The following is a 43,576-nucleotide window of genomic DNA, read 5'->3' as shown; positions in this document are numbered from 1 at the left end:
CCAACGACCATCGCCGACGCCGCTCCGGCCCCGTCAGCAAAACTGCATGTCCCATGCTCAATGCACTCTTAAGTCCAATCTTAAGAGCGCAGACTCACGGGAGACGCGGAACTTCGCAAGGCGGTTCACACCGGAGGGATACCGTCAAACAGCGGTTAGGCGCGGTGCGCCAGCTGTTCGACTGGCTCGTTACAGGACAGGCGATTTAGGCCAATCCTGCCCATTCCATCCTAGGGCCGAAACATTCCCGTAGAAGGGGCAAGACCCCCTGTCCTCTCGTCCGAGGAAGCCCGTCAGCTCTTGGACGGCATTTCCACCGATATGTTGATCGGTAAGCGAGATCGCGCCCTGATCGGGCTCATGACCTACACGTTCGCCCGCGTTGGTGCCGCGACGGCCAGATGGTGGCCAGATTAGCCGCCAAAGGAAAAGTCTAGCCGGAAGAAGTGGCTTACCGATATCACGGAGTTCCAGTTGCCGGCGGGGAAAGTGTATCTGTCGCCTATTATCGACTGCTTCGACGGGCTTGTTGTCAGTTGGTCCGTGAGCACACGTCCAGACGCACAACTCGTGAACACCATGCTCAATGCCGCAATCGCAACGATCAGCGTTTCCGAGCGTCCAGTTGTGCACTCTGACCGCGGTGCCCATTATCGCTGGCCTGGCTGGCTGTCGCGCATACACAATGCTCAGCTGGCCCGCTCCATGTCACGCAAAGGGTGCTCACCGGATAACTCAGCCTGTGAGCTTCTTTGGACCGCTAAAAACGAGATGTACTACCATCGCGACTGGATCAATACGACGCTTGACGACTTCATGCAGCAAGTAGATTCCTATATCCGGTGGTACAACCAGCATCGCATAAAAATCTCACTCGGTGGCCTTAGCCCCGCGGAATACCGCCGGAACCTCGGAATTGCAGCATAAGCAGTCCAAGAATTCGTCCGCACTTACAAAGTGCCGAAGTAAAATTCCCCCCTTACGCCGACGTAGACGGCACGAATGCGTGACCATTTTTCGGTGGCCGTCCCCGTGGTTTTGCTGGTGGCGCGAAAGCGGGCGGCGTGATGAGGGCTTTCGAGCGGACATGCTCTAGCATCAGTTCCGCATGTTGTCGCAGGCGGTAGCTTGATCGATCTGAATGACGACGGCATGGTGAAGGAGCCTGTCGAGCAGCGCGGTGGCGACGACGGGATCGCCAAAAACGTCGCCCCACTCGGCGAAGCCGCGGTTTGAAGTCAGGATCATACGCCGCGCTCGTAGCGAGCGTTGACGAGTTGGAAGAAGAGGTTGCCGCCGCCGGCGACCACCGGCAGGTATCCGATCTCATCTACGATGAGCAGGCTCGGCCTGCAGAAGAAGCGGATACGTTCCTGCAATCTGCCTTCCCGTTCAGCACGCGCGAGCGAGGCGATCAGATCGGCAAGCGTCGTGAAGTAGACGCTTTTGCCGGCCTTGACGGCTTCGACGCCCAGTGCCGTGGCCAGGTGGCTTTTGCCGGTTCCGGGTGGGCCGAGGAAGTGAACAGCTTCATGGCGCTCGATGAAGCCGAGCTGCGCCAGCGTGAAGACGCGATCTCTATCGAGCGACGGCTGGAAGGTGAAGTCGAAGCCTGCCAAGGTTTTGATGGTTGTGAGCCTGCCCATCCGCAACGCCGTCTTGATACGTCTGTTCTCACGCAGTGTCAGTTCTTCCGATAGCAGAATGTCGATGGCCTCCTGCGCCGACAGTTCACCGTGCTCGAGGCGACGCACGACATGATCGAGCGCTTCAAGCGCGCGCGGCATCTTCAGCCCAACGAGATCGTGGCGAATACGGTCGATCATCGAGGGCATGGAATCGAGAGTGACGCTCATGGACGGTTCTCCCGCGCCAGCGCTTTGCCGACGGCATCATAGAATGCCAGGGATCGCTGAAGAACCTTGCCGCCGGCTCCTTGGATGATGACGTCCGTGTTGGCCGCCTTCGACCAATTGCGATGAGAGCTCAGGCTTCGTCGATGGTCGGGGTTCACGCGCCGCTGCTTGCGTCCCTCCTCGTCGATCTCCTCGCACAGCCGCGACACCTGGCTTTTGGAGATGCCGCTCATCCCCATGGCTTTGACCAGATCATCGACCGAGCGCGTCGATATTCCTTGGATATACGCCTCCTGGATAACAGCCGTCAGAGCCTTCTCGGCCATGCGGCGCGGTTCGCGGAAGCTTGGAAAGTAGCTGCCCTTGCGCAGCTTCGGAATGCGAAGCTCGACCGTGCCAGCTCGCGTCTCCCAATCGCGCACGATAGCCATTGCGTTGTGCAAGCCGCATCGGGTTCTTCTCCCCGAACCCTGCACCCGTAGCTGAGCTGACCTCCAGCTCCATCAGCCGTTCAGCGGCAAAGCCGATCATCTCGCGCAACAAATCTGCATCAGCGCTCTTCTCAACGAGCGAACGCACGTTCATCATGTCAGTGGTCATCAGTGATCTTTCCGTCAGGTTGTGTCTTGAACAACCCGACCCTAGCGGAAAACACTGATGGCCGCCCGCACAGCGCCTCACTCCCTACAGCGCGATTGGGGGCGCGCTCGCGAGCGGCTTTGCTACCGCCGAACTACACCACTCGGTGGGACACGATCCGCCGCTTCGATTAACGCTCTTGCTGCTGGCCGTTTCTGGCTGGAAAGATTGTCGAGGATCACGATGTCACCGGGTTTCAATATCGGGACCAGGACCTGAGCAACATAGGCCTCGAACCACTCGCCATTGATCGGACCGTCGATGACCAAAGGCGCGACCATTCCGGTGTTTCGTAGACCGGCGACAAGCGTCGTCGTCTTGCGATGGCGATGCGGGAAACCCATCCGCAGCCGCTCACCTCTGGTGCATCTGCCATGAGTGCGCGCCATGTTGGTCGCGGTCCATGTTTCGTCGATGAACACAAGCCGCGACGGATCAAGATCAAGTTGCTCGTCGAACCACCGCTGACGGAGTTCCAAGACGTCTGGGCGTACTTGCTCTATCGCGTGGCCCGTCTTTTTTTGCGCGTCTGATTGTGCCGGACAAGGAAACGGTGCAGCGCCGACTTGCTGACGGCGATGCCCTGACCTGCAAGGGCATCACGAAGTTCGAACAAGGTGCCGTCCCGGTGTTCCTCAAGCCACGACATGATCGCATCGGCGTTGGCTTCGGTTTTGTACGAATGACGGTCTCCACCCAGAGGACCCGGTCGAACATGGCCCTGACGGACTTGCAGGTTTCGCCACCGGCTCACGCTGGCCGCACTGACGCCAAAGCGCTCGGCAGCCTCCCGGTGCGACGCTCCGGCAGAGACGGCGGCAAGAACCCGTGCGCGAAGATCAACGGAAAGGGCTTTCGACATTATCTGCCGACCTCCATCGGCAGTTTGAATCAGAACCCGGGATCGGGGCGCAAGCTTCGTTCCAAAGCTCGACAACGTGAACGGCGAATTGGTTCAGCCGCTCGGCCAGGTCCGCTAGCTCTGATTTCGCGCGCCGGTCGGGAAAGTGCGTCAGGGCATGAAACTGCGGCTCGATGTCCTCCGCCGCTATGGTTGCGGCGAAGGTCCCTGCCACAATGGCCAGGATGTTGTTTTCGAGAGTTGCGATTTATGCCTCTCCTTCGACGAGGGTAGGGGCACGGCGCTCAATGCGGGATTGCAGCCCCGCCAACGCGCCGGCAATGATGATGCCTCCGGGGGAAATCTCGTCGGTCTTTGCGAAAACCGGATCGAGGACCGGGCGGCAGCATTTGAAATGCTTGGCCGCGTCCTCAAGACTGACAAGCGGCGACGTGTAGGGTGAGCTACCATCCCCCCCGACAAGAACGATCTTGCCCGCGATCGGCTGGGGGAAGCCGCGGTCAGGCCTTCCTTCAACCCTTCCTCGTCGACAAGGAGCGTGTGGCGCTCGTCGAAACGCACGACTTCGAGAAGGCGACATCCAATCAGGTCGTAAACCGGCCGGATACCCGTCGAGATCGGAAGCCCGACGGGCTTAAAAATCGTCGTCTCTGGGTCCAGCACATAGGCGGTGTTTGCGCGTTCCATTTTCTAGCCCTTTCCATTCCGCGAAGCGGTCTAGCGTCTGCCCGAGGGCAGGAGCCCCGCTCCTGCTTCCGAGCTCGCGCGGAGCAGCGGGAGAGAGGGAGGCAAGGGAACAAAACGGAGGGGGTTCGCCCGCCCGAGGCTTAAAGCCGAAGGGGCGACGACTGATCCGTACATGCGGATCAGCGTCGATCCTGCACGTAGCGAGCGATCAGCGACCGGAGGAAGGACGGGGAGACCGTTTTTTCCCTTGTGAGGGAGAGAGGGCGGCGCCTTCTTTCCCTCCATCAAGAAAGCATGCCGGCCGCCTAGCGGACGCCATTTCAGATACAGAAAGGGCCGCCCTGCCTCGTGAACAGGACGACCCCTTTGGCGCATGACAAGAAGGGCTAGCGACTTGCCATCACCAACTCATGATTGACTTTGCCGGCGCACAATATGCAGGTTTCAACGGGCGTGTAAACCGGGAGCCAGAGGCAATTTGATGCACGGACGCGAAGCGGACGTAGCGCAATCGATCGCTACCCGCAGAGGCGAAGACCGCTTTCAAAGGGCTTCGTGCTGAAGGCATAAAGCGGGCCCGCGTCAGCGATGCGCCAAATCGATGCGAAACCTGGCGGCGTTGTGGCGACCATAAGCCCAGGCTGAAAAGCTCCAGTTGAGGAAAACTTTCATCCGTCGCCAGCACTCAACGGGCCGATTTGGCAATAGCCGATAGAAACCGCTTCAAGCTCAAACCGGCCAACAGAATGTAGGGCGGCCTGGCGAGCGAATAGTGACCACAGTTTAGTTTCAAAATATTTGGCTTGGCTCCGGCGTCCTTTAGGCGTTGCACGAACCTCTCCGATAGCTCTGGCAGCACCACTTTGTCTCTCCTAGCCAACACAACGTGTAGGTCGAGATCAGGCCGTGCCAAACGATGCACGTAGTTCTCCATGTTAAGTGGAGCCCAGGCCCGTCTTAGATCGGCCAGCGCGATTTCAAGCTCAAGGCTTTCGCGTATCAATCGTGTTGCGCGTCCCGTCCAAACCATATCCGCGAGACTTCCCGCGGTGAGAAACAACGAAGCTTTTGAAACAGCAGGGTCGTGTGCCGCGATGAGCCCAGCAACCCAGGAGCCCAAGCTCATACCGAGAACCGAAATCTCTCGATAGCCTTCGCCCTTCAACCAACGTATGAGCTTTCGTCCATCCCACACTGCCTGCCTGACAGCTTGGATCGTTTGGCCGAGATTCGCGCTGAGCATGTAATCGGCGTGCGAGGCGCCCGGACGTTGGCGCTCGAAATGATAAGGCATTGAAATCTCAACAACCGTGATACCACGCCGTGAGAAAAATTTGGCGATCTGACGATTTCGCCTGGTTGCATTCCAATGGTGGAAAACCACCAGCACCTGATCGAACGACCCGCTTTCTGTGATCTTTGTCCAGACGACGTTGTTCTCTTCAATGTTTGTAGAGATGCCCGATGGAAATTTGAGCCACCCATCTTGCTTCTGAAAAACCTGATCGCTCCCACTCGGCTCATCGAAGAAGGCTGGATCAGCGACGGCCTGGTCCGCAAGACGACAAAACTCTTCGAGACTTGCGACCTTCTTCGCCTCTGGAAAGGCGCGTGCCACGTCAAGGACGAAATCCGTTGTCTCCTTTTCCTCCTCGCCTCGCCGCGCCCGCCGCTCATCCCATCGATCAAGCCAATTATGATACACGCTGATGATTTCCTAACTCAGTCGCCCGCCATCGCCCAAAGCCTGGATCAAACAAGCCGTACAACGCAAGGAGCACGCCGACGCCCAAAAGGATCGAAAAGCCTGCAAACGCGCCGATCAGCAAATAGCCGGCAACGAGAAGACCTACAACGGCCGCCATCTCCCACAAAAGCACACGAAACCGACCTCCAACACGTAAACGGATGGAGCCAAACAGAAAGACGACGCAGGTCGAAATAACGATAAGAAGACTGCTGAAATGAGTCGGCATCCTATAGCCGGCCCCGTCGCTTACATTATTGCGACCATGAAGGACTGAAGACATGTCGCTGACCAACCAAGCCGCAACATTCTCGCCGCTCGATGTCAGGTAAGAGCTCTGGACCTTCATGCATATGGCGATCAGAACGCCCAATACGGTACACCGAAAAATCCCGCGCATTACCCTAAGACCGACCTCATTGATCTCGTGCTGATAGTTTGCATCAGACCGATGCTTCGTCGCCACTTCAACTCTCCAGAGATCATAGACAACCGTATAAAGCAAAATGAGACCGACGAAGAAAACATAGAAGCACAGGCACATGTATAGGTAAGCAATCCCCGTGAACAGGACCGCTTCGGGCACCGATATGACCTCCGGGCGCACAAGTGCTAACTTGCCCCAATCCATTGCATAGTTGCCACCGCCGTTCACCAATGGGATCAGGCACACTTCGATCCATTGAAAAAGACCTGCGAACAGCAGGCAAATCAAAAAGACCGCCCAGTACGTATAGGAAGAAGCTTCGACATTGCGCTCCCAGGCCTCGTCGTTTTGCATCCGGTCTGCCTGCGCTGCAAGCCTTGGGCGCGCCTCGTTCTTCCAGATGCCCAGCAGCTCTATGACGAACGCGCAAAACAAGGGTAGCAGCACCATGAAGACGAATGTCCAATTCGGCGCCCAAAGAAATCCAACCTGCTTAACAAGGCCATCCGGCCGGTCGTAAGTGGCGTTGTGGATCCCCGTGATATACGACAAAAACCCAAGAGCGGTGGCCCCTGCAAACACCGACGCCGGCAAATTCAAGGGCGATCCGCGACTAAATAGCGCCTCCGATCTCCTCGCCAAGCCGATACGCCGTCTTGGCCTCTTGGTGTCAGTATCTCGTGCCAACTCTGGCGGAGACTTCGTCTCATTATCGACGATCGTGGTCCGCGGCGGATCTGGGATCCCAACGCTGCTCCCTGCATTCCTCAGATCTCGTCTCTTGCCCGCTAACCGGGATTGCGCCGCACTGAGCTCCATCTGCCATTCGCTGGTTGCCATTGGGTCATCGCACCCAAAAATCCTCGCGAGCCACCGAATGTTGGCAGTGCTAATTCCCTTCTCATTCTCTTGAAACCAAAGCTGCACCGTTCGCAGATCAACCCCGATCCGGTTCGAATCGATCTGTGAAATCGCCTCTGCAAGAAGCTCTGGCGTCCATGGGCCTGCGGGAAACCCATCACTGCCCAATGGCCGACCCGCTCCAGCCGCAGCCAATTGTTTGAATAGCTCCTTGAAATCACTCCCGTCTTTCGACGGCGGAAGAAATAACTTTCCATTCTTTATCAATGACTTATTGGCCCTGGTTTCGTTTCGCTTCGCTAGGTTTCGTGTCCTATCGTTCCATTGCCCCAAAAATCACGGTCTTATCGCTGGGATGCAACTTTTTAGCGCTTCCGAGATGAAGCGCGCAACTATTGGAAGGAGGGGGTCTTTTGTCGGTGAGGCACGCAATCATGCCAATTTCGTCGTCATCAGCGTTTCAGCGCCGCATAGAGACCGACAGCTTATCATGCTCGCTTCGGTCCTATAGCAGCGGATTCTGCGCTTCAAGAATGCGCACGGCTTTGAGCGCATTAGCTTCCGACGGTATTTCTTACATGGAAATCGCGGGACCTTTGGGTGGGAGGGGACGCAAAGAAGAAAGCGGGTCGGAAACTGCGGGGTCCCTTGGTGAGTTGATCGACCGACATATCGCTGCGCAACTGGCGACGGCGGACGCCGTTCGTGCTTGGGATGAGCGGAGGGCGGCCGGTGAGGTTACGAACGTCACCTATGCCAACCGATTGTTGGGCGTTGCGCGGGATGAAGAAGCTGGCTGGCTGGCGATCGTCGATTACACGCCGCGGGGCGATCGGGAATCGAGGCTGAAGCTGACCTATATGGCGGCATACCTGATTGCAACACGTGGCACGCTGAGCGCCAAAGAGATGAATTCCGCCTTGGAAGCCCCTCGCGGTCGGCCTGCCGACTCCAGATTGACGTGCTGAGGCCACAGGCTTTGCCGACTGGATTCCTACAGCGCGCCGACGGGATAGGGCGGCGGACGCCGCGCCATTTCCCCTCGCCGATCCTTTGCAGGGAGATAACGTACATGGAAACACGCCAGCGCAAGCTGATGGGAGTGAGTGAGATTCCGGCATTCGTCGATGAGGTGATCGAGGCCGGTTGCGATATCTGTGCGGTCGGGCACGGTTGCTACGTACTCGGCGACTTGGAGGAGATGGATGCGGCGGGAGATGAGCTGCACCGAATAGGTGAAAAATTCGGAGACCGAGATTTCCTGTTGTTGGAAATCGTCGCCTATTTGCGGTCGCTTGGTCGGTACCTCGACCCCGGCTCGCCGGCGAGACATTGGAGTGAAAACGAAAAAGCTGAGAATCCAAATGATCTTCGGGCGAGTCGATGTTCTGGCATCTGCTGAACGCCGCCGCCCTCGAACAGGCACTCGTGTTGATAGGAGGCTTTCACCGAGGGGTGGGGAGTCGGCTCAAAGGTTGCGATCACTGGCACCTGAGTCGACTGCCACGGACGCAGACAGGTCCCAACCGCGAACGTTGCGTCCAGAAAACCGCGAAGAAGTCGGCCTGTGGGAACAGCCGTGCCACCCGGTGTCTTCCAGCAGAATGTCTGGAGAAATTCGACAGTCTTCCTCCGGATGCCCGGCAAGGCGGTCCAGCTTAGTGGTGCTATCGAGGGTGCTCCAATTCGCGCGTTGTCGGTGATATGATGCCATCTTCGCTGCACCATGGGAGGTGGGAATGCGTAATTTTGTACTCACTCTCGCAATCGGATTGTTTTCCACTGCGCAGGCACTGGCAGAACCGATTGTCTTCCACACGGAACATTTCAACGACGACACCGTCGTCAGCCTTGGTCTCGCGAGTAACCACATCGCGCAGCGGCCAGGATACGATTACGATGTCCGAATATCGGTCTCATCCAAGCGCGACACGGACGGGGCCATCTACAATGACCCAGGAAAGCATCGGGCGCTCGTCAGATGTGGCGATCCAGCCAAGGTATCGGTTCGAGGTGTCGACTACCCGGTGCGGGCCTCGGAGGGAAGTGCGGGGGACTGGAAGGCCGATCTCTGGAAGGCGGTCTGCCTGGTCCCGATCTCGTAGTGTGAGGGGGTTTCCGCGGCTCGGGCAAAATCCTCGCGGCGCAGATACCAGATATCTACGGGGAGCCTGCGTCCGGGCAGGACGACGGCCTTCTGCGGCGTCCAGATGGCGGGTTGAACAGGGGTCCGCAAGCGCGCCACCAACGAAACCGACACCACAAGCGGTGCGTCGAGTGATTTGGCCAAGGACTCCAGACGTTGAGCCACATTGACCGCGTCGCCGATGACCGTGAATTCGCTGTGGCAGCCGCTGTCCAGGACGCCCCCGACGACCTTGCCGTAGTGCAGACCAATGCCAGCATCGAGGGCAGGGTAGCCGTTGAGAGCGTTGTGGTTCTTCCAGTCGTGCAAAGCATTGACGAGATCGAGAGCGCAGGCCATCGCTCGATCCGGGTCGTCTTCCAAGGGCCTGGGTTGACCGAACACGGCCATCACGCCGTCGCCGATGAACTTGTCGACGGTTCCGCCGTGCTTGAAAATCGTCTGGGAGACGAGTTGGCGGTATTCGGCCAGAACAAAGGCGAGCTCCGGCGCGGGTGCCGTTTCGGCGAAACTGGTGAAATCGCGCAGGTCGACGAACATGATCGCCGCACTACGGCGCTCCAAGCCAAGGGCGTCGCCTCCATCCTGCAGTTCCGAAACGACGAGCGGCGAGAAGAAGCGGGAGAGATTGAGGCGTCGTTGGTCCGCCCTGAGCGCCTCTCTGCGCGTCCGATCATGATCCCTCGCAAGGAGATAGATGGCGAAGGCGGTGAAGCCAAAACTGACAGTAAGGCCGAGATCCTGGTTGAAGAATGACCCGAGCAGTGAAAGCGCGCCTGTCGTATGATGCCTGGCAGCCGTGATTGCCAGCATCGCCATCCAGGATGTGAGCACGATGCCGGAGAAGATCAGGACGAGACGTCGTTCCAGCTTGAGGCCGACATGGACGAGCAGGATGAACGCCACTACGAGACTGGTCGTGGTCAGGTTGTGGTTCTCGGTAACCGGCCCAGCAAGGATGTGTGCGTAGAGGAGCAGGGCGACCAACAAGGCATCGAGAACGACGAAGAGTGTCTTCAGCCACGAACGACCGGGCAGGTAGCGCGCCGCAGCCACGGAGGCCATGCTGATAACGAGGTAAGTGACGACGACGATCGAATGCGTCCGTTCGGCACCTTCGTTGTCGCCGAGCAACAGGTTTGCAAGGAGGATAGCGAACGCGACGAACCGTAGGAGGATCGAGCGTATCTCGCGTGCGAAGTCCCAGCGGGGATGGAGTGAAGACGTCATGTCTGCCGGTTTAAAACAACATCGTTGGGGGTTGGCTGACCGCGCTCTCCCGGTTGCACAGGGTAGTGGACGCGGCCCATCGGCCGCGTCCGTTGTCGGGTTTACTTGACTTCCGTTACCGTCAGCTTCCCGTCGACCCGCTCGGCGACGAATTCGACGTTCGCCCCCTCCTTTAGCTTCGCCATCAGGGCGTCATCCTTGACCCGGAAGACCATGGTCATCGCCGGCATATCGAGGTTCTTCAGTTCCTCGTGGATGAGTGTGACCTTCTTGGCCTTGGCGTCGATCTTCTTGACGGTTCCCTTGGTGAATTCGGCCGCTAACGCCCCGTAGGCAGTGCCGAGCGCGAGGACCGAAGCGAGGGTGAGTTTGATCAGCATTTTCATGTGGTCTTACCTTTCCGAAATCGATTACTTTCCTGCGACAGTGACGTCGCCATGCATGCCGGCGTCGTAGTGTCCAGGCACTAGGCAGGCGATCTTGAACGCGCCGTCGTTGGTGAACTTCCAGATGATTTCGCCCTGCTCTCCGGCGGCGAGCCGGATGGCGTTCGGATCGTCATGTTCCATCTCCGGAAACTTTTCCATCGCCGCCTTGTGCTCGATGATCTTGTCTTCCTGGTCGAGCACGAACTCGTGATCGAGCTCGCCCGCGTTCTTGATTGCGAAGACGATGGTCTGGCCTTTGCGCACCTTGAAGGTCGACGGCGTGAAGATCATCTTGCCGTCTTCAGTCTCCTTCATGGTGACGCGGATCGTCTGAGTGGCGTTGGCTTTCTTGCCGGGTTCGCCGACAGCCATGGCTTCGCCGTGACCGCCTGCGTGATTACCGCCGGCGAGCGCCGGGGTGGCGAGCGCGGCGACGAGAAGTCCGAAGATTTGAGCTTTCATTGTGTGGTCCTTAGGTTGGTTGAACATCGGCATGCTGGATCAGCCGTGGTTCTTATGTTTCGGCGTGATCTGGGTCTTGGCGTCCTTGGCTTTGGTCGCGTCGGGGAGCTCGCCCGTCCACTCCCAGGCCTGGGTTCCGGGCGGGTTTTCGTACCAGCCGGGATCGGCGTAATCGCCCGCCGAGATGCCCTCGCGCACCTTGACGACCGAGAACATCCCGCCCATCTCGATCGGCCCGTGCGGACCCCAGCCCGTCATCATCGGGATGGTGTTTTCGGGGATTTCCATTTCCATCTCGCCCATGTCGGCCATGCCTTTGGTGCCCATCGGCATGTATTCCGGGCGAAGCTTCTTGATCTTCTCGGCGACCTTCGATTTGTCGACGCCGATGAAGGTCGGGATGTCGTGTCCCATCGCGTTCATCGTGTGGTGCGACTTGTGGCAGTGGATCGCCCAGTCGCCCTCGTACTTGGCGTCGAACTCGTAGGCCCGCATGGCGCCGACCGGAATGTCGATGCTCACCTCCGGCCAGCGCGCCTCTGGCCGCACCCACCCGCCGTCGGTGCAGGTGACCTCGAAGTCGTAGCCATGCATGTGGATCGGGTGGTTGGTCATGGTGAGATTGCCGACCCGCACCCGCACGCGGTCGTTCTTGGATACAACGAGCGGGCTGATGTCCGGGAAGATGCGGCTGTTCCAGCACCACATGTTGAAGTCGGTCATTTCCATGATCCGCGGCACGTAGGAGCCCGGATCGATGTCGTAGGCATTGAGCAGGAAGACGAAGTCGCGGTCGACCGGCATGAACTTCGGGTCTTTGGGATGGATCACGAAGAAGCCCATCATGCCCATCGCCATCTGCACCATTTCGTCGGAATGCGGGTGGTACATGAAGGTGCCCGACTTCACGAGGTCGAACTCGTAGACGAAGGTCTTGCCGACGGGGATGTGCGGCTGCGACAGCCCGCCGACCCCGTCCATGCCGGACGGCAGGATCATGCCATGCCAATGTATGGTCGTGTGCTCCGGCAGCTTGTTGGTGACGAAGATGCGCACCCGGTCGCCCTCTACCGCCTCTATCGTCGGGCCCGGCGACTGGCCGTTATAGCCCCAGAGGTAGGCGGTCATGCCCTCCGCCATCTCGCGCTCCACCGGCTCGGCGACAAGGTGAAACTCCTTGACGCCGTTGTTCATCCGGTAGGGCAGGGTCCAGCCGTTGAGCGTGACTACGGGGTTGTAGTCGGGTCCGGAGGTGGGCTTTAGCGGCGGCTGCGTCTCCGCCGTCTCCATCACGGCGGCTTCTGGCAGCCCCATATTCGACGTCTTCGCCCAGGCGGCGGTCGATACTAGTGCGGCGCTTGCGCCGAGTAGTTGTCTTCTGTTGAACATGGCCTGTTCCTTTCTCAGTGGCCGCCACCACCGCCCTCGGCGGCAGCCGCAATTTCCGTCTCGCCGGCGGCGGCACCCGCACCGCCGCCGTAGATGGCGGGGGCAAGATTGGCCTCGGCCAGCCAGAAGTCGCGCTTGGCGTTGACCGCGAGCAGGATCGAATTGACCTTCTCCCGGCTGTCGGCGAGCAGTTCGAATGTGTTGGTGATCATGCCGTTGTAGGTGAGAAGTGACTCCTCCTCGATCTTGGTGCGCAGCGGGACGACGCTGTTCCTATAATGGCGGGCGATATCGTAGTTGGAGCGGTAGGCCTGGTAGGCGGAGCGCGCCTCGGAGCGGACGTTGACGGCCTTCTCCGCCAGCAGGTTCGCCGACCGCATGTAGGCGAGTTCCGCTTTGCGCATCCGGGCCTTGCCGCTGTCGAAGATCGGAATCACGAACTCGAGTTCCACGATCCCGGTCGTCTCGGTCTGGACGTCGCCATCTTCCTTTTCCCGCTCCGTCTCGAAGCCGGTCAGGAGTTCGAGGTCCGTGACGTAGCGGGTGGCTTCAGTCAGCTTGTAGGATTTCGCCGTTGCGTCGAGGTCCAGCTTGGCCATCTGCAGGTCGACGCGACGCTGCAAGGCTTCCGCCTCGATGAGGTCACGCTTCATCACGCCCCTCGGCAGGGAGGGCAGGCGGTTCGGCACCTGGTATTCGACGTCCGAACCCCAGAGCCCCATCAACCGCGTCAGCTCCTCCTTGGCAAGTCGTGCCTCCAGTCGCGCCTTTGCGGATTGTCCCACCAGTTCTGCGTAAAAGACGTGTTCGCGAGCCTGCGAGCCCTTCGTCATCGCGCCTGTCTCACCCAACTTCTGCGCAAGCTCGGACGCGGCATCGGCTGAAGCCTGGGCTTGATTGAGTTGCGCTACCGTTTCCCAAGCGGCGACAGCATTGATCCAGGCGCGCCGTGTGTCCGCGGCAAGCTGAAGTGTCCGCAGCGCCGCATTCAACTGGGCCTGGCGGAACCGGGTGTCGGCGATTGCGATATCTCGTTCGCGCGTGGCGAGCGCCAGGATGTTCGATGCGATTACCCCCTCGACCGACCTGAAAGCCTCGATCCCCGGCGCTCCAACGCCGTTGAAGCCGACGGAGACCGTCGGGTTGACGAACATCGTCGACTGCCAGGCATCGGCGGACGAATCCCCGAGGTCGGCGTAGGCAGCCTGCAGGCCCTTGTTGTTCAAGAGCGCGATTTGGACCGCCGTCTCCACGTCGAGGGTCTTCTTGGCGATCAGCATCTTGACGCGGTCGGAGACGACCCGTGCCTGCTGCTGGTTCTGGACCCAGACAGTCTGTTTGCTCGTCGCCTCGACAGTCTTGGCTTCGACTGAAGAGAACCCGGCGTTTTTCGCCGCATACTCGGTGGCCGACACGCAGCCGCCGAGGAACAGCGGAAGAGTGAGCGCCGCAGCCAACTTCAACGTGCTTCCGGTCATGACGCATCTCCTTCCGGAGCCTGCGCGTCATTCTGATTGCGCCACGGCTTGGGATCGACAGGCGCGCGGTGGGTGTAGCCCGAGACCGGGCTCGTATATCTGAGGGGGCGTACGTCGGCCTGTGAGGCCGCGCGGTTGCCCGAGGCAATGACATCGGGAGGCAATGTGGCTGCGCATCCGCTCGCGAGAAGCGACAGGGCGGCCACCAGAAATAAGGGTTTCATGGTGTTGTCCGAACAGGAGATGGCATCGGCGCTGCGAGCATCACGCTCGCAAACGCGCGGTGAGACCCGCAGAACGGGTTCGGCCTATTCAGATATTCGGGGGGCGGTGGAGTGACGGGAATTCGCCCATGATATGGGCGTCGTCGATGAATTCGCGGATGGTGGCTACACGCTGGCCGCCGACGGGGACGCTGCTGGTCACGATGGCCATGCTGACGCAGAAACTGCCGCAGCATTCCTGCTTGGCGATTTTTCTTGCAGCATCGTCAGGTGAGGAGGCGTGATCGCCGTCTGAATGGTGGCCGCTCGCCCCTTCATGATGATCGTCAACCTGACCTTGGTGGTCGTGGGATTGCAAGACCTCTGACCCGGACCATGACCCGTGCATGGCAGCGGAGGCGGTCGGCAAGGAGTATCCCGCCAGTGACATAACGATCACCGTGCGAAGCAGAACCAGCATCTTTGAAAATGTGATTCGATACATCTTGCCCATATCGGAGGACTAACAGCAGCCCTGAAGTTGTCAATTGTCAGGTTCTATCCTTGATGCGATTCGCGTCTATTATGTGGCACTGAACTACGTGCCGACCCCGTCGAGCTTGTAAGTCAAATGAGAAAACAGTCGAATAGCTCACGAAGCGCCCCCTTCTCGCAGCGTTTGCACGAGGTTGTATGGCTAGCCTGACCGCATATCTCGGATTGTTTCTCGCCGCGTTCGGGGCGGCCACGGTGTTGCCTTTCCAGTCGGAACCGGTGCTTATCGGCTTGCTCGCGTCAGGGAAATTCTCGACGACCTGGCTTGTCGTCGTCGCAAGCGTCGGAAACGTATTGGGTGCGGCTTTAAACGCCGTGCTCGGACGTTTCATAGATCGGTTTCATGACCGATCTTGGTTTCCTGTGAAGGCATCCGCGTTGGATAGGGCCGTCGGATGGTACCGCCGCTATGGCCGGTGGTCGCTGCTGCTCTCGTGGATGCCAATCTTCGGAGACGCTTTGACTGTCATCGCAGGTGTCTTGCGGGAACCCTGGTGGTCATTCCTGCTGCTTGTCGGCATCGGGAAGACGGCGCGCTACATCGTCCTTGCCGCGGCGACGCTCGGCACGCAGGCAGCGATCGGAGTTTGATGCGGGTTCGGGCGCGGAACTTTTGATCGGCGGACGGGTTGTAGGCTCGAAGGAACCGCGCCTCATGCCTGCCTTCCGAATTTCACTCCGAATCATTGTGATCGGCGTTCTCTGCCTTGGGATATTCAATCTGCACGGCACGGCGGCGACACCCTTTCATGTCGACCTCCATTGCCCCTCCTTGACGGAGCCAGCCCACGTCTCATCCGACATCGCCTCGCCGTCGAGCTGCTGCACGAAGTCATCATGTTGTCCGGTTCTGGTCGATTGCGTGCTCGTGGCGGACACCCATCTGCCACGTCTTCGCAATCCGCTCGGGGTGAAGGCGAAGCCCTTCCTGCTCGTCCGGGCGCTTTCTCCGCCGCCCAAGTCCCCGGTTCTCCCGGTCTGAACGGACTTCTATCCAAACATGGAGAGTACAATGGACAGCATTCTCAAGTTTTTGGTCGCCGGGGCGGCCATCCTTCTCGTAACGACAGCAACGGCATCGGCTCAGATGGCGATGCCCGACGGTTGCAAGTCGGAAGCCTCGATGAGTGGCGAGATGAAGATGCCAAGCGACATGCATATGGGCGAAATGGCCGACCATCAGAAAGCGATGATGGAGTCGATGCAGAAGATGCACCCGGCCATGATGCAGGGAATGATGGCCAAGGACCCGGATGTTGCGTTCGTCTGCGGCATGATCGGCCATCACATGGGTGCGATCAGCATGTCAGAGGTCGAGCTGAAGTACGGCGATGACGAGCAGGCCAAGACCATGGCCAAGAACATCATCGACGCCCAGAAGAAGGAAATCGAAGAGATGACCAAATGGGTCAACGAGCACGCCAAGTGATCCCTCGGCAGCTCGATGACCTCGTTCGGTGGAGGCGGCCTTCGCGACCGCTTCCGCCGAGCGGGCGTGTCATGTGATGTCGCCCGGTTTCGTCGGGCGGTCTCCACCGTCATGGCGATGTCCGCCATGGCCACCGTGACCGCCATGAAAGAAGTGCATCAAAGGGCAGGCAAGCAGTATTAGGTAGGGCGTGAAGCCCAGGGCGTGCTGCCAGTGCTCGCGAAGGAAGAAGAACGCGGCGATCACCGCGAGCGACATTGCAAACAAAGTCCATCTGCGATCCCAGGTCATATCCGGACACTCCTCAATCTTAGAGAATTCCCGATCACGCTGACCGACGACAGGGCCATTGCCGCCGCCGCGATGATCGGGGACAGCAGGAGGCCGAAGGCCGGGTAGAGCACGCCCGCGGCGACGGGCACTCCGGCGGCGTTGTAGATGAAGGCGAAGAACAGGTTCTGCCGGATGTTCTTCATCGTCGCATGGCTCAACTGCCGCGCCCGCGCGATCCCCTGGAGGTCGCCTTTGAGCAGGGTCACGCCCGCGCTCTCGATCGCCACGTCGGTTCCAGTGCCCATGGCGATGCCGACATCGGCGGCGGCGAGCGCAGGCGCGTCGTTCACGCCGTCTCCGGCCATGGCGACGATGCGGCCTTCCTTGCGGAGGCGCGCGACGATCTCGCTCTTGTGTTCCGGCAGGACTTCCGCTTCGACTTCCGTGATGCCGAGCCTGCGGGCGACAGCTTCAGCCGTGGTCTTGTTGTCCCCGGTCAGCATAACCACCCGGACGCCCTCGTTCAGCAATGTCTGTACAGCCGCGGGGGTCGTCGCCTTGATAGGGTCGGAAATGGCGAAGAGGCCGCTGACGCGACCGTCGACGGCCACGAAGATGACGGTCGCGCCTTCGCCGCGCAGATCCTCGGCCTCCCTGGTCAGGGCCGACACGTCGACGCCGGACTCGTCCATGATCCGGTGACTGCCGATGATCAGCTTGCGCCCCTCGACGGAGCCCGTGACACCCTTGCCGACGGGGCTGTCGAATTCCTCCGCATTGCCGAAAGTCAGGCCGCGTTCTGTGGCGGATTCGACGATGGCCGCCGCGAGGGGATGTTCGCTTGCGCGTTCCAGGGTCGCCGCCATTCGAAGCAGCTCGTCTTCACTCACACCCCCGGTCGTGGCGATCGAGGTCACCTTCGGCTTGCCCTCGGTGAGCGTTCCCGTCTTGTCGACCACCAGCGTGTCGACCTTTTCGAAGCGCTCGAGAGCCTCGGCGTTCTTGATCAGCACGCCGAGATGGGCGCCGCGGCCGACCCCGACCATGATCGACATCGGCGTGGCCAGACCGAGGGCGCACGGGCAGGCGATAATCAGCACCGCGACCGCGGCCACCAGTCCGTGGGCGAAGCGCGGCTCCGGTCCCAGCCACATCCAGACCGCGAAGGCGATAATGGCGATGGCGATGACCGCGGGAACGAACCAGCCGGAAACCTCGTCGGCGAGGCGCTGGATCGGGGCGCGGGAGCGCTGAGCCTCCGCCACCATCTGCACGATCCGCGACAGCATCGTGTCGCGCCCGACCTTGCCAGCCTCCATGACGAAGCCGCCGGTCTTGTTCATGGTGCCGCCGATCAGTTTTGCCCCGACCTCCTTGGTGACGGGCATCGACTCGCCGGTGATCATGGATTCATCGACCGAGCTGCGGCCCTCCACAAGCGTGCCGTCGACCGGAACCTTCTCGCCAGGGCGGACGCGCAGCTTGTCGCCGACGGCGACGGCCTCGAGATCCACATCCTCGTCGGTGCCATCGGAGCGTATGCGGCGGGCGGTCTTCGGCGCGAGATCGAGAAGCGCCCTGATCGCACCGCCCGTCTGCTCGCGCGCCTGCAACTCGAGCACCTGTCCGAGCAGCACCAGCACGGTGATGACGGCGGCCGCTTCGAAGTAGATCGCGACCGCCCCTTCGCCGGATCGGAATGTTTCCGGAAACAGGCCGGGTGCGACCGTTGCGACGACGCTGTAGACCCAGGCGACCCCAGTGCCCATGGCGATCAGCGTGAACATGTTGAGGTGCCTGTTGACGATGGATTGCCATGCCCGTTCGAAGAAGGGCGCGCCAGCCCAAAGGACGACCGGGGTCGCCAGGACGAGCTGGATCCAGTTCGACATCTGCGGGCCGAGTAGCATGTGCAGGTTCGTGAGATGGCCGCCCATCTCGAGCGCCAGCACAGGCAATGTCAGCACCAGTCCGATCCAGAACCGCCGCCGCATGTCGACTAGCTCCGCGCTCGGTCCAGTGTCGGCCGTCACGACTTCCGGCTCAAGCGTCATGCCGCAGATCGGGCAGTTGCCAGGGCCGAGCTGGCGTATCTGCGGATGCATGGGGCATGTGTAGATCACCCCATCCTGCTGTGAGCCCTGCTTGCCCATGGTCTCGGCGCGCTTCGCGTTCTGATTGGCGTGGTGATGATGGTCGTGACCGTCGTGCTTGTGATGATGCTTATGCTCGTCCATGGGAATTCTCCGTAATGGTACCCGCCTCCAACAGAGCTAGCGTCCAGCCACCCAGCAAGGGGGCCGGACGTATCCTGTTTATGCGTAGGCGACGAAGGACATCATTCCCGATGCCATGTGATAGAGGTGATGGCAGTGGAGCGGCCAGCGGCCAAGATTGTTTGCGTCGAACACGACGGTCACGCTTCCCATCGGCGGCACGAGAACGGTGTCACGCACAGCGCCGCCGAGTGCCTTCCCGCCGATGTCGACCACCTGGAAGTGGTGCCCATGCAGATGCATCGGATGGGACATCATCGACATGTTGCGCATGACGACCTCGATCCTTTCCCCTTCGCGGACATCAAGGCCGTCGCCGCCTTCGATCCGCCAATCGTAGCCGCTCATATTGCCCGTCAGATTGAGCTCGAAGCGGCGGTTGGCGAGACGGGCGGGGAGCGGTGTGACGGCTGCCAGCCGCTGTTCCAGGTCAAGCCCGACGACCGGGCCGGGATCCGTCCCGCGCGAGGCAATCTTGGCGACCTTCGCACCGGAGGGTGCCAGGATGACGCCCGTGCGATGATCCGTTCCCTCGCGCAGCGCAAGGATTGGATGGGCTTCGGCCGACTTAGGAAGCTCGAGCCGGATATCGAGCCGCTGACCCATGGAGATCGGGAAGCGGTTTCCGGAAATTGGTTGCACGGGCTGCCCGTCAACGGCGATCACCTGTCCGGTGAGCGTGCCGGTGTCGATCGTGAAGGCGGTGGCGGTCGCGCCATTGATGATGCGCAGGCGGACGCGTCCGCCGCTCTCGACGGTGAAGACTTCAGGGTCGTCGAGCGTCCGGTCGTTGGCGAGATAGGCATCGTACTCGATGTCGTTCAGATCCATAGCGGCCATGCCTGGCATCGCCATGCCGGACATGTGGCCCTGCATGTTGGACGCCATGCCCTGCATCATCGCACTGTGGTCCATCCCGTGACCGCCTGATGATCCCTTCAGCTTGGCGAGCAGTTCTTCGGCAGGCGTGAAGGAGAAGTCGTGCAGCAGGACGACCACTTCCAGCTCGTCGCGCTGCCTGTCGTTGGCGGTCCGCACGATCAGGGGCGCGGCAAGCAGGTTCTGCTCCTGGAGCGTATGCGCATGCATCCAGTGCGTGCCGCCCGAGCCGACCGGAAACGTGTAGCGCCGGGTTTCCTTCGCTTTCAGAAGCGCTGCGGGATTGTCGGGAACCCCGTCCATTTTCCATGGCGGCGCAAGGCCGTGCCAGTGGATGAGCGTTGCTTCCCCGCCTTGATTTGCAAGGGCGACGTCGAACGGAGCCTCCGCGTCGAGCGTCAGCCCGACAGAGCCATCCGGTTGGAGGAGTCCGAACACATCGGCGGCTCTGCCGTTCACCTCGATGACGCGTTTTGTGATCGCAAGCGAGCGGGCGCCCGCGCCCGAAGATGTCGCCTTACGGGCCTCAGCCCAACTTTTGTTTGGATGTAGGGCGGCAGCCGATGCGGCGACCACCACGCCCGACATCAATCCGCCCAGGAATTCACGGCGTTTCATATCCATTGACCTCTCGTTCCGTGCCGGCCAATGCCGGCGAACGTCGCACCACAGGATGCGACCGGGGAAGACAGCCGACAAGCGACGGCTGTTCTCGTTCATCCGGCGGATCGAGGAGGGCCTATGGCGGGGCGGGAGATGATGCCGTTGATGGACGGTTGAGGAGCGAGGTCCCGGCGACCGTCCGAGTTCAAGTTGATTTCGCCGATAACTGAAGTGGGGAACACCGCGTAGCACAGGCTGCAGACGCTCATGCAGCACGCTTTCGGGCCGTGTGGTTTGCTGTCGACGTGAAGATCGGTTTTAGCCTGCGAGGAGACGGCATGTTGGCTGCCGACAGCGTGTGTCCCGCAACCCACGGGGGCGGCCTGAGTCATAGGCACGAACAGAAACAGAATTGCGACGAGGACGGCCAGCAATTCCCTTGCATGTTTCCGGACGATGTGACTGGCGGCGATCATGATTTGTTTCGACACCCCGTGCTTTCTTCGAGCACAATGCGCAATGACTGCATGCATCGCCTTGACCTTGATCAATCGACGGCGATTGCGGGGCAGATTGCGCCTTCCTCCCACCGTGATAAAGTCTCCCCGCACCAGAGACGGCGGAAGGGCAATCCTCATGACCCCTCCCAATGCGGAACACCTTCCGTTCTTCGTAACCGCTCCCGGCGGAACGGACTACTTGTTCGTCGGTGTCACGATCGCCTTCTTCGTGCTTGTGACGCTGGTGGGCGTCCTCTATCTCCGCCTGCATCACCTGCCTGACCACATCGCGAGCAGGGGGCAAAAGGTCCAGCTAGAACTCGTTGGTGTTCTTGGCCTGATTGCGATGTTCACGCACAACAACGTGTTTTGGATAGCCGCCCTGCTTCTGGCTTTGATAACCGTTCCAGACATCTCGGCGCCTTTGGCGAGCATAGCGCGATCTCTTGCCAAAATAGCGGCTCGCAAACCTGCTACGACTCCCGCGAGCGCTCCGGTATCCGGGACAGCACCGTCCGCCAGCGAACACAGCCTAGTCGCCCGACGCTCGCTGTCTCGCGAGACCGTTGATGAAGCGTCGCCAGGCGACTAGGCTCTGCGGCCATTGGAGTAAACAGGAGCGCATGAGATTGAAGGCGAGAGCACTGGTACTGTCAGCAGCCGTCTTCACCATGGCAATCTCCGCAGCGACGGGCCAATCGACGTCACCAAGAGTGGCTGAGCGACAGCAGGACATGAAGGCGATAGCAGGTGCTGCCAAGACCATCGACGCCATGTTCAAAGGCACCTCGCCATACGATTCGAGGGCCTTCAAGGCGGCTGCCGAGACCATCCGGATGTATTCCGGCGAAAGGCTTGAGGTCCTGTTCGAAGCACCGGTCATCGCCGAAGGCTCCAAGGCCAGCGCCAGCATCGAGGCCGATCGGCCAACGTTCGACAAGCTGGCGGCCGAACTTGGCGTCTATGCGTCGGCGCTTGTTGTCGCAGCCGACCGCAATCCGGCTGTTCTTGCTCCCGAGATGCGAATGAAGGGCGGCGACGTGACAATGGGCGGACCGCTTTCCAAGAGGAAGGCGGCGGCTCCAGATCCGATGAAGATGCCTGCCGAGCACGCCTTCCACATGATGCTGCAGACGTGCACGTCCTGCCACGCCAAGTTTCGAGTGAAGGGCGAGTAACAGCCGTCGCTACAGCAGTTTGCCGAGCTGCCCCTGCTGTTTGCGCCAACCGTGCCGCGTCAATCCGCGCGGTTTGTAAATAGAGAGCACCGTCGTCGTGATCAGCGTGATAATGCCGCCCGCAGCATGAACCACGAGTGAGCGTCGCAAGCTGAGAAGGTCGGCTTCAGCCAACGCCCCTTCGATTGCTGCTGCCGCGACATAGTCGATGATCTCCAATTGCAGCAGCAGAACGACGGCGGTGAGAACCGTCAGCAGGAATTTCGCCAGCACCCAATAGTGTCGGAACAGGCCCCAGGCGGTACCGAGTGCTTGAACCAGCCCGGTCAGGAGCGAGGCGAAAACAAGTGGGACTATGACGAGCCGGGCCACGGATTGCATCGCGACATAGGGACTCAGCGCCGTCTCAAGATCCTCACTGCCGAGCGCGACAAGGGCAAGCACGAGGAAGCAGGTGACGGCGCCCAGCGAGCTGACCGAGGAAATGACGTGGCAAACGAGCATGAACTTTCGGAGGAAAGGCGGCATCGTCACGGTCGGTCACCTGTCAGCGAAGGCTCGCTGTCGGACAGCATGTGGCGGCCTGGTCCGTGCGGGCCGCCGATATCAAAGGCAATCACAACCGCCGCCAGCAAAATCAGGACGGCGACTACGATCCCGGAGAGTTTCACCCAGCGCGGCGCTCCGGGGTAGGGGGACTGATCTGCCATCTTCGCTCGCCTCGTGGCCATGCCTATTTCGATAGCGCAATTCTACCGAGGGATAGCTGAAGTTAGCACTCAACTGTCGACTTCAAAACCAAGGATGCAGATTTGATGTTGGGACGTTGCTAGCAGGCGGTAAAAGCTGGGCGCAGCCCCTGGTCTCGCTAAAACGGCATGACCACAGAGGGGACTCTGGCCTGGAGCCAGCGCCTCGATCGCGGCTGCTAAACGCGTCCGAGGCAATCTGGGCGTCGATATTAGTGAGAGCTATGTTCGCTGTGCTCCACTTCGGCCTTTGCGGGCGTGGCGCTCTGGAACAGCTCGGCGCGGTTCTCGCCGTTCACGACCAGCTTGCCCACCAGCCCGCGTGCCGCCCGCGACAAGGCGTGATCCACGAGGACGTATTCGCCGGGAACCTCCAGCTTCATGTCGACCGCGGCCGCGCCTCCGGGAGGCACGGTGATCGTCTGGACGTCGGAAAGAGGCTCCGTCGTCAACGAGGCCAACTGGTAGACCTTGTCGAAGATTTCTCCGATCACATGGAAGCTGGATGTCTTGTTCGGGCCGCCGACACCGAAGTAGATGCGGACTGTCTCGCCGACCTTCGCCGTCAGTGCATTGTCGCCCGTAAGCGCGTTGGCGGCCCCGTTGAAGATGTAGTATTCCGGGTCTTCCTTGAGGAGCCGTTCGACGCTTTCCGTCAGCTTCCCCTTGGAGCCGTATGGCTGCGACGTGTAGACCTCGCCCTGCATCACGTAGAACTCCCGATCAACGGGCGGCAGGCCGCCTGTTGGTTCGACGAGGATCAGGCCATACATGCCGTTGGCGATGTGATGGGCGGCAAGCGGCACTGCGCAGTGATAGACGTACAGCCCCGGTTTCAGCGCCTTGAATGAGAAGCCCTTCGTTTCTCCCGGTGCGGCATCGGTCGCGACCGCTCCGCCGCCAGGTCCTGTCACGGCGTGGAAATCGACGCTGTGGCGTTCGCTGCTGTCGGCCCGGTTGGACAGTTCCACCTGGATCGTGTCGCCAACGCGGGCACGCACGAACGGACCTGGAACCTTCTTGTTGAACGTCCAGTAGTGGTAGGATGCGCCGTCTGCAAGCTGGCCCGTCACCTCGACCGTGTCCAGTTTCACCGTGATGGTCGCTGGCTCGCTTCTCGCAATCGGCGGTGCCAGGTCGAGGGCAGAACGGACAACATCAAGCGGAGCCTCGGCGCTGCCATTCTCTGTCGGATGATCGTGGGAACCTGCGGCAATGGCTGACGTCCCGGTCGCAGCCAGGAGCGCAAGTGCCAACATTGCATGTGAAGGTCTGGGTGAACGTCTCATGGGGAAGCTCCTGAGCAATGCTTCTTCTGAAAACAGTCAAGACCTCCACGGTCATCCGATCTTTGAGCTGCCGCAATGACGGCAGGTGCTCGCGGGATCGTGATCGTGTGATGCGGTACGCCGCCAACATCAGCGGCCGAACTGTCGTTCTTCACGCCGCTTGAGCGGCGTGTTCCGGCATGTCGGCGGCGTACCCCTATGCTTCAAGCCACGTGGCTGCAGCAGGACTTCTTGAAGGAGGCCTGGTAGCCCGCTTCCTCGATCGCGGAAACAAATGCGTCGGAGGCCACCGGAGAGTCGATCGATGCGGACTTGGCATCGAGATCGACGGCGACCTTGGCGTTGGGGTCGACCGACTTCACCGCTTTTTCGACTGCTCCTGCACAGTGTCCGCAGGTCATGTCGGGGATGTTGAGATGGTACATTCGAGAACTCCTCGTGAAGGATTGATATGGTCGAATGTGGTGCTTCCAACGATGGCAAGGTCAATAGCCCGCCGACAGAATATCTCTCCTGCGCTGCTTCTCCTTCGTCTCGCCCGCCTTTGCGACTTCTGATTTGAGCTTGATCTGCGTCAATGTGAACTGTCTCAGCCGTCGTACCCTCGATACCAGTCGTTTATCGGAGCTTAGGAGAAGCGAAATGACGACACTGCGGACAATCCTGCTGGCGGGCACCGTGCTCATTCTCTCGACGCCAGTCTTTGCTGAAGACGCGCATCACCCCGAGACCTCTGCAGAGCAAACGAGCGAACAAATGGCCCAACCGTCGGATTCGGCGGCGGACCCGAGTTCCATGATGTCCTGCGGCATGATGTCCGGTGACATGATGGGCAACATGATGCGAATGATGGCTGGCGGACCGGGACGAATGAGACCGCCGGGCATGGGGCCGATGGCCGAGATGATGGCTCCCGAACATGTCGAGGGACGGATCGCGTTCCTGAAGACGGAACTCAAGATAACGTCGGAGCAGGAGGCGTCATGGAACGCCTTCGCCGATATTCTGCGTGCCATTGCCGGCGGCATGAAGGATGGCATGATGCAAATGCCAGACCCCATGGGCACGCCGGGCGGGGCCGCAGCGACTCCGTTGGAGCGTCTCGAACGTCGGGAGAGCCTGTTGAACACCCGTCTCGGAGGCGTGCGGAAATTGAAAGCCGCCCTTGAGCCTCTCTATCAATCGTTCGGGGAAGAGCAGAAGCAGATGGCCGACAAGCTGCTCCTGCCTCCGATGATGGGCATGATGTAGGGATCGTGCATGGCACCCGAGAGACGCTGAACTGCTGCCCACCAGCGGTTCAGCGCAAGCAAGGCTAGACGACTCAATTCGCCTTGGAGGAGACGATGACGGAGACGATATTTCGTGCCCGGTCCCTCACCAGAACCTACTTGACCGGCGAAGTCGCCGTGCATGCCCTGCGCGATGTCAGCCTCGACATACAAGCGGGTGAAGTGGTCGTCATGCTGGGGCCGTCAGGGAGCGGCAAGTCGACCTTGCTGAACATCATGGGCGGACTCGATAGACCGACGAGCGGGCAGCTCTTCTTCCGGAACACCGAGCTGACCGCCCTTGGGGAACGAGGGCTCACTCTCTACCGACGTGAGCACGTCGGCGTTGTCTTCCAGTTCTACAATCTCATACCGAGCCTGACCGCTTATGAGAACGTCGCGTTGGTCACAGAAGTATCGGCCAATCCCATGCGGCCCGACGAGGCGCTGGCGCTTGTCGGGCTCGAGCCGCGGCGGAACCATTTCCCCGCGCAGCTCTCGGGAGGAGAACAGCAGCGGGTGGCCATCGCTCGGGCGATTGCAAAACGCCCGGAGGTGTTGCTCTGCGACGAACCGACGGGAGCGCTGGACTCCAAGACGGGCATCCGCGTGATCGACGCGCTGGTCAACGTCAACACCCAGCTCGGGACCACGACGCTGATCATCACCCACAACGCCAGCATCCACGCCGTCGCCGACCGCGTGCTCTTCTTTGCCGACGGATCGATTTCAAAGATTCAGGTGAATGAACGGCGGCTCCCGGCCGCCGCACTGACCTGGTGAGACAATGACTACGCTGGACACCAAACTGAGGCGGGACCTGCGGCGGCTCTGGGGACAGGTCCTTGCCATCGCCCTGGTGATCGCCGGCGGCGTCGCATCCCTTGTGCTGTCGACCGGATCGTTCAGGTCGCTGGATGAGACGCGCACCGCCTACTACGAGCGCTACCAGTTCGCTGACGTCTTCGCGGAGGTGACACGAGCTCCGAAGACGCTCGTCACGCGCATCGCCGAGATTTCGGGCGTCGCCGTGGTCGAAGCCCGGATCGCCAAACTTGCGCTTCTCGACATCCCGGAGTTCCCCGAACCTGCGACCGGGCGCTTCATCTCGCTTCCCGAAAGCGGCTCCCCGCTGCTCAATCGGCTCTACATGCGAGACGGACGTCTGCCTGGCGCGAACGATCTGGGGGAGGTGTTGGTCAACGAGAGCTTTGCGAAGGCGCACGGCTTCGAGCCAGGTGACCGTTTCTCCGCCACGCTCAACGGCCGCAAGCGTGAGCTGACGATCGTCGGCATCGCATTGTCGCCAGAGTATGTCTATGCGATCGGCCCCGGCGACCGGATGCCCGATGATCGCCGCTTTGCGGTAATCTGGATGTCGGAGCGCGCTCTGGCCGAGGTCTTCGGTTTGGAGGGCGCGTTCTCCTCGGTGAGCCTCAAGCTGATGCCGGATGCCGTGGAGACGGAAGTCATCGATGCGCTCGACGATATGCTCGAGCCTTACGGCGGCGGCGCTGCCTACGGACGCAAGGACCAGACCTCGCATGCCTATCTCGAGCACGGGCTCGACATGCTGCGAAACATGAGCCGCACGCTTCCGCCGATCTTCCTCGTCGTCAGCGCTTTCCTCGTGAACCTGACACTCAGCCGACTGGTAGCGCTCGAACGCGAGCAGATCGGTTTGCTCAAGGCGCTTGGGTACTTCGATACGAGCATTGTCGCCCACTATGTGAAATTCGTCGCCGTCGTCGCCCTGATCGGCATCGTCATCGGCAGCGTGGCGGGAACCTGGCTCGGCGTTTACGTCACACGGCTCTTCGGCGATTACTACCGGTTCCCATTCCTCGTCTTCGCCGACAGCCCCGACGTCTATCTCCTCGCTGCGCTCCTCAGCATGTTTGCTGCGCTCGGTGGCGCTTTCCGGTCCCTTCGAGAGATCGTCTCCTTGGCCGCGGCGGTCGCGATGCAGCCTCCGGCTCCTCCGTCGTTCCAGCGCACACTGTTCGGCCGGATGGAGCTTGGCTCTCTGCTGTCTCAACGCATGATGATGATGGTTAGGGGCATGGCACGGAAGCCGATCCGGGCGGTACTTGCGACCCTCGGCATGGCGTTTGCGACCGCCATTCTCGTGGTTTCGCTGTTTATCGGCAATGCCATGGAGGAACTGATCGACGTGACCTATTTCATGGCCGACCGCCAGGATGCGACGATCAGTTTTGCGGAGAAGCGGCCGGAGACGGTTCTGTTCGACGTGAGCAGGCTGCCCGGCGTACTTGCCGCCGAGCCTTATCGGCAGGTCCCCATCCGCATTCGAAAGGGAAGCCGGGAACGCAGGACGCTGCTCTCAGGCAGGCCACCCGGAGCCGATCTCAGCCGTATCATCGATGTCGACCTGCGCACGGTCAGCCTGCCGGAGACCGGGGTGGCGATTTCCGCCTACCTCGGACGTCTTCTCGATGCGCGTGTGGGTGACACCGTCGAAGTGGACCTGCTCGACGGGCGGCGGCGGACCGTCGAGCTGACGGTAGCCGCCCTGGTGGAGGACTACTTCGGCATTGCCGCAATGATGGACAGTCGGACCCTGTCCCGGCTGTTGCGCGAGGCTCCGGTCGCGAACGGTGTCCATCTCAGCGTGGACGACGGCAAGCTTGACCTGCTCTACGAGGCCATAAAGCAGATGCCGACCGTTGCCGGCGTGGCGCTGCAGCGTGTGTCCCTCGTGAACTTCCGTCGGAGCCTCGCGATCATCGTGACGACAATGGCTGGCATCTACACAGGGCTGTCCATCGTGATCGCCTTCGGCGTTGTTTACAACAGCGCACGCATCTCGCTTTCAGAGCACGCACGGGAACTCGCGACGCTGCGAGTCCTTGGCTTCAGCCAGGGTGAGACGATGCGCATCCTGCTTCTCGAACTGTCTGTCATTGTCGCCCTTGCACAGCCGCCGGGCTGGTTGATCGGCTACGGCCTTTCATGGCTCATGAACAAACAGCTTGCCGGGGAGCTGATGCGCGTACCCCTCGTCGTCGAGAATCTCACCTACGTGCTGGCGACCGCGATCATTTTTGTTGCGGCGCTGATCTCGGCGCTTGTCGTCGGGCGTCGGGTCTACGCGCTCGACCTTGTGGCTGTCCTCAAAACTCGGGAATAGGACCATGCAGCGGAACTGGTTGAAACGGGTCGGGTGGCTTGGAGCGATGGGCGTGGCGGCGGTCGCTGTCGCGTGGTTCGCCTGGCCGCGCCCGATTCCCGTCGACACGGCACGGGCGGCGAGGGGCCCAATGGCGGTTACGGTCGACGAGGAGGCAAGAACACGCGTCCGGCATATCTACACCGTGTCCGCTCCGGTTGCCGGAAAGGTTCTGCGGATATCCAGGCCTGATGGCCACGATGGGACTTCCCTCCACGTCGGCGACGCAGTGGTCGAGGGGAGGACGACCGTCGCGGTCATGCAGCCGGTGCCCCCTGGTCTGCTCGATGTCCGTTCCCGTGCGGAACTGGAGGCCGCTCTCGTCGCCGCAAACGCTGTCGTAACCCTGGCTGAGGCGGAGATCCACCGCATCGACGCAGCGGTCAGCTTCGCTCGCACCGAGCTTGCACGTGCGGAGGGACTCGCACGCAGCAACACGATTCCTGCACGGGATCTGGAAAAGGCGAGATTCGATCTCGAGACCATCGAAGCGCAACTCGCGACGGCGAAGGCACAGCTCGAGGTACGACGTCGGGAGCAGGCGGTGGCGTCGGCGCGCCTTCTCGAATCCGGAACGGATGCCGGCACCAATCAGGACTGCTGCGTCAAGGTCAGCGCGCCCGAAAGCGGCCGTGTGCTCAGGATCGTCCAGGAGGACGAAGCAGTTGTTCAGGCTGGCGCGCCCCTCGTCCAGATCGGTGATCCGAGGGACCTCGAGATCGTCGCGGATTTCCTCTCGACCGAGGCCGTCCAGATCAGTGCCGGCGCTGCGGTCACCATTGATGGCTGGGGTGGGCCGGTCCTGCGCGGCCGCGTGATACGCGTCGACCCAGCCGGCTTCGCCAAAGTCTCCGCTCTCGGGATCGAGGAACAGCGCGTCGGCACTGTGATCGATCTCGTCGATCCACCCGAATCCTGGGCACGGCTGGGTCACGACTTCCGCGTCATCGTTCACGTGGCCATCTGGGAATCCAAAGATGCCCTTACATTACCTGTGAGTGCCCTGTTCCGGCGAGGAGACGACTGGGCCGTCTTTGCGGTCAAGGACGGTCGTGCCCGTGCCACGGTCGTGCGCACTGGACAGCGAAACAGCAAACTGGTGGAGGTGCTATCCGGGCTTTCGCCAGGTGATCGGGTCGTGTTGCATCCGAGCGACCGCGTAGTCGACGGCACGGCGATCGCGGAGCGGGAGCCGCGCTGACGACACCGGGTCCGCACCGCTCCAGAGCGCTCGGGTCCGAGCTGGTCACCTTGGTGAATTGACGATGGAAACCTTGGTGAACGATATGATGGGCAGCGGCATGATGCGGGGCAGCGGCTCGGCTCTACAAATCGAAGGATGCCAGGATCGGGCAGGGACCTGACTTGTCCGTGGCGCATTCCCCGACGAGCCGCTGCAATGCTTCCCGCGCGCGCTGAAGTGCGGCGATCCTCGCATCCAGAGCACCGATGCGGTTCCTCGCGAGGTTCCGCGCCCGATCCCTGTCTTCGCCGGAATCCAGATCGAGAAGCTCCTTGATCTCCTCGAGCGTGAAACCAGCCGTCTGCGCCTGTCTGATGAACAGCAGCCGTCGCACGTCCCCGTCACCGTAGCGGCGCACCCCCGTGGACCGCCGCGGTGTGTCCAGCAGCCCGCGCCGCTGATAGTAGCGGATGGTCTCCACGCCCACCTGTCCGGCTGCCGCAAGTTTTCCGATTGTCATTTCCATGGCCTATTGACTCCGTACCATGGTACGGAACGTATTGTCGTGCCAACAGTTTCACAAGAGACAAGGAGACGTGAAATGTTGGACAGGACAAATCCCGGAAATCTCTCCAAGAAGGCCGTGCTCTATCGCATGGTGACGGCCGAGCATACCTGCCCGTACGGACTGAAGGCGAAGGACTTGTTGAAGCGGTCGGGCTATGAAGTCGACGACCGTCACCTGACGACGCGCGAAGAGACGGACGCCTTCAAGGCGGAGCACGGGGTGGCGACCACGCCGCAGGTCTTCATAGGCGACGACAGGGTCGGCGGGTACGACGATCTTCGCCGATTCCTGGGCGAGCCCGTCGCGGACCTATCGCCCGGTGATCGTCCTGTTCGCGTTGACCGCGCTGATGGCGGCAGCCGCCAGCTACGCGGTCAACGGCGATCCGTTCACGCTGCGGGCAGCGGAATGGTTCATCGCCTTCTCGATGGTCGCTCTGGCGATGCTGAAGCTCCAGAACGTCGAGAGCTTCGCAACGATGTTCCTGAACTATGACTTGCTGGCGAAGCGCTGGGTTCCGTACAGCTACATATACCCCTATGCCGAAGGCCTGGCCGGGGTCCTGATGATAGCGGGAGCACTGACCTGGCTGTCGGTTCCGGTTGCGCTCTTCATCGGCACTGTCGGAGCGGCATCCGTCTTCAAGGCCGTCTACATCGACAGGCGGGAGTTGAAATGCGCCTGTGTCGGCGGATCGAGCAACGTCCCCCTCGGCTTCATCTCGCTGACCGAAAACCTGATGATGATCGCAATGGCGATCTGGATGGCTGCAGCCTCGACTGGAATCGTGGTCGGCCATGCCATGTAGACCTTCCACTTCTCCTACCGATCAGTGCGCTTCATTCTGAAGAAGTACCGACGTGATCAGGGATAGCGCGGCCGCCTCGTGCGGCGGTCGGTCGCAACTTTCCGTGACCGTCTTCCAATGAACGCCGCGCTATGCAAGCATAGGCGCATGTTCGTAGTCGTTGCGCTTCGGCGCTTTTTTTGTGTGTTGGCGTTGTTCGGGATCGTGCTTGGTCCCGTGAGCGTCGGCACGGCTGCGAGCGCCATGGCTCTTTCGTCCGACATGCAGATGGATGGAATGACAGGCATGGACGACATGTCCTGTTGCCCGGAGCAGCAACCAGCCCAGAAGAATGATTGCGGAAAGACGTGCCCTCTCGCACTCGTCTGCTCCTCCATCATTCTCGCGCATGGCAGCAAGGCAAATAGCTGGCGCATCGATCTGTCGGCACGCGATCTATCGCATCCGATCCTCCAGGAAAACCGCCTGCCGTCTGCCCTCGTCGAACCTCCGGCGCGACCTCCGAAAGCCTGATCTCACCTTCGATCCACTGGATTCGCTCTGCCTGCACGGCGGAGGTTTCCGACTATCGTATTTTTCAGGGACGCGGCCGAGCGCCCGTCCTGGGTGAGATTTCAATATGACCGCAAAGGTAATTTCCGCGAGGGCAATCCTCGCGTCGCTGGTAATCGCGCTGGCCTCGACCACTGTTTCCCACGCCGCAGCGACGGATTATGAGTTCAAGCTCGTCGAGTCCGAAGTGGCCCACGGACCCGAGGCGACGGTCGCCGTCCGCCTCGTCGACAAGAGAAACGACAAGCCCGTCTCCGACGCCGTGATTTTCACGACCCGGATGGACATGGCACCGGAGGGCATGGAGGCGATGACGACCCCGGTTGAGGCCGTGCCATCGACGGAACCCGGCGTCTATCGGTTCAAGACCAACCTCAGCATGGAGGGCGGCTGGCGCTTCAAGCTCGCGGCAAAGGTCCAGGGCGAGACCGAAACCGTCCAGGGCGAACTGGTTCTGCAGGCCACGCCGTGAAGCCCGTGAAATTCCTGCTCCTCGTTAGCGCCCTCGCCGTTGCCGGCGGGGGAGGCTACGTGGCGGGCACGCGAGGCCTCGCCACCGATTTCAGCAAGCTGTTTTCCGAGCAGGCGCTCGGGGAAACCATGCAGCCCGCGGTCATGTCGACGGGCAACGTGATCTACTACAGGCATCCGGACGGTTCGCCGGAGTACTCGGCCACGCCGCGGGAGACCGCAGACGGTCGGGCTTTCGTCGCCGTGCGCGAGAGCGAGGACGTCTCCTTCGACCCCGGGAAGAAGGCCGCCCCCAAGAAGGCCGAAGCCGCGACGGCGGCGGCCGAGCGCAAGGTTCTCTACTACCGCAACCCCATGGGGCTTCCCGACACCTCCAAGGTGCCGAAGAAGGACTCGATGGGTATGGACTACCTTCCTGTCTATGACGGCGAGGAAGCGGACAGCTCCGTCGTGAAGGTCTCGCTCGGCAAGCTCCAGCGCACGGGCGTGAAGACGGCTGCGGCTGAGAACGCCGTAGTCAGCCGCGAGGTGCGCGTGCCGGGGACGGTCACGTTCGACGAGCGGCTGGTGCGGATCGTCTCGATGCGGGCAAACGCCTTCGTCGATGGCGTCGCCGATGTGACGACGGGTGACCATGTCCGGAAGGGAGACGAGCTGTTCCACTTCTTCTCCAAGGACATCGCCAAGGCCGGGGCCGAATACGCCACGGAACTGCGCGGGGGTGGCAAGCCGGACCTCGACGTCGGTGGCGCGCTGCAACTGCGCAATCTCGGCGTTCCGGAAGAGACGGTAAAGGCCATCGCGCAAAGCCGGACGGTTCCCCGAAGTATCGCGTATCTGTCGCCAAGCGACGGCGTGGTTCTCGAGCGCGGCGCGACGACGGGCATGATGGCCGAGGCCGGAGACGTGCTGTTCCGGATAGCCGACACGTCGAAGGTGTGGGTGATCGCGGACGTGCCCGAGTTCGATGCCGCGAGCATCCGCAAAGACGCGCACGCCACGGTGAGGGTGCGGAACCTGCCGGGCAAGGCGTTCGAGGGCACGGTCGACCTGATCTACCCAGAGCTTCAGTCCCAGACACGGACGGCCAAGGTGAGGATCGAGCTTCCCAACGCCGAAGGCCTCCTGCTCGCAAACATGTACGCCGAAGTTCAGATCGCCTCCGGTGACACCGTCCCGGTCGTCGCGGTACCGAACAGCGCCGTCATCGACACCGGCGACCGGCAGGTGGTGTTCGTCGACAAGGGCGAGGGCCGCTTCGAACCGCGTGACGTCGCGCTCGGAGCGCGCGGTGACGAGAGGACGGAGATCAGGAAAGGGATCGAGGCAGGCGAGAAGATCGTCGTCTCCGCGAACTTCCTGCTCGACGCGGAAAGTAACCTCAATGCGGCGCTGAACGCGCTCACCGCTGGCGAGGCAAAGCCATGATCTCGAACATCATCGCCTGGTCCGCCCGCAATCTGGTGCTGATCATCGTCGGTGCAGCACTGTCGATCGCCGCGGGCATATACTCGCTGCGTTCCCTGCCGCTCGATGCCATTCCCGACCTCTCGGACGTGCAGGTCATTGTCTTCACCGACTATCCCGGCCAGGCACCGCAGGTGGTCGAGGACCAAGTCACCTATCCGCTGACGACGTCGATGCTGACGGTACCGCGGTCGAAGGTCGTTCGTGGCTTCTCGTTCTTCGGCATCTCCTTCGTCTATGTCATCTTCGAGGACGGGACCGATCCCTATTGGGCGCGAAGCCGCGTGCTCGAATACCTGAACGCGGCGGCAAACCGCCTTCCCGAAGGCGTCTCGCCGAGCCTCGGCCCGGACGCGACGGGTGTTGGCTGGGTCTACCAGTACGCCCTTGTCGCCAAGGAGCTGTCTCTGGCCGAACTGCGCTCGCTGCAGGACTGGGTCGTGCGCTTCGCCGCCTCGAAGTCCGAGGGTGTCGCGGAGGTCGCGAGCGTCGGCGGCTTCGTCAAGCAGTATTCCATCGTCGTCGATCCGGCGCGCCTGCGCGCCCAGAACGTGACGCTGAAACAGATTGCCGACGCAGTGCGGGCCAGCAACCGCGACGTCGGCGGGCGGACGGTCGAGATTTCCGAGTTCGAATTCATGGTTCGCGGCCGCGGGTATCTGCAAGGCATCAAGGACATCGAGAACATCGTGCTGATGACCGAAGGCGGTGCGCCGCTGCGCCTCGGCGACGTGGCGCGGGTAGAGACGGTTCCCGACGAGCGGCGCGGCATCACCGAGCTGAATGGCGAAGGCGAGGTCGCAAGCGGCATCGTGCTGCAGCGGGTCGGCGAAAATGCCCTCAACGTCATCGACAGCGCCAAGAAGAGCCTGGCGGCGATCAAGGATAGCCTGCCGGCTGGCACCGAGATCGTGCCCGTCTATGACCGTTCGGAGCTGATCAAGGCGGCGATCGAGACGCTCAAGGGAACGCTGGTCGAGGAGTCGATCATCGTTGCCCTGGTGACGATCGCCTTCCTCCTGCATGTGAGGAGCGCGCTCGTCGCCATCATCATGCTGCCGATCGGTATCCTGATCTCCTTCATCGCGATGCGGGCGCTCGGCATCGGGGCCAACATCATGAGCCTTGGCGGCATAGCGATCGCCATTGGCGCGATGATCGATGCGGCGATCGTGATGATCGAGAACGCCCACAAGCACCTGGAGCGCGCGCCACCCGACAAACCCCGAACTGAAGTCCTGATCAACGCAGCGAGCGAGGTCGGCCCGGCGCTGTTCTTCAGCCTGTTGATCATCACCGTGTCCTTCCTGCCGATCTTCACCTTGGAGTCCCAGGAGGGTCGATTGTTCGGTCCGCTTGCCTTCACCAAGACCTTCGCGATGGCGGCAGCCGCGCTGTTATCGGTGACGCTCGTTCCGGCACTGATGGTCCTATTCGTGCGCGGCCGGATCGTCCCGGAGCACAAGAACCCGCTCAACCGCTTCCTGATCTGGACCTACCGCCCGATCATTCACGGCGTGCTGCGGGCGAAGACGATCACGATCCTGCTTGCGGTCGCGGCGCTCGCCGCAACAGTGTGGCCGGCGCGTCAGATCGGCAGCGAATTCATGCCGACCCTCAACGAAGGCACGCTGATGTACATGCCGACGACCTTGCCCGGCCTGTCGGTGACCAAGGCGGCTGAGCTGATGCAGACGCAGGATCGGATCATCAAGTCCTTCCCGGAGGTCGAGACGGTCTTCGGCAAAGCGGGCAGGGCGCTGACTGCCACTGATCCTGCCCCGACGGAGATGTTCGAGACGATCATCACCCTGAAGCCGAAGTCGGAATGGCGGCAGGGCGTGACCATCGACAGCCTCAAGCAGGAAATGGACGCAGCACTGCAGTTCCCCGGTGTCTCCAATGCCTGGACCATGCCGATCCGCGCCCGCATCGACATGCTGTCGACGGGCATCCGCACGCCCGTGGGTGTCAAGGTCTACGGAACCGACCTCAAGGAGATGGAACGGGTGGCGCGCGACATCGAGACGGTACTGAAGGCCATCCCCGGCACGTCCAGCGCCTACGCCGAGCGTGTCATCGGCGGATACTTCCTCGACATCGTGCCTGACCGTACCGCACTCGGTCGCTACGGCCTCAGCATCGGCGACGTGCAGGATGTCATCGCCACGGCGCTCGGGTCCGAGGTGGTCACCTTGACCGTCGAGGGAAGAGAGCGCTACGGCGTCGCCGTCCGTTACCCGCGGGCGTTCAGAAGCGATCCGCAGTCGATCGCACGCGACATCGAGGTCGCGCTTCCCGGTGGCGGCGCGGTGCCTCTTGGCGCTGTCGCCGACGTCAAGCTCGAGCGCGGTGCGACGACGATCCGAACCGAGAATGGCCAGCTTGCGGTCTACATTTTCGTCGACATCGCCGACCGCGACCTCGGCGGCTATGTCTCCGAAGCTCAAGCAGCCGTCGCGAAGAGCGTATCGCTTCCATCAGGCTATTCGGTCGCCTGGAGCGGGCAGTACGAGTATCTGGAACGGGCGAAAGCGCGCCTTGCGATCGTCGTGCCCCTGACCCTCGCGCTGATCTTCCTGCTGCTCTACCTGAACTTCAAAGCGCTGACCGAGACTCTCATTGTCATGCTGTCGCTGCCCTTCGCGCTGGTTGGCGGCATCTGGCTGATGTGGTGGCTGGGCTTCAACGCCTCGGTGGCGGTGGTTGTCGGCTTCATCGCGCTTGCAGGCGTGGCGGCAGAGACCGGTGTGATCATGCTGATCTATCTGGACCAGGCGCTTCGCGAACGCCGTGAGGAATGCGACCGCGAAAACCGCCCCTTCACGCGGGACGACTTGCATCACGCGATCATGGTCGGAGCGGTGGAACGGGTGCGGCCGAAGATGATGACGGTCGTGGCGATCATCGCGGGACTGGTGCCGATCCTCTGGAGCACTGGGGCCGGATCGGAAATCATGCAGCGCATCGCCGTGCCGATGATCGGCGGCATGATCTCGTCGACGGTGCTGACACTTGCGGTGATTCCGGCGATCTACGGACTGGTGAAGGGCTGGCGGCTGCCAGCCCGCGCCGACGAACGACCCGTCGTCGAAGCCACCGAGATGAGCCTCAAGGAAGCGGCCGAATGAAGGAAGGAGGCCATGATGAACGACATGATGGGTGGCGGCATGATGTGGGGCATGGGTATCGTCGGCATCTTGGGGCTGGCCGTGATCGTGCTCGTGATTGCGGCGCTGATCAAATACGTGTTCTTCCGCTGAGGTCTCGGCACGCATTGCGTCACGCGGTGTTGACGCGCCTGATCTCCTCAGAGGTGCGTTATGTCTTGTATTCTCGGAAGTTCGGCGCGACTCTCGTCGTTATGAAGCGCTCGCTTGTACGACGGCTTGGCCTCTTGCTCCTCGCGGTTTTCGTCGCCGCGGGGATGGGCCTGTCGGCGGCCCAGGCGAGCAGCATGGCTGCGAAGATGGCGACCATGGCGGATATGACGATGTCCGACCACGGTGACTGCCAGGATTGTCCCGACCAGGCAGGCGGGATGAAGGCGATGGCCTGCGGCAAGCTCTGCGCAGCCCCTGTTGCCGCGACGCTGCCCACGGCGGCGTACGTCCTGGCCGGAGACAAGCCTGCTCCGGTTGCCGCCCGCGATCCGCTTCTCTTCGGCAGGGTCTGGCCGCCCGATCCCGCCCCACCACGAACCTTCGACATCGGCTGATTTTCCGACGGTCGCGGCTAAGCGACCCGCCGGATGAGCGAACCCATGCGCGGCAACGCAGATGCGTTGTCTACGATGATCGGAAGGATCGAACGTGAATAGTGAATCCAATTGCCCTGTTTCGCGCCGGGGGCTGCTCCAGGCGGGCGGAGCTCTTCTGCTGGCAGCGGCGCTGCCACCCAACCGGGCGCACTCGGCGTCTTCTTCGAATGATTACAAGATCTCTGTTGCACCTGACCGCGCGCGCCTTGCGGGTCAGGATCGGCCTGAAACGGACGTCTGGACCTACAACGGAACCGTGCCTGGTTCGCTGGTGCGCCTTCGCCAGGACGTACCCGCGCGTCTCGTCGTCGAAAACCGCCTCGACCAGGAGACGACGGTCCACTGGCACGGCATCCGGCTTCCCAATGCCATGGACGGTGTGCCAGGCCTGACGCAGCCGCCGATCAGGCCGGGAGAAAGCTTCGTCTACGAGTTCACGCCGCCGGATGCTGGAACCTTCTGGTATCACCCGCACGCCAACAGCCTCGAGCAGCTCGGCCGCGGTCTCGCCGGAGCGCTGATCGTCGAGGAGAGCGAACCGGTCACCGTCGACCGCGACCTTGTCTGGATGCTTTCCGACTGGCGGCTGACCGAAGACGGCGGCATTGCCTCCGGGTTCGGCAACCGGATGGAAGCGGGGATGTCCGGCCGCGTCGGCAATACGGTGACGCTCAACGGCCGGGTGTCGGAGGCCGAATCTTTCCGGTCGGGTGAGCGCGTACGGCTGCGTCTCGTCAACGCGTCGCTCGCTAGGATCATGGCGCTGCGCTTCGATGGACACCGGCCCGTCGTTGTGGCGGTCGACGGCCAGCCCTGCGATCCCCACGACCCCGACAGCGGCCGCATCTTTCTCGGTCCGGCCATGCGGGTCGACCTTGTGCTCGACATGCAAGGAGAACCCGGACGGCGCTACGACGTCATCGATGATTTCTACGATGGCCTGTCTTATCGGCTGACGCAGCTCGTCTACGAGAAGCCACCGGTCCGCGAGCACTCTCTCGACGCTCCGCTTGCGTTGCCCCGCAATCCTTTGCCCGAACCCGATCTCGCCTCGGCAGAGCGCCACAGGCTGACGCTCCAGGGCGGCATGATGAGCGCGATGATGGGTAGCGGGGACATGCAGGGCGGAATGATGGGTGGGGGCGGGATGATGGGCATGGGCCATGGTGCTGTCTGGGCGATCAACGGCCAGTCGATGACCGGGGATGGCCATGCGGGAATGGAGCCTGCTCTCGCTTTTGAACGCGGCCGCAGCGTCGTGCTGGAACTGCGCAACGAGACCACCTGGTGGCACCCGATGCACTTCCACGGCCATAGCCTCAGGGTCTTGAGCCGCAACGGCAGGCCGGTCCCGCATCGCCAATGGCAGGACACGGTGCTGATGGCCCCGAAGGATGTCGTCGAGGCCGCCTTCGTTGCTGACAACCCGGGTGACTGGATGCTGCATTGCCACGTCATGGACCACCAGATGTCGGGCATGATGACCGTGCTGCGCGTCGCCTGAACCAAACAGAACTACGCAAGGAGAACCGATTATGAATCCTTCAATCCGCTTCGCCAGTCTCGCCGCTTTCATGGCCTTCGCCGCGCCGGCGATTGCCGATCCGCTGCAGGCCACGCTTTACAAGAACCCGCAGTGTGGCTGCTGCGAGGGCTATGCCGCCTACCTGCGCGAGAACGGCTTTAACGTCGACGTCAAGCCGACCAATGATCTTCTCGAGATCAGCCGCAAGGCGGGGGTCCCGGAAAACATGCAGGGCTGCCATACGATGTTCATCGACGGCTACGTGGTCGACGGGCATGTGCCTGCGACCATCGTGCGCAAGCTCCTCAAGGAGCGGCCGCCGATCGCAGGCATCACCTTGCCTGGAATGCCCATGGGCTCGCCCGGTATGGCCGGCACGAAGACCGAACCGTTCGTGATCTACACGGTGCCAAAGGACGGCAAGAAACCGGAGGTTTACGCCACGGAATGACTAAGATGGCCCGCATCTTCACGGCCAGTGCCCTCGGCCCGCGCCGCAGACTATTGCTTCTGCTGGTGGTCCTGGGCTTCGCCGGGCTTGCGGGCATATTCATGCTTCGCGGCCCCAACGGCCCGGCGCTTGAGGGGATTCCTAAGGGCTTCGTACTCAGCGATGTCCCGCAGGCCGTCCCGGATGTTCGGTTTAGCGACGGCGTGGGGCGGCCGCGTGCGCTTGCGGATTTCCGCGGCAAGGTCGTGTTGCTCAACATCTGGGCCACCTGGTGCCTGCCGTGCCGGGAAGAGATGCCGACGCTCGACCGGCTGCAGGCGGCATTGGGCGGGGACAGGTTCGAGGTCGTCGCGCTGTCGATCGACCGAGGTGGGGTCGACGCCGTGAAGAAGTTCTACGCCGAGATCGACATCCAGCATCTTGCGATCCATGTCGACACGTCCAGCCAGGTCGGCTTCGCGGTGGCGACGGCTGGCCTGCCGACGACCCTGTTGATCGATGCCGAGGGCAGGGAGCTTGGACGGTTGATTGGCCCCGCCGAATGGGACGCGCCGGACATGGTCGCATTCCTGAAATCCGTCGTCGAAAAGGGACAGGCGCGTCTGGCGGCTCCTGAGAACAAGGAGAAATCTCCATGAGCATACCCCATTCAGCAGAAGCGCATCCGCGCGTACCGTGGCATCCGCTCGCCGACAGGCTTCCTTCCTGGCTGCGGGACCGGCGAGGGCTCGTCGTCTTCGGAGCCCTCGTGTATTCTCTGGGCGTTGCCTTCAACTGGAGCTGGCTCATCGCCGCCGGCGTTGCGCCGCTGCTGCTGAGCGTACTGCCCTGCGTCGCCATGTGCACGCTCGGACTCTGCATGAACCGCATGGCTGGCTCTCAGGACAAGGTGTCGTCGGCCAGTTCCTCGGAAATCGACGATGCCTCCGCTTCACTCGCGGTTTCGTGCTCATGCTGCTCCTCCAGGCAGGGCGATACCACCGCCGTTGGAAGGTGACCCATGCGCGCATTGCATTCAGCCCTGATTGCCGTCGCGGTGACAATGGCTTCCGCCACCCAGGTGTTGGCGCACTCGCTCGAGGAGGTCGATCAGGACCTCCGCGCCAAGGAGACATATTTCCAGGCGGTCGACAGCGAAGCGCCCGGTTTCACGTTACAGGATGCGGCCGACCGTACCGTCAGCCTCTCCGACCTGCGCGGCAAGGTCGTCGTTCTGAATTTCGTCTACACCAACTGCCCGGACGTCTGTCCGCTCCATGCGGAGCGGGTCGCCGAGCTGCAGATGATGATCAACCAGACGCCGATGAAGGCGATGGTCGAGTTCGTCACCATCACCACCGACCCCAAGCGCGACATGGGAGAGGTTCTGCGCGGCTACGGCCAGGCGCATGGTCTTGATCCGGTGAATTGGGTCTTCCTGACCGCAGCGCCGGGTCAGCCCGAAGACAGCACCCGTAAGATCGCCGAAGCCTACGGCCTCAAGTTCACCGAGAGCGAGGAGGGCATGCAGATGCACGGGATCGTCACACACGTGATCGACCAGGACGGCCGCCTCCGCGCCCGCTTCCACGGATTGAAATTCGAGCCGGTCAATTTGGTGGTCTTTGTCAACGCGCTCACCAACAGAACGCAGAAACCTCACGGCCACAAAGAGCCGGGTTTGTGGGAAAACTTGAAGGGATTGTTACAATGACGACCGACATGCCCAATGATCCGACACCCGTTTCGTCCGGGGTCCCACCCGCGAAGTCGGCCCGAAGCCTGAAACCCTGGGTGTTTGGTTCCTTTGCACTTGCCGGGATTTCGGCGGTCCTTTCGGCCCTGGCACTGCTGTTTGCTGCGGGGATTCTGCCGCCCCTTCGAGATGGCACAGACTTCCAACTCGACCTGCGCAGCTATCTCCTCGCCAATCCCGAAGTCATCATTGAATCCGTGAACGGCATGGAAGCCCGCCGCCAGGCCGCGGCAGAGAACGAGTTGACCGCCATCATCACGCAGCGGCATGACGAAATCTTCAATGACCCTGGCTCACCGGTTGGGGCCAATCCCAACGGCGACGTCACCCTTGTCGAATTCTTCGATTACAACTGCCCCTATTGCCGCCGCGCGATGCCGATCCTTGACAGTCTCGAGAGGGAGGACAAGGGACTGCGCCTTGTCTTCAAGGAATATCCGATTCTCGGTCCCGGTTCGGTCTTCGCCGCCCGCGCCGCCCTCGCCAGTCAGAAGCAGGCCAAGTATCTGGCCTTCCATAAGGCCATGATGGCCTACCAGGGCCGCATCACCGAGACTTCCAGCCTGGAAGTGGCGGCCGAGGTCGGGATTGATGTCGAGCAGTTGAAGACGGACATGCAAGACCCGGCGATTGATGCGATCATCAGACGCAACCTCGCACTCGCGCAAGCCTTGCGCATCGCGGGCACGCCGAGCTTTGTCGCCGGCAAGGAAATCGTGCGGGGTCTTACCGATTCCGGCGCGATGAAGCGGCTGATCGCTTCGGCACGGGGGAGTTAGGGCATCGATGTCGGCGATTTCCAGTATCGGCCTGATTACGGCCTTCTCGGCGGGATTGATCTCGTTCCTGTCGCCCTGCGTCCTGCCGCTGGTGCCGGGATATATCTCCTACGTCTCTGGCCAGGCGCTTGGCCGACAGGGTGTTGCGGGTGCCGGCCGGCTCGCGACACTGCTGCTCAGCCTCTGCTTCGTCCTTGGGTTCTCGGCGGTCTTCGTCGCACTTGGCGCGACCGCGACCGCCTTCAGCCGACTTCTTCTTCTCTATCGATACGAGGCAACGCTCATCGGTGGCGCGATCGTCATTGTTCTCGGCGTGTTCATGACCGGTCTCGTCCGCATGCCCTGGTTCGAACGCGACCTCCGCTTCCATGGCAGCATCCGAGGCGGACGGCCGCTTGGTGCGTTGCTGCTGGGACTGGCCTTCGGGTTCGGCTGGACCCCGTGCATCGGTCCGGTGCTGGGTGCAATCCTCACCGTCGGCGCGCTGTCGTCGACGGCGACGGCGGGCATCGTTCTCCTCGCCGTCTATTCGCTCGGCCTCGGCGTTCCGTTCCTGCTGTCGGCGGCCTTTGCCGATCACCTGATGCAGCGCCTGAAAGCCATGCGCAAGCTGGGGCGGGCGCTGCAGGTCGGCGCGGGCGGTGTGATGGTCGCGATGGGAATCGCCATGATCACCGGCACAATGACGGCTTTCTCGTTCTGGCTTCTGGAGAACGTGCCGATGCTTGCCCGTCTCGGATGAAACGAGGAAACGGCAATGACAAGCCATCAACTACCCGATCCTGATTCTCCCGTCCTCGAGGAAGGCATAAGGCGGGACCTGAAGGTTGCGCGGTGCGGGGCCTTTTCGAACTCGTCCCGAAGTATCGTAGATCGAGCCGTGGCAAGGGCAGAACCAGCCACCGTAAGGGCCGCGCGGATCGCTGTCCTTCTGACCAAGCGGAATGCAGCCGAGGTGGGTACAGACACCCACTAAGATCAGCCATTCCGGCCGCGGCGCGCGTTCACCGTCGGTGATGGGATCGATCAGATCCGGATTGCCGTCGTCCTCCCGGGCCTGGGCCACCATCGCGTCCGTCCGGTGAACGATGAAGACTGGTTTTCCGCGCCATTTGATAGTGATGCGGTGGCCAGGCTCGATCAGCGAGATATCGATCTCCACCGCGGCCAGTGCGGCGACGTCGGCCGATGGCTGCATACCGTCGATAAACGGCCAGAGGAATGCGGCGGACCCGACGAGGGTGGCCATACCCGTGCAAATGTAGAGAAAATCGCGACGGGTCGGCTCGCGCGGTTGCTCGATCTTGTTGACGGCATCGGTCATGTCACCACCGTCCGGAGGACTTCATCCTTTCTCTGCCGTTCATCGCCCCATTAATTTTCCGCCTCTCTTTTGGTCACGTCAACGTTTCATGGAGTGAGGTGAACTCGAGACGTGAGCGGGCGAAATTTGACTGCAATCTGGCGCGCAGGGCTTTTCACTGATCGCTTCCCGGCGATCGCGAAGGATCTCGCATTTCAATGCACCCGAGCTTGCGTCTAGGCTGGGAATTATCATGCGAGTTCCATAATAGAACTTATGCGATATGTTATTGTAGCCGGGTACATTCTATTTCCAAGTGCGACATGCCAATGATTTCAATGGGTTCCCCTTGGAGATTTTGGAATGT

Annotated in this window: 42 protein-coding genes and 6 pseudogenes; 25 read left to right on the top strand and 23 right to left on the bottom strand. The window is 61.5% G+C overall.

Annotated elements, in window-relative coordinates; translation table 11 throughout:
- Nucleotides 1-441 precede the first annotated feature (441 nt).
- Nucleotides 442-927, top strand: a pseudogene (locus MKZ91_RS29805) (IS3 family transposase); the annotation flags it as partial.
- A 171-nt stretch (nt 928-1,098) separates the two neighbouring features.
- On the opposite strand, the pseudogene istB reads toward MKZ91_RS29805, so the two are convergent.
- The 3 pseudogenes from istB to MKZ91_RS29790 form a co-directional block, all read right to left on the bottom strand.
- A pseudogene (istB, locus tag MKZ91_RS29800) lies at nt 1,099-1,787 on the bottom strand (IS21-like element helper ATPase IstB).
- Between the two features lie 248 nt (nt 1,788-2,035).
- Nucleotides 2,036-2,456, bottom strand: a pseudogene (locus MKZ91_RS29795) (transposase); the annotation flags it as partial.
- A 161-nt stretch (nt 2,457-2,617) separates the two neighbouring features.
- Nucleotides 2,618-3,357: pseudogene (locus MKZ91_RS29790) on the bottom strand (IS630 family transposase); the annotation flags it as partial.
- Between the two features lie 157 nt (nt 3,358-3,514).
- Here MKZ91_RS29790 and MKZ91_RS29785 point away from each other — a divergent pair.
- Nucleotides 3,515-3,799 (top strand): hypothetical protein, encoded by a 285-nt coding sequence (locus tag MKZ91_RS29785; RefSeq protein WP_336174634.1) that lies wholly within the window; start codon nt 3,515-3,517, stop codon nt 3,797-3,799.
- 18 nt (nt 3,800-3,817) lie between these two features.
- On the opposite strand, the pseudogene MKZ91_RS29780 reads toward MKZ91_RS29785, so the two are convergent.
- The 3 genes and pseudogenes from MKZ91_RS29780 to MKZ91_RS29770 form a co-directional block, all read right to left on the bottom strand.
- Nucleotides 3,818-4,044 (bottom strand): annotated as a pseudogene (locus MKZ91_RS29780) (DUF3846 domain-containing protein); the annotation flags it as partial.
- A gap of 685 nt (nt 4,045-4,729) precedes the next feature.
- Entirely contained in the window at nt 4,730-5,749 is a 1,020-nt protein-coding gene (locus MKZ91_RS29775; RefSeq protein ID WP_336174627.1) for an RcgR family putative quorum lactone hydrolase, read from the bottom strand.
- Nucleotides 5,739-7,346 (bottom strand): RcgA family putative transporter, encoded by a 1,608-nt coding sequence (locus MKZ91_RS29770; RefSeq protein ID WP_336174626.1) that lies wholly within the window; start codon nt 7,344-7,346, stop codon nt 5,739-5,741. Before MKZ91_RS29770 ends, MKZ91_RS29775 begins: the two co-directional genes overlap by 11 nt.
- 392 nt (nt 7,347-7,738) lie before the next feature.
- On the opposite strand from MKZ91_RS29770, the gene MKZ91_RS29765 reads away from it, so the two are divergent.
- Together MKZ91_RS29765 and MKZ91_RS29760 are read left to right on the top strand one after the other, a co-directional pair.
- Entirely contained in the window at nt 7,739-8,047 is a 309-nt protein-coding gene (locus MKZ91_RS29765) for a hypothetical protein (protein ID WP_336174633.1), read from the top strand.
- 128 nt (nt 8,048-8,175) lie between these two features.
- Nucleotides 8,176-8,481: a hypothetical protein gene (locus MKZ91_RS29760; protein WP_336174632.1), complete on the top strand. Its 306-nt coding sequence runs from the start codon at nt 8,176-8,178 to the stop codon at nt 8,479-8,481.
- Between the two features lie 618 nt (nt 8,482-9,099).
- Here the strand turns inward: MKZ91_RS29760 and MKZ91_RS29755 are convergent.
- The 7 genes from MKZ91_RS29755 to MKZ91_RS29725 form a co-directional block, all read right to left on the bottom strand.
- Entirely contained in the window at nt 9,100-10,455 is a 1,356-nt protein-coding gene (locus MKZ91_RS29755) for an adenylate/guanylate cyclase domain-containing protein (protein WP_336174625.1), read from the bottom strand.
- A 101-nt stretch (nt 10,456-10,556) separates the two neighbouring features.
- Nucleotides 10,557-10,841 carry a copper-binding protein gene (locus MKZ91_RS29750; protein ID WP_336174624.1) on the bottom strand — a complete coding sequence of 95 codons (285 nt, stop codon included), beginning with the start codon at nt 10,839-10,841 and terminating at the stop codon, nt 10,557-10,559.
- A 24-nt stretch (nt 10,842-10,865) separates the two neighbouring features.
- Entirely contained in the window at nt 10,866-11,345 is a 480-nt protein-coding gene (locus tag MKZ91_RS29745; protein WP_336174623.1) for a cupredoxin domain-containing protein, read from the bottom strand.
- A gap of 39 nt (nt 11,346-11,384) precedes the next feature.
- Nucleotides 11,385-12,734, bottom strand: a complete 1,350-nt coding sequence (locus MKZ91_RS29740; RefSeq protein ID WP_336174622.1) for a multicopper oxidase family protein — start codon at nt 12,732-12,734, stop codon at nt 11,385-11,387.
- A 14-nt stretch (nt 12,735-12,748) separates the two neighbouring features.
- Nucleotides 12,749-14,212 (bottom strand): TolC family protein, encoded by a 1,464-nt coding sequence (locus MKZ91_RS29735; protein ID WP_336174621.1) that lies wholly within the window; start codon nt 14,210-14,212, stop codon nt 12,749-12,751.
- Complete coding sequence (locus tag MKZ91_RS29730) at nt 14,209-14,436, bottom strand: hypothetical protein (RefSeq protein ID WP_336174620.1); 228 nt, start codon at nt 14,434-14,436, stop codon at nt 14,209-14,211. The genes MKZ91_RS29735 and MKZ91_RS29730 overlap by 4 nt, the downstream gene beginning before the upstream one ends.
- Nucleotides 14,437-14,524: 88 nt before the next feature.
- Nucleotides 14,525-14,929 (bottom strand): hypothetical protein, encoded by a 405-nt coding sequence (locus tag MKZ91_RS29725; protein WP_336174619.1) that lies wholly within the window; start codon nt 14,927-14,929, stop codon nt 14,525-14,527.
- A gap of 179 nt (nt 14,930-15,108) precedes the next feature.
- Between MKZ91_RS29725 and MKZ91_RS29720 the strand changes: the two genes are divergently transcribed.
- Both MKZ91_RS29720 and copM read left to right on the top strand, forming a co-directional pair.
- A complete protein-coding gene (locus MKZ91_RS29720; protein ID WP_336174618.1) occupies nt 15,109-15,561 on the top strand; it encodes a YqaA family protein in 453 nt (150 codons plus the stop codon).
- 421 nt (nt 15,562-15,982) lie between these two features.
- Nucleotides 15,983-16,399, top strand: a complete 417-nt coding sequence (gene copM, locus MKZ91_RS29715) for a CopM family metallochaperone (protein WP_336174617.1) — start codon at nt 15,983-15,985, stop codon at nt 16,397-16,399.
- 69 nt (nt 16,400-16,468) lie between these two features.
- Here the strand turns inward: copM and MKZ91_RS29710 are convergent, their stop codons facing one another.
- The 4 genes from MKZ91_RS29710 to MKZ91_RS29695 all read right to left on the bottom strand — a co-directional run bounded on the left by MKZ91_RS29710 (nt 16,469) and on the right by MKZ91_RS29695 (nt 21,068).
- Nucleotides 16,469-16,690 carry a DUF2933 domain-containing protein gene (locus tag MKZ91_RS29710; protein WP_336174616.1) on the bottom strand — a complete coding sequence of 74 codons (222 nt, stop codon included), beginning with the start codon at nt 16,688-16,690 and terminating at the stop codon, nt 16,469-16,471.
- A complete protein-coding gene (locus MKZ91_RS29705) occupies nt 16,687-18,825 on the bottom strand; it encodes a copper-transporting P-type ATPase (RefSeq protein WP_336174631.1) in 2,139 nt (712 codons plus the stop codon). Before MKZ91_RS29705 ends, MKZ91_RS29710 begins: the two co-directional genes overlap by 4 nt.
- A gap of 162 nt (nt 18,826-18,987) precedes the next feature.
- Nucleotides 18,988-20,445, bottom strand: coding sequence for a multicopper oxidase family protein (locus MKZ91_RS29700; protein ID WP_336174630.1), 1,458 nt, complete (start codon nt 20,443-20,445; stop codon nt 18,988-18,990).
- A gap of 98 nt (nt 20,446-20,543) precedes the next feature.
- Nucleotides 20,544-21,068 carry a hypothetical protein gene (locus MKZ91_RS29695; protein ID WP_336174615.1) on the bottom strand — a complete coding sequence of 175 codons (525 nt, stop codon included), beginning with the start codon at nt 21,066-21,068 and terminating at the stop codon, nt 20,544-20,546.
- Here MKZ91_RS29695 and MKZ91_RS29690 point away from each other — a divergent pair.
- Together MKZ91_RS29690 and MKZ91_RS29685 are read left to right on the top strand one after the other, a co-directional pair.
- A complete protein-coding gene (locus tag MKZ91_RS29690; protein WP_336174614.1) occupies nt 21,067-21,522 on the top strand; it encodes a hypothetical protein in 456 nt (151 codons plus the stop codon). The genes MKZ91_RS29695 and MKZ91_RS29690 overlap by 2 nt on opposite strands.
- A gap of 31 nt (nt 21,523-21,553) precedes the next feature.
- Nucleotides 21,554-22,108, top strand: a complete 555-nt coding sequence (locus MKZ91_RS29685) for a c-type cytochrome (RefSeq protein ID WP_336174613.1) — start codon at nt 21,554-21,556, stop codon at nt 22,106-22,108.
- Between the two features lie 9 nt (nt 22,109-22,117).
- Here MKZ91_RS29685 and MKZ91_RS29680 read toward each other — a convergent pair whose 3' ends face one another.
- The 4 genes from MKZ91_RS29680 to MKZ91_RS29665 form a co-directional block, all read right to left on the bottom strand.
- Nucleotides 22,118-22,636 (bottom strand): hypothetical protein, encoded by a 519-nt coding sequence (locus tag MKZ91_RS29680; RefSeq protein WP_336174629.1) that lies wholly within the window; start codon nt 22,634-22,636, stop codon nt 22,118-22,120.
- A 2-nt stretch (nt 22,637-22,638) separates the two neighbouring features.
- Nucleotides 22,639-22,818: a hypothetical protein gene (locus MKZ91_RS29675; RefSeq protein WP_336174612.1), complete on the bottom strand. Its 180-nt coding sequence runs from the start codon at nt 22,816-22,818 to the stop codon at nt 22,639-22,641.
- A gap of 251 nt (nt 22,819-23,069) precedes the next feature.
- Nucleotides 23,070-24,146, bottom strand: coding sequence for a copper-containing nitrite reductase (gene nirK / locus MKZ91_RS29670; RefSeq protein ID WP_336174611.1), 1,077 nt, complete (start codon nt 24,144-24,146; stop codon nt 23,070-23,072).
- Between the two features lie 203 nt (nt 24,147-24,349).
- A complete protein-coding gene (locus MKZ91_RS29665; RefSeq protein ID WP_336174610.1) occupies nt 24,350-24,571 on the bottom strand; it encodes a heavy-metal-associated domain-containing protein in 222 nt (73 codons plus the stop codon).
- 217 nt (nt 24,572-24,788) lie between these two features.
- Here MKZ91_RS29665 and MKZ91_RS29660 point away from each other — a divergent pair, with 217 nt between their 5' ends.
- The 4 genes from MKZ91_RS29660 to MKZ91_RS29645 all read left to right on the top strand — a co-directional run bounded on the left by MKZ91_RS29660 (nt 24,789) and on the right by MKZ91_RS29645 (nt 29,808).
- Nucleotides 24,789-25,397 carry a Spy/CpxP family protein refolding chaperone gene (locus MKZ91_RS29660; protein WP_336174609.1) on the top strand — a complete coding sequence of 203 codons (609 nt, stop codon included), beginning with the start codon at nt 24,789-24,791 and terminating at the stop codon, nt 25,395-25,397.
- 95 nt (nt 25,398-25,492) lie between these two features.
- Entirely contained in the window at nt 25,493-26,200 is a 708-nt protein-coding gene (locus MKZ91_RS29655) for an ABC transporter ATP-binding protein (RefSeq protein WP_336174608.1), read from the top strand.
- Nucleotides 26,201-26,204: 4 nt separating this feature from the next.
- Nucleotides 26,205-28,568 carry an ABC transporter permease gene (locus MKZ91_RS29650; RefSeq protein WP_336174607.1) on the top strand — a complete coding sequence of 788 codons (2,364 nt, stop codon included), beginning with the start codon at nt 26,205-26,207 and terminating at the stop codon, nt 28,566-28,568.
- 4 nt (nt 28,569-28,572) lie between these two features.
- Nucleotides 28,573-29,808 (top strand): efflux RND transporter periplasmic adaptor subunit, encoded by a 1,236-nt coding sequence (locus MKZ91_RS29645; RefSeq protein WP_442892366.1) that lies wholly within the window; start codon nt 28,573-28,575, stop codon nt 29,806-29,808.
- Between the two features lie 124 nt (nt 29,809-29,932).
- Here the strand turns inward: MKZ91_RS29645 and MKZ91_RS29640 are convergent, their stop codons facing one another.
- On the bottom strand, nt 29,933-30,316 hold the full coding sequence (locus MKZ91_RS29640; RefSeq protein ID WP_336174605.1) for a MerR family transcriptional regulator: 384 nt from the start codon (nt 30,314-30,316) through the stop codon (nt 29,933-29,935).
- A 75-nt stretch (nt 30,317-30,391) separates the two neighbouring features.
- Here MKZ91_RS29640 and MKZ91_RS29635 point away from each other — a divergent pair.
- The 13 genes and pseudogenes from MKZ91_RS29635 to MKZ91_RS29575 all read left to right on the top strand — a co-directional run bounded on the left by MKZ91_RS29635 (nt 30,392) and on the right by MKZ91_RS29575 (nt 42,648).
- Nucleotides 30,392-31,166: pseudogene (locus tag MKZ91_RS29635) on the top strand (glutaredoxin family protein).
- 147 nt (nt 31,167-31,313) lie between these two features.
- Nucleotides 31,314-31,679 (top strand): hypothetical protein, encoded by a 366-nt coding sequence (locus tag MKZ91_RS29630; RefSeq protein ID WP_336174628.1) that lies wholly within the window; start codon nt 31,314-31,316, stop codon nt 31,677-31,679.
- 106 nt (nt 31,680-31,785) lie between these two features.
- Nucleotides 31,786-32,190: a FixH family protein gene (locus tag MKZ91_RS29625; protein WP_112977187.1), complete on the top strand. Its 405-nt coding sequence runs from the start codon at nt 31,786-31,788 to the stop codon at nt 32,188-32,190.
- Nucleotides 32,187-33,617: an efflux RND transporter periplasmic adaptor subunit gene (locus MKZ91_RS29620; protein WP_336174604.1), complete on the top strand. Its 1,431-nt coding sequence runs from the start codon at nt 32,187-32,189 to the stop codon at nt 33,615-33,617. The genes MKZ91_RS29625 and MKZ91_RS29620 overlap by 4 nt, the downstream gene beginning before the upstream one ends.
- On the top strand, nt 33,614-36,787 hold the full coding sequence (locus MKZ91_RS29615; protein ID WP_336174603.1) for an efflux RND transporter permease subunit: 3,174 nt from the start codon (nt 33,614-33,616) through the stop codon (nt 36,785-36,787). Before MKZ91_RS29620 ends, MKZ91_RS29615 begins: the two co-directional genes overlap by 4 nt.
- A gap of 326 nt (nt 36,788-37,113) precedes the next feature.
- Nucleotides 37,114-37,374, top strand: a complete 261-nt coding sequence (locus MKZ91_RS29610) for a hypothetical protein (protein WP_336174602.1) — start codon at nt 37,114-37,116, stop codon at nt 37,372-37,374.
- A 94-nt stretch (nt 37,375-37,468) separates the two neighbouring features.
- A complete protein-coding gene (locus tag MKZ91_RS29605) occupies nt 37,469-38,920 on the top strand; it encodes a multicopper oxidase family protein (protein ID WP_336174601.1) in 1,452 nt (483 codons plus the stop codon).
- Nucleotides 38,921-38,951: 31 nt separating this feature from the next.
- Nucleotides 38,952-39,392, top strand: a complete 441-nt coding sequence (locus MKZ91_RS29600) for a DUF411 domain-containing protein (protein WP_336174600.1) — start codon at nt 38,952-38,954, stop codon at nt 39,390-39,392.
- Between the two features lie 5 nt (nt 39,393-39,397).
- On the top strand, nt 39,398-40,030 hold the full coding sequence (locus tag MKZ91_RS29595; RefSeq protein WP_336174599.1) for a TlpA family protein disulfide reductase: 633 nt from the start codon (nt 39,398-39,400) through the stop codon (nt 40,028-40,030).
- On the top strand, nt 40,027-40,389 hold the full coding sequence (locus MKZ91_RS29590; RefSeq protein WP_336174598.1) for a hypothetical protein: 363 nt from the start codon (nt 40,027-40,029) through the stop codon (nt 40,387-40,389). The genes MKZ91_RS29595 and MKZ91_RS29590 overlap by 4 nt, the downstream gene beginning before the upstream one ends.
- A 3-nt stretch (nt 40,390-40,392) precedes the next feature.
- Nucleotides 40,393-41,085, top strand: a complete 693-nt coding sequence (locus tag MKZ91_RS29585; RefSeq protein WP_336174597.1) for an SCO family protein — start codon at nt 40,393-40,395, stop codon at nt 41,083-41,085.
- A complete protein-coding gene (locus tag MKZ91_RS29580) occupies nt 41,082-41,906 on the top strand; it encodes a DsbA family protein (protein ID WP_336174596.1) in 825 nt (274 codons plus the stop codon). Before MKZ91_RS29585 ends, MKZ91_RS29580 begins: the two co-directional genes overlap by 4 nt.
- A gap of 7 nt (nt 41,907-41,913) precedes the next feature.
- Nucleotides 41,914-42,648 carry a cytochrome c biogenesis CcdA family protein gene (locus MKZ91_RS29575; RefSeq protein WP_336174595.1) on the top strand — a complete coding sequence of 245 codons (735 nt, stop codon included), beginning with the start codon at nt 41,914-41,916 and terminating at the stop codon, nt 42,646-42,648.
- Nucleotides 42,649-42,678: 30 nt separating this feature from the next.
- On the opposite strand, the gene petA is transcribed toward MKZ91_RS29575, so the two are convergent.
- Nucleotides 42,679-43,230: a ubiquinol-cytochrome c reductase iron-sulfur subunit gene (gene petA, locus MKZ91_RS29570; RefSeq protein WP_336174594.1), complete on the bottom strand. Its 552-nt coding sequence runs from the start codon at nt 43,228-43,230 to the stop codon at nt 42,679-42,681.
- Nucleotides 43,231-43,576: the final 346 nt, after the last annotated feature.

The organism is Ensifer sp. MJa1, assembly GCF_037026475.1.
Taxonomy (GTDB): domain Bacteria; phylum Pseudomonadota; class Alphaproteobacteria; order Rhizobiales; family Rhizobiaceae; genus Ensifer.
This window is presented reverse-complemented; position numbering and strand designations above follow the sequence as displayed.

What these genes read in the sequence shown, in the direction of transcription:
- MKZ91_RS29785 (WP_336174634.1), top strand. Translation starts at nt 3,515, where the DNA reads ATGAAACTGCGGCTCGATGTCCTCCGCCGCTATGGTTGCGGCGAAGGT.
- MKZ91_RS29760 (WP_336174632.1), top strand. Translation starts at nt 8,176, where the DNA reads ATGGGAGTGAGTGAGATTCCGGCATTCGTCGATGAGGTGATCGAGGCC.
- MKZ91_RS29755 (WP_336174625.1), bottom strand. Translation starts at nt 10,455, where the DNA reads ATGACGTCTTCACTCCATCCCCGCTGGGACTTCGCACGCGAGATACGC.
- MKZ91_RS29750 (WP_336174624.1), bottom strand. Translation starts at nt 10,841, where the DNA reads ATGAAAATGCTGATCAAACTCACCCTCGCTTCGGTCCTCGCGCTCGGC.
- MKZ91_RS29745 (WP_336174623.1), bottom strand. Translation starts at nt 11,345, where the DNA reads ATGAAAGCTCAAATCTTCGGACTTCTCGTCGCCGCGCTCGCCACCCCG.
- MKZ91_RS29740 (WP_336174622.1), bottom strand. Translation starts at nt 12,734, where the DNA reads ATGTTCAACAGAAGACAACTACTCGGCGCAAGCGCCGCACTAGTATCG.
- MKZ91_RS29735 (WP_336174621.1), bottom strand. Translation starts at nt 14,212, where the DNA reads ATGACCGGAAGCACGTTGAAGTTGGCTGCGGCGCTCACTCTTCCGCTG.
- MKZ91_RS29730 (WP_336174620.1), bottom strand. Translation starts at nt 14,436, where the DNA reads ATGAAACCCTTATTTCTGGTGGCCGCCCTGTCGCTTCTCGCGAGCGGA.
- MKZ91_RS29725 (WP_336174619.1), bottom strand. Translation starts at nt 14,929, where the DNA reads ATGGGCAAGATGTATCGAATCACATTTTCAAAGATGCTGGTTCTGCTT.
- MKZ91_RS29720 (WP_336174618.1), top strand. Translation starts at nt 15,109, where the DNA reads ATGGCTAGCCTGACCGCATATCTCGGATTGTTTCTCGCCGCGTTCGGG.
- copM (WP_336174617.1), top strand. Translation starts at nt 15,983, where the DNA reads ATGGACAGCATTCTCAAGTTTTTGGTCGCCGGGGCGGCCATCCTTCTC.
- MKZ91_RS29710 (WP_336174616.1), bottom strand. Translation starts at nt 16,690, where the DNA reads ATGACCTGGGATCGCAGATGGACTTTGTTTGCAATGTCGCTCGCGGTG.
- MKZ91_RS29705 (WP_336174631.1), bottom strand. Translation starts at nt 18,825, where the DNA reads ATGGGCAAGCAGGGCTCACAGCAGGATGGGGTGATCTACACATGCCCC.
- MKZ91_RS29700 (WP_336174630.1), bottom strand. Translation starts at nt 20,445, where the DNA reads ATGAAACGCCGTGAATTCCTGGGCGGATTGATGTCGGGCGTGGTGGTC.
- MKZ91_RS29690 (WP_336174614.1), top strand. Translation starts at nt 21,067, where the DNA reads ATGACCCCTCCCAATGCGGAACACCTTCCGTTCTTCGTAACCGCTCCC.
- MKZ91_RS29695 (WP_336174615.1), bottom strand. Translation starts at nt 21,068, where the DNA reads ATGAGGATTGCCCTTCCGCCGTCTCTGGTGCGGGGAGACTTTATCACG.
- MKZ91_RS29685 (WP_336174613.1), top strand. Translation starts at nt 21,554, where the DNA reads ATGAGATTGAAGGCGAGAGCACTGGTACTGTCAGCAGCCGTCTTCACC.
- MKZ91_RS29680 (WP_336174629.1), bottom strand. Translation starts at nt 22,636, where the DNA reads ATGCCGCCTTTCCTCCGAAAGTTCATGCTCGTTTGCCACGTCATTTCC.
- MKZ91_RS29675 (WP_336174612.1), bottom strand. Translation starts at nt 22,818, where the DNA reads ATGGCAGATCAGTCCCCCTACCCCGGAGCGCCGCGCTGGGTGAAACTC.
- nirK (WP_336174611.1), bottom strand. Translation starts at nt 24,146, where the DNA reads ATGAGACGTTCACCCAGACCTTCACATGCAATGTTGGCACTTGCGCTC.
- MKZ91_RS29665 (WP_336174610.1), bottom strand. Translation starts at nt 24,571, where the DNA reads ATGTACCATCTCAACATCCCCGACATGACCTGCGGACACTGTGCAGGA.
- MKZ91_RS29660 (WP_336174609.1), top strand. Translation starts at nt 24,789, where the DNA reads ATGACGACACTGCGGACAATCCTGCTGGCGGGCACCGTGCTCATTCTC.
- MKZ91_RS29655 (WP_336174608.1), top strand. Translation starts at nt 25,493, where the DNA reads ATGACGGAGACGATATTTCGTGCCCGGTCCCTCACCAGAACCTACTTG.
- MKZ91_RS29650 (WP_336174607.1), top strand. Translation starts at nt 26,205, where the DNA reads ATGACTACGCTGGACACCAAACTGAGGCGGGACCTGCGGCGGCTCTGG.
- MKZ91_RS29645 (WP_442892366.1), top strand. Translation starts at nt 28,573, where the DNA reads ATGCAGCGGAACTGGTTGAAACGGGTCGGGTGGCTTGGAGCGATGGGC.
- MKZ91_RS29640 (WP_336174605.1), bottom strand. Translation starts at nt 30,316, where the DNA reads ATGGAAATGACAATCGGAAAACTTGCGGCAGCCGGACAGGTGGGCGTG.
- MKZ91_RS29630 (WP_336174628.1), top strand. Translation starts at nt 31,314, where the DNA reads ATGTTCGTAGTCGTTGCGCTTCGGCGCTTTTTTTGTGTGTTGGCGTTG.
- MKZ91_RS29625 (WP_112977187.1), top strand. Translation starts at nt 31,786, where the DNA reads ATGACCGCAAAGGTAATTTCCGCGAGGGCAATCCTCGCGTCGCTGGTA.
- MKZ91_RS29615 (WP_336174603.1), top strand. Translation starts at nt 33,614, where the DNA reads ATGATCTCGAACATCATCGCCTGGTCCGCCCGCAATCTGGTGCTGATC.
- MKZ91_RS29610 (WP_336174602.1), top strand. Translation starts at nt 37,114, where the DNA reads ATGGCTGCGAAGATGGCGACCATGGCGGATATGACGATGTCCGACCAC.
- MKZ91_RS29600 (WP_336174600.1), top strand. Translation starts at nt 38,952, where the DNA reads ATGAATCCTTCAATCCGCTTCGCCAGTCTCGCCGCTTTCATGGCCTTC.
- MKZ91_RS29595 (WP_336174599.1), top strand. Translation starts at nt 39,398, where the DNA reads ATGGCCCGCATCTTCACGGCCAGTGCCCTCGGCCCGCGCCGCAGACTA.
- MKZ91_RS29590 (WP_336174598.1), top strand. Translation starts at nt 40,027, where the DNA reads ATGAGCATACCCCATTCAGCAGAAGCGCATCCGCGCGTACCGTGGCAT.
- MKZ91_RS29585 (WP_336174597.1), top strand. Translation starts at nt 40,393, where the DNA reads ATGCGCGCATTGCATTCAGCCCTGATTGCCGTCGCGGTGACAATGGCT.
- MKZ91_RS29580 (WP_336174596.1), top strand. Translation starts at nt 41,082, where the DNA reads ATGACGACCGACATGCCCAATGATCCGACACCCGTTTCGTCCGGGGTC.
- MKZ91_RS29575 (WP_336174595.1), top strand. Translation starts at nt 41,914, where the DNA reads ATGTCGGCGATTTCCAGTATCGGCCTGATTACGGCCTTCTCGGCGGGA.
- petA (WP_336174594.1), bottom strand. Translation starts at nt 43,230, where the DNA reads ATGACCGATGCCGTCAACAAGATCGAGCAACCGCGCGAGCCGACCCGT.